Below are 57671 nucleotides of genomic sequence, written 5' to 3'. Positions count from 1 at the left end.
ATGTACGCAGCAATCGACGGGCTCGTCGACAAGCTTGACCGGCAGATCCTCAAACACAAAGAAAAGAGTGTAGACAGGATGCAGGGAAACATCGCCCGCTAGGCGATTGTTTTCAGGCATGTTATCTAATCAGGCTGCGGCACGGGCAACGTGTCGCAGCTTTTTTAACAGAAACACGGTCGATTCATGAGTGACACATCCCTGACAATAGACAACATTCTTGCGCCGGAGCTGACCCTGTGCAAAGTGCCCGCGTCGAGCAAAAAGCGGGTTCTGGAATTCATTGCCGAGCAGATCCACCAGCACAATCCCGCTCTCAGCGAGGGCCAGATTTTCAACAATCTGATCGCCCGTGAGCGACTGGGCAGCACCGGAATCGGCCAGGGAATAGCGATCCCTCACTGTCGCCTAGAGGGGCTCGAAAAGGTTATTGGCGTGCTGATGACTCTGGAAGAAACCGTCGAATTTGATGCTATTGATAACCAACCGGTGGATCTTTTGTTTGCACTTGTTGTGCCCAAAGAAGCCACTAGCGAGCATCTTGAGTTGCTGAGCCAGCTTGCGGAAAAGTTCAATGAGCGCGCTTTCTGCGACCGCCTCAGGCTGTGCAAAGATGCAAGCACGCTTTACCAAAGCATGACCGCCGAAAGCGGCTGATATCCACTCTGACAACAGGCTGTTTCACCATGAAGCTGATCATCGTCAGTGGCCGGTCCGGCTCCGGCAAGAGTACCTCCCTTCACGTACTGGAAGATCTGGGTTACTACTGTATTGATAACCTGCCTATCGGGCTTTTATTCCCTCTTACGCGGGAGGCAGCTGACCAGAGCCCTCCGGGCCGGCTCGACAAAATGGCGGTCAGCATAGATGCTCGCAACCTATCTGCCGAATTGGCCAACTTCGAAGAAATTTACCGCAAGCTTCGCAAGGCCGATATCCAGGTAGAGATCATTTACCTGGATGCCGATGAGCAATCATTGCTGCAGCGATTTCACGCCACCCGTCGCAAGCACCCTCTAAGCGATGACAAAACATCCCTCAGAGAAGCCATCAACAGCGAGAAGGGCCTGCTGGAGCCACTTGCCAAGCTTTCAGACCTCTACATCAATACCAAAGGCCTGTCGATGTACGAGCTGCGGGATATGGTTAAGCAGCGTGTGGCCGGCCGTAAAGACCAGGAGCTGGCCCTGCTATTCCAATCTTTTGGCTTCAAACACGGTGTGCCACTGGATTCCGATTACGTGTTTGATGTGCGCTGCCTACCGAACCCGCATTGGGATACCAGCCTGCGTAAGTTTACCGGCATAGATCAGCCGGTTATTGAGTTTCTTGAGAACGAGCCTGCCAGCCTAAAAATGGTGAACGATCTTATTGGCTTTCTGGAAAACTGGATTCCGTCTTTTGCCGACAGCAATCGAAGTTATATGACTATTTCTATTGGCTGCACCGGCGGACAGCACCGATCGGTTTATGTTTGCGAACAGTTGGGGCGGCATTTCCGCGAACACAGCAGCAACGTGCAAGTACGTCACACTGAATTGCGGCACTTGCAGGCCCGGAAAGAGATCTGATTTGTCCGTGATACGCCATCCTATTGTGATTATAAATAAACTTGGACTGCATGCCCGGGCAACGGCAAAACTCGTTGCCACCGCATCACGATTCGACAGCTCCATAAAAGTCTGTGGTAAAGGCCGTGAGGTGGATGCAAAAAACATTATGCAGGTTATGATGCTCGCCGCTAGCAAAGGCACAGAAGTGGAACTGGTGGTCGATGGCACGGATGAGCAACACGCTATCGATGCCCTTGCTGCTCTCATTAATGACTATTTCGGGGAAGGCGAATAGGTCGCCTTTTTCACAGCAGCTCCCTGCGGCTCCCTGCAACTCTTTCTCACGCGCGCTGGCTAACTCCGTTATAATGCGGACGTTTTCTGTCTGCAGGTGATTCATGTCCGAAATTCTGGAAAAAAGCCAAGCCCGCCAGCGTTTACGTTCACTGAGCGAAGCGCTAGACAGTGGTGCGCTAAAGCAAGTTGCCCGTATTCTCAACGGCGGCCTGAGCCCCAGTGATATCGCCCACCTGCTTGAATCTTCGCCGCCACGCCAGCGCGCCCTGCTGTGGAATTTGGTAGAAAAACAGCTAGAAGGCGAGGTTCTCCAGTACCTGAACGAGGATATCCGTGCCGAATACCTGAGCCGGCTGAACGCCCAGGAACTGGCGGATATTATTGAGGACTTTGAGTCCGACGATCTGGCCGACCTTCTTCAGCAGCTGCCAGACAAGGTGATCCAGGAAGTTCTGGGCACCATGGACGAACAAGACCGGAAGCGGGTCGAAGAGGTGCTTTCCTACCCGGAAGACACCGCCGGCGGCCTGATGAACACGGACACCATCACCGTACGCCCCGATATCAACATTGATGTGGTATTGCGCTATTTGCGCCTGCACCGGGTGCTGCCGCCGATGACCGATAGCCTGATTGTGGTGAGCAGGCGAGATGAGTTTATTGGCATGCTGCCCATCACAAAGATGCTCGTTTCCAGCCCAACCGCAACCGTGCGGGAAGTGATGGATACGGACATTGAACCCATCCCTGTGACCCTTTCAGATACCAAGGTTGCAACCCTGTTTGAGCGGTACGACCTGATTTCCGCACCGGTTGTGAACCAAGAAGGCCACCTGCTGGGCCGGATCACCATCGATGACGTGGTGGATGTTATCCGGGAAGATGCGGATCATTCGCTAATGAGTATGGCTGGCCTGGATGATGACGAAGATACGTTTGCGCCCGTCTGGAAAACCACCCGGCGCCGGGCAATCTGGCTAGGTGTTAATCTGCTCACCGCGTTCATTGCCTCTGGCGTCATTGGCCTGTTTGAAGAAACCATCGCCAAGGTGGTTGCTTTGGCGGTACTCATGCCCATCGTGGCTAGCATGGGAGGGATCGCCGGCAGCCAGACCCTCACACTGGTTATCAGAGGTATGGCCGTAGGGCAGATCAGCGGGGCCAATGTGGGCTGGTTGCTGAATCGGGAGTTTCTTTCGGGTATTCTAAACGGCTTACTTTGGGCAGTGGTTGTGGCAGCCGCGGCCACCGCCTGGTTTCAGGACTTACTGATAGGCGCCATTATTGCCGCTGCGTTGGTCATCAATCTGGTCGCTGCGGCGCTGGTGGGTACCGTGCTGCCGCTGTTCCTGAAATCCCGTAACATCGACCCAGCTTTGGCCGGCAGCGTTATACTAACAACCGTCACAGATGTGGTCGGTTTTATGTCATTCCTTGGCCTTGCGACCATTTTCTACGCGTGACCCGACAAACCTGGATGTAATCATGATCGACGACACTCAAGACGAAGCCCCGCAGTATTCCGGGCCGAGTAAATCCCAGCTCAAGCGGGACATGCACTCGCTGCAGAACATGGGCAAGCGCATGATGGAGCTAAGCAACGAGCAGCTTGATACGCTTACCATCAGCGATACCCTGAGAAGTGCCATTGAAGAATCCCGCAAGATTCGGCAGAACGAAGCCAAGCGTCGCCATTTGCAATATATCGGCAAGATTATCCGGCAAGAAGACGACCCAGAAGCGGTGCGACGAGCTATAGACGCTTTCGATTCGGGAAGTGAAGAACACACCCGCCGCCACCATCTGGCCGAGCGCTGGCGCGACCGGATGATTGCCGACGGCGACTCCGTAGCGGGCGAGTTTTTTAGTTACTGCCCAAGTGCGGACATACAACACCTGCGCAACCTGGTTCGCAACGCCCGCAGAGATGTAGAGAAAGAGAAAAACACCGGGCAAGCCCGCAAGCTGTTCCGTTATCTGCGGGAATCCGTTGACGAAGCGGAGGCCTAATTGCCGGTATCAAATACCTGGCGCAGATCCACGCTAGGCTCTCCCCAGGTTCCGGTCACATCGTAGGTGGCGCTGGTCAGTTTGCTCAGTGGGTCGCCCAGTACTTTATCCAGTACGAAAAGCGCGCCTCCGATGGGCGCGCCGGCCCCCATCAACAAGGCAGCCAGCGGCAGGTTCTGCGTCAATGGCAGAACCACCACTAGGCGCATATCGAGAATCTCATTTGCCAGATTGGTGCTGCCGCTGAGCTTGAAGGCGCCTGACGGCCCAACCACCTGAAGTTCAGGGTCCATTGTAAGCAGGCCATCATTAAGGCGCGCCTTGCCCGAGATGGCATCAAAGGCGACACCGCGCTCATACAGATCCGAAAAGTCCAGTTTAAGCCTGCGCCAGAGGGTATCGGCGTTGAGCAGATTGAAAATCCTGAACACTTGCGCGCTGTTGTTACGCTCCAAAATCACGCCGTCATCCAGGCGCATGCTGACGTTCCCGCTGAGGCTCGCAAGCTCGAACTCATCAGGGCGCCCTGGCCAGTCCAGCTCCAATTCGATGTTGCTCTGCTTATTAGATAGAGGAACCTCCGAAGCAAAAAGTTCGCCTAAGTCTGCCAGCGCGCCGCCGGCTATAGACCCGGAAAATTGGCTGGTTTCCCTGTTATCTACAACACTCCAGGTCATGTCGCCCAGCAACGTGAGTGACTTGAGCCGCCCTTCAATGCCGGTGACATTTAACTTCTGCTGCTCCGGTCGCAGATGGAAGGCCCAGCGCCCCAGACTGTCGCCATTGAGTTGTAGCTCTGATATGTCAACATCCACATCCGGCCAGTTCGCCATATCCATCGCCCGGAAGGCTTCAAGTTGCTGCTCCCAGGTCAGCAGCTCTGGCGCCTCCTTCGCTCCAGCCTCTTTACCAACTAGGCGGAGCACTTCAAAATCCGCAGTAACAAGGCCAAGGTCGTCGGGTATGACAATCCGGCCAACGGCCCGTTCAGAGCGTGTGCTAAGAACCCAGCGGTCACCAAGATCAAAGGCCTCAAGATCGATGTTTGTGAGGGTTTGCCCCCCCAGATAGAGCTCTGTGAAGGTAAGCTCAAGCCCAGACCTTTTCCACAACAGATCAAAGGTTGCGCGATCCTCCCAGGTACCGGAAATACCCAGACCGCCTTCCGCTTCGGTATCTATTTCTGCAACCAGCGGTGCAGACTGCCCCGCCTCTTTTGAAAACGGCGCCGGCCAGTCAATGGCTAACCCTTCGAGGTTGGAACGGATCGTTAGCCGTGGAGTATCGCCAGAAGCCACATCCAACTGCGCAGAGTACTCAACCGTACCGCTAAGTCCGTATTGGCTCTCCTTGGGCACGCCGCCAGCTGTTTCGGGGCCCGCGATACCAACTTGGCGAAACACGCCGGGCACAGCCAAGGTGCCGGCTTGCCGTATCCTGAGCACCTCGCGCCGTCCGGGCTGACCCGAACCGGTCTGGCTGAATGCCACTGTGACCGCCCTGCCAAGAAACCTAGCGTTCAGGGGCGCACCAGAAAAACCTTTTACGGAATGATACGTCAGGGCACCTGAAATACGGTCCCAGCGCAGATCTGCCTCGGGATAGTTTACTGAGCCGTTACTTGTACGCACGTTCGCCTCAACCACGGGTGTTGCACCATCCGTTAGAGGCAAGTCTATCGCTAGATCCAGCTCGTAATCGCCGGCATAGTCGAGGCTTTCGGCTTCGGCACCGGCCATGTCGCCAAATGGGCTGTTCTCCATCCAATAGGCTACCGCGTCCCCCGGCACGGGCGCTGATGCATCCACGCGCACGAGTGCCCCATCCTGTTCGGGGATCACGGTTACGGTACTAGGGTTCAGCAACAGACCACCGGTTGTTCCTGCCTTCAGTGACACCAAGGTGTCGCCGTTCTGCACATCAACACGTCCGCGAGCCCCGGTTACCTCCGGCCACTGATCATCATAACGAACGGTGGCGTTGTCGAATTCATACCACATGGATGACTCAAACGAACCCGAGGGAGAGCCTGTGCCAATCTGACCATGGCCATAGTAAACACCAGATGTGATGTCCGCCTTTGTGATGGCGCTGGTTAACCAGTCATAAAGCCCCGCATCCACAACCTTCTGCGGAACAAAATTGACCAGCATGGATGCTTCACCATTTTCAACGCCCACACGGAGGCCAAGATTGCTCTCACCTTGCTCATCCAGTTTCAGGTCAAAGGCGCCGGTCAAGCGGGTATGTTCGCCATAACTAAGGCGCATGTCGTTCGAGTAAACTCGGATGATGGGGCCCTCCAGCTGCCAGGCAACGGTAGCCGCCAGCTCAGGGAAAAGCCATTCACTGTTGAACAGTTCCGGAAAACCCAAGATAACCGGTTGCATCCCGGCACGGGCTTGCAGATACCCGGCGTTCTGGTCCATATAAATAAAACCCTGCACCCCGCTCACTGCGGGCGCACCCTCATAAGCGGCGGCGCCAACATCTCTGAGCCGGCCAGAGAATTCAAAACTGTTCTCACCACGCCCCGGAATACTGATTTTTACACCATCAAGAAAACCTACCGGGCGATAGTCTTCCAACGCGTCACTGGCTACCGGTGGCAGAAGCGGAAGCGTACCGACAAGGTGCCGTAGCGGGCGCAAGGGCATAGCGTCGGCGGTGATGGTGAACCCTTCCGGTTCCGGGAACAGCTTTAGGCTGAATGGTGAAACCTGGTCACCGTTCCAGGTCCAGGCTAGTTGCTTCAAATGCCACTCGCCGATGGCTTCAGACTGGCCATCGGCTTCGGGCGCCTCCATCACGGCATGGTGACGGCGCCAGCCAAACTGGGCACTGATGTCTTCCAGCGGGGCCAGAGATGCGCCGGCAACGCCCAGTTGTAGATAAGGGGTTCTTACGGTTCCGCTTATCTGCTGCAAGATGCCTTTACGGAAGGTTAGCCAGGCTTCGCCGCCCAGATCAAACCCTTCTACGCGGATATCCCGCCACTGATACTCATCCACCAGCCCGTCAAACAATCGACCGGAATCGACATCAAGATAAAGCTGGCCGCTAAAATCACCGCGGAAGAAGTGCTTGCCCACCAGCGTAAAACTGGCGAGTTGCTGGGTTGTTGCGGATCGCATCGCCCGCCCAGACGCCCGGAACAGGCCCTTGTCGTATACCAAATCAAGCTGGGGAATATCGAGATGGCGAAGCTGGCCCTGGTTATCACGGATACCCAGGCTTACGCGGGTCACTTTTATGTACGGGTCTGACAGCCACTTTCCGGCGACTTCGATCCAGTACCGAAAACGGTTATTAAACGGTTCGGGGAAATCAACGCCCCGAACACTCACATCACCGCTATCTTGCTGGTTTAGCGTCAACTCAAGCCCATCCGCTTCGAAATCCTCGAAGACAATCCTGAAACGCATCAGCGAAGCCAGCGCGTCGAAACGAACGGTTAAATGCTGCAAGCTCATCACCCGAACCCCGGAATCAGGGTTGATCACTTCAATATCCTGAGCGGTAAATGCGGGGTCTAGCCAGAACCATTGAGAAGAGAGGCTGCCAATGCTTACTTCATGCCCTAGACGCGCAGATAGCTCCCGGGAAAGGTCATCCCGAAAGGCATCTACATTTTGGGTAAGCTGACGGCCAATCCCGGCATAGAGGGCAAACAGCACGAGCACAACCAACAGCAGCCACCATACCGCGCCGGTAAACAGCGCCATTACACGGACAGGTCGGCGCTCAGCGGAAGACATCTGGGGCGTCACTCCCTAGGTGCATCGCCCCGGTATCAGAGCAGCACCACATCGTACTGCTCCTGGCTGTAAAAAGGCTCTACTTGGAAACGAACGGCCTTGGCAATAAAGGTTTCAAGATCGGCCACATTGTCGGATTCTTCATCAACAAGGCGATCTACCACGCTTTGGGAGGCCATCACCAAGTAGCTTTCTGCATCGTAAGCCCGGTTAACCCGTAGAATTTCGCGGAAGATCTCGAAGCACACGGTCTCGCTGGTTTTAAGGAAACCACGGCCATCGCAAATTGGGCAAGGCTCACACAAAATCTGGCCAAGGCTTTCCGTGGTTCGCTTTCGGGTCATCTCCACAAGCCCTAGCTCAGACACGCCGGTGATCTTGGTTTTGGCGTGATCCCGCTCGAGCATTTTTTCCAGCATTCGGTGAACCTGGCGCTGGTGCTCGGCATCTTCCATGTCGATAAAGTCGATGATGATGATGCCGCCCAAATTACGCAGGCGCAGCTGCCGGCTAATCGCCCGGGTGGCTTCTAGGTTGGTTTTGAAGATCGTTTCTTCAAGGTTTCGGTGGCCCACAAACGCACCGGTGTTGATATCAATGGTGGTCATGGCTTCGGTCTGATCAATGATCACATAGCCGCCAGACTTTAGCTGCACCTTGCGGCTAAGCGCTTTCTGAATCTCATCTTCTACCGAATAAAGATCAAAAATCGGGCGTTCGCCTGGGTAGTATTCCACCTTGTCGGCAAATTCAGTTACGAACTCTCGAACAAATTCCATGACCCGCTGATGGCTCTCGCGGCTATCAATGCGCACTTTTTCAGTCTGTGGCCGAATAAGATCACGGATAGTGCGGATGAACAGTGGCAAATCCTGATACACGACGCCGGGGGCCTGCACCTTGGCAATCCGCTCGTGAATGGACTCGCTGAGGTGATGCAGATAGTTCATATCGCCGAGCAGCTCTTCTGCCGATGCAGCTTCCGCTGCGGTGCGGATGATATACCCGCCCTGAACATCAGGATGCGCTGCAGCGCCTTCCTGAACGAGGCTTTTTAAGCGGTTTCGCACGGTTTCATCCTCAATTCTCTGGGAAACGCCTACGTGCCTAACATCGGGCATGAACACCAGGTAGCGGGACGGTATGGAAAGCTGAGTGGTAAGCCGGGCGCCTTTTGTGCCGATAGGGTCTTTGGTTACCTGCACCACTAACGACTGACCTTCCCGTAGCAAGGTTCGGATATCTGGAACTGTTTTAGGGAAGTCGCCAGAATCTAAGGTGCTAGGCTGGCTCGAGACTACGTCGGAGGCATGAATAAACGCTGCCTTCTCCAAACCTATGTCTACAAACGCCGCTTCCATACCGGGAAGCACGCGCACTACCTTGCCTTTGTAGATATTGCCGACAATGCCTTTGCGACTGGCACGCTCAATATACGCTTCCTGCAGCATACCGTTCTCGACCAGCGCTACCCGGGTTTCAACCGGCGTTACGTTGATCAGGATTTCTTCGCTCATGATTGGCTCTCCCGACTACTTGGCCAGTGTTTCCAGACAGGGCCACCGGCATCGGCCAGCAAGGCGGCTGTTTCCTGCAACGGCAGGCCAACAACAGCACTGTAGCTCCCCTTGAGTTCCTTCACAAAAATACCACCAAGGCCCTGAATTCCATAACTCCCGGCCTTGTCCATAGGCTCACCCGTGGCCACATAAGCGGCAATCTTTTCATCCTGAAGCATTCGGAACGACGGGGCGACGCCGAGGCAAGAATAATAGACGGCATGGCTAACCCAGTTTCCGGTTAATGTTGTCCATCAGTATGGAAAACACCGGCCATACGAGAGCACTGGTCAGTGCCGGCCACAGATAGCTGAAACCGGCATCCTCGCCGCCAAACATCTGTTTAAGAAAGTGCACCAGCATCTGGTTGATGCCGATCAGCAAAAAGACCATCAAACACTGTTGTGGCATAGGGTACATGCGCAGCCGCTGATGGATGGTGAGCACCAAAAACGCGATCAGCGCCATCCCTAAGGCATTAACGCCCAACGGCGTCGCCTCCAGCACGTCGAGCAACAAGCCCAGGCACCAGGCGAACACTATGCCAAACTGCACCGGTGCACGGAATGTCCAGTAGAACACCACCAGCCCGAGCCATTCAGGGCGAAATTCGAACCAACCCACGGGAAACAGAGAAATACTCAGCACCAATGACACGATCACCGACAGCACAAATACTGGATAACTGATTACAGACAACATCAGTCCTGCCCCTCCTGTGCCGATTCGGTGGCCGGCGGGATGTCATCGCCGGTTTCTGGCGCAACCGGCGGTTCGCCTCTTGGCGCGAATACAACCAGCACTAAGCGGCTTTGATTGAGTTTTGCTTTCGGGCGGGCCCGAATAGATACAAAGGGCTCTCCCGGCTCTTTGTTTATCAGGCTTACCTCTGCAACCGGGTAGCCCCTTGGAAAGCGACCACCAAGACCAGAACTGACCAGCAAATCCCCTTCACGGATATCTGCCGTGTCTGGCACGTGAACCAAATCAAGGGTGCCGGAATCGCCAGTGCCAAGAAGAATAGCCCGGAGCCCGTTGCGCACAACCTCAACCGGCACGGCATGGCTGCTGTCTGAGACGAGAAGTACACGGGAGGTCACTTGGCTGGTCTGCACCACCTGCCCCATTAGGCCATGGGCATCTAGTATTGCTTGGCCAGTCTTAAGGCCGTCACTGCGGCCTTTATTGATAATAACTTCGTGGGAATATGCGTCCGGTGACACGCCCACTACCTCACTGACGATTACCCGGTCATCGAGAAGCTTCGAGGAGTTCATCAGGCGGCGGAGTTCGTTGTTTTCGGAAGCCAAAGCGGCGTACTTAAGGGCCCTGCGTTCGAGAATGAGCAAGCGGGCTTTCAGGACTTCATTTTCCTGTTTCACGTCTTCGCGGGTGATAAACAGGCCAGCAACCCAATCACTGAACTGATTGGGTGCGTTGCCCAGCCAGTAAACCGGCGTGAGGCCGGTTGCCAAGGTGCTGCGAACCGGGGTAACACGGTCAAACTGCTGATCGGCAACGATTAACGCCGCCGATACGAGAATAACGAGCAGAAGCCGGAGGCCTGGCATTGGCCCCTGGACAAAAATGGTTTTAATGGCGATCCCTCCCCAAAGGATTATTCCTCCTGGGAGAACATTCCGATGCCACCCCGGTCAATCACTTCCAGCGCCTTGCCGCCACCACGGGCAACACAGGTTAGCGGGTCTTCGGCAACGATCACCGGCAAACCGGTTTCTTCACTGATGAGTTTGTCCAGCCCACGCAGTAGTGCACCGCCGCCGGTCAGCACAATACCACGCTCGGCGATATCTGAGGCCAATTCCGGTGGGGATTGCTCCAGCGCGCTTTTCACTGTTTGTACAATCTGCGCCAGAGATTCCTGAAGTGCGTCTAGAATTTCTTCACTGTTGAGGGTGAACGCCCGCGGCACACCTTCGGCCAGGTTACGTCCACGCACATCAATTTCGAGAATCTCGAGCCCTTCATAAGCACAACCGATTTCATGCTTGATGCGCTCGGCGGTAGATTCACCAATCAGGCTGCCGTAGTTACGACGTACGTAGGTAGCAATAGCTTCGTCGAACTTGTCACCACCCACTCTTACTGAATCTGCGTATACGATGCCGTTCAGGGAGATAATGGCGATTTCAGACGTGCCACCACCGATATCCACAATCATTGAGCCGGTTGCTTCTTCCACCGGCAGGCCTGCGCCGATCGCGGCCGCCATAGGCTCTTCGATAAGAAACACTTCTCGCGCACCGGCGCCCAGGGCAGATTCGCGGATAGCCTTGCGTTCTACCTGAGTGGATTTGCTGGGCACGCACACCAGAACCCGAGGGCTCGGGGTTATGAAGCTGTTCTCATGCACTTTGTGAATAAAGTGCTGGAGCATTTTTTCAGTCACCACGAAATCGGCGATTACGCCGTCTTTCATGGGTCGAATGGCGGTGATGTTCCCTGGAGTACGGCCTAGCATTCGCTTGGCTTCGGCGCCGACGGCGGCAACCATCTTCTGGGAATTAGTGGTACGAATGGCTACAACGGACGGCTCGTTCAGCACAATCCCGCGGTCACGCACGTAAATAAGGGTGTTGGCGGTGCCCAAATCAATGGACAGGTCGCTGGAGAATAAGCCTCGGAGTCTTTTAATCAACATTCGTGTAGTTTCAACCTGAGAGTTGCGGTTGCAGAAAGATGCGGCAACTTTAGCAGTGCCCCCCCGCTCAGGCAAGGCGCAGCCTGTTGCAAAGGTAAATGATATTGCTCTTGGCATGAACAATTGTACACGCGTTTATTAGACCATAATCGCGAAAATGGCAACTTGCGAGTTGACGCGTGCGCTGAATGTACGCTCAGACACCAACATTTCTCGGCAAGTGCGCGAATCTGTTACCATAACGGCCTTCATAAAAACGCTGTTTTATACTTTGGAGTCAACGTGACCATTTCCCGCGAAGACATTGAAAAAGTCGCCGTGCTGGCTCGTATTCGCCTCGACGAAGAGCAGATACCGGCACTGGAGAAAGACTTAGGCAACATCCTTAGCCTAGTTGACCAGCTCCGCGCCGCCGATACAGACAACGTAGAGCCCCTGGCGCATCCGCTGGATGCGGTTCAGCGCTTGCGCGCCGACGAAGTAACCGAGAGCAACCAGCGCGAGGCCTTCCAAGCCATTGCTCCGGCTGTCGAGAATGGCCTGTACCTCGTTCCCCGAGTCATTGAGTGAATAAAAGGCATTGAGTGAATAAAGGGAATTGAGTGATCTGACGAATCCCTCCATCAGCCCACTATCAGGATTGAACATGCATAACAAATCCGTAGCAGAGCTTTCCCACGAACTGGAAAGCGGCAAGATTTCAAGCGTGGAACTGACCCGTGAGTTCCTCGATCGCATCAAGGCCGAAGACGGCCAGTACAACAGCTTTATTACCGTTACCGAAGACCAGGCCATGGCGGATGCAAAAGCCGCTGACGCGCAACGTGCCGCCGGCAAAGCCGGCGCGTGGACTGGCGTGCCCTTTGCCCACAAAGACATTTTTTGCACCAACGGCGTTGCCACCACCGCTGGCTCGAAAATGCTGGCCAACTTTGTGCCGCCCTACGACGCCACGGTAACGGCCAACTTCCGCGCGGCCGGTGCGGTGTGCCTGGGTAAAACCAATATGGATGAGTTCGCCATGGGCTCCTCCAACGAATCCAGCTTCTACGGGCCGGTGACCAACCCCTGGGGATTGAGTACCGGCGCGAAGCGCGTACCCGGTGGCTCCTCCGGCGGCTCCGCAGCAGCTATCGCCGCTCGCCTGGTACCAGCTGCAACTGCCACAGACACTGGCGGCTCCATTCGCCAGCCGGCGGCGTTGTGCGGCATTACTGGCCTGAAGCCTACCTATGGCCGGGTTTCGCGCTACGGCATCATTGCCTTTGCCTCCAGCCTGGACCAAGGCGGGACCATGGCGCGCACCGCAGAAGACAACGCACTGATGCTGAACGTGATGGCAGGGTTCGATCCGAAAGATTCTACATCGGTTGATCGTGCTGTACCGGATTACACAGCTACCTTGAACGAGCCGTTGAAAGGCCTGCGTGTCGGCTTGCCGAAAGAATACTTCTCGGATCAGCTTAGCCCTGCGATGGAACAGCAGGTACGCAACGCGGTTAAGGAATACGAAAAGCTGGGGGCCACGGTTAAAGAGATTTCCCTGCCCCACGCGAAACTGGCCATTGCCGCCTATTATGTGATTGCGCCGGCCGAGGCGTCTGCCAACCTGTCGCGCTTTGATGGCGTACGTTACGGCTACCGATGTGAAGATCCGAAGGACCTGAACGACCTTTATACCCGCACCCGAGCTGAAGGTTTCGGAGAGGAGGTTAAGCGCCGCATTCTGGTCGGCGCTTACGCTCTCTCTGCCGGCTATTTTGATGCCTATTATTTGAAGGCCCAGAAAGTCCGCCGCTTGATTCAGCAGGATTTCGTTAACGCGTTCAAAGAAGTGGATGTGTTGATGAGCCCGGTGTCGCCCTCCCCTGCGTTTGTGCAGGGCGAGAAAACCAACGACCCGGTCACCATGTACCTGGAGGATATCTTCACCATCGCCGTTAACCTCGCGGGCGTGCCGGCCATGTCGGTGCCAGCGGGCTTTGTAGACGGTTTGCCCGTGGGCCTGCAGATTATCGGCAACTATTTTGAAGAAGCCCGTTTGCTGAACGCTGCCCATCAGTTCCAGCAGGTAACTGACTGGCACCAGAAGCTTCCCCAGTAAGCCCGAACCAGGAGAACGTTTATGCAGTGGGATATTGTGATCGGGCTGGAAATTCATGTTCAGCTTGCCACCAAAACTAAGATATTTTCTGGCTCCAGCACCGCTTTCGGTGCCGAGCCCAACACCCAGGCTAGCGCCGTTGATCTGGCCATGCCTGGCACCCTGCCTGTACCGAATGAGCAGGCATTCCGTTATGCGGTCATGTTCGGCCTGGCGGTGAACGCCGAAATAGGTCGACGCTCAGTGTTCGATCGTAAAAACTATTTTTACCCGGATTTGCCCAAGGGTTACCAAACTACGCAACTGGATCACCCTATCGTGGGCCCCGGCTTCGTAGATGTTGATCTGGCCGACGGCGGCAGCAAGCGTGTGCGCATTCACCACGCCCACCTGGAAGAAGACGCAGGTAAGTCGCTGCACGAAGCTCTTTATGATGAAAAGGGCAACGGCATTACAGGCATTGACCTAAACCGCGCCGGTACGCCGCTCATTGAGATCGTTACTGAGCCGGATATGAACACAGCGGAAGAAGCCGTCGCCTTTGCTAAAAAGCTGCACAGCCTGGTGGCCTCATTAGGCATCTGCGACGGTGACATGAGCCAAGGTTCCCTCCGCTTTGACGTGAACATTTCACTTAAGCCCAAAGGCTCGGACACCTTGGGCACCCGAACCGAAACCAAAAACCTGAACTCTTTCCGCTTTATGGAGCAAGCCATTGCCCACGAAGTGGAGCGGCAGATGGATATTCTGGAAGACGGCGGCAGAATCATTCAGGAAACGCGTTTGTACAACGGCGACCGCGATGAATCCCGCTCCATGCGCAGCAAAGAGGAAGCCAACGACTACCGCTACTTCCCCTGCCCGGATCTTCTGCCTGTCGTGATTGATGACGCCTTTATTGAGAGCGCTCGCGTTCTACTGCCGGAACTGCCGGATGACCGAAAAGCCCGCTTTAAAGAGCAATACGGCCTGAATGACTATGATGCTCGCCTGCTCAGCGACGACGCCCGCATGGCGGCGTTTTTTGAAGAAACCGCCCGCTACGGCAAAGACGCGAAGTTGGCTGCCAACTGGGTGCTGGGTGAATTTTCTGCACGCTTGAACGCAGAAGACAAAACCGTAACGCAGGCGCCCATTACTGGTGCGCAACTGGGCCAACTGGTTGCGCGCATCGCCGACAACACCGTGTCGTCATCCGGGGCAAAAAAGGTCTTGGAGGCGCTTTGGAGTGGCGAAAGTGACTCTCGTGGTAATTCTGATGGTAACAATGCTGACGCCATCATCGAAGCCCAAGGCCTGAAGCAGGTTTCAGATACCGGTGCATTGGAGCAGATGGTGGATGAGGTTATAGCTAGCATGCCGGATCAAGTGGCGCAGTATCAGCAAGAAACCGATCCCAAGAAGCAGAAGAAGATGCTTGGTGGCTTCATGGGGCCTTTGATGAAGGCCTCTAAAGGACAGGGCAATCCGAAACTGTTCAATGAGATTTTGTTGAAAAAACTCAACGGCTGAGGAACATCTGCTCGAACTGGCGGATGTTCTGCTGCACGTAGTCGATAAATGCCCGCATGGCCGGCGTAGGGTGCCGTGCCTGCGGGTAGACCACACACCAGCTCCGACAACACGCCCAGCTTTGGCAGAACGGCCACTCCCAAACCCGCTAAAACCGCATGTTTTACGGCATCATTAGAGCCCAGCTCTATACTTGGCTTCGCCCGTAAACGTTGATCCTGACAATGCAGCTCCAACGCCAGCCGGCTGCCCTTCCAGCGCCGCCAAACTGTTCTGTACTCGCTCCAACTCCTTAAACACCGAGCGCACACAACCTGCCATCTCCTCGCCGGCAGCGGTGCAATAAAGCTTGCGCCCCACATATTCAAACATGGGCATGCCCAGCGCTTGCTCCAAGTGGCGCACCTGGCTGCTCACCCAGCCCACAGATAACACCCGAACAGCGCCAGTACATAGGTGACTTAGCGGTAAAGGCTGCCAAAGCTGTTAACTATGAAAACGCGGGCACCGTCGAATTCCTGCTGTCTGGCAACGAAGTGCACTTCATGGAAATGAACACCCGCATACAGGTGGAGCACACCATCACCGAAGCCATCACCGGCGTGGACATAGTTCGGGAACAGCTGCGCATTGCCGCCGGCCTACCGCTGAGCTATCGCCAGGAAGACATTCAGTACCGGGGCTACGCTCTGCAATTCCGCATCAATGCGGAAGACCCTAAAAACGACTTTTTGCCTAGCTTTGGCCGCATAACACATTACTACGCGCCCGGCGGCCCCGGCGTGCGGGTGGATACCGCCATTTATACCGGTTATGAAATTCCACCCTACTACGACTCCATGTGCCTGAAACTGGTGGTGTGGGCTTTGACTTGGGATGAAGTGATTGCCCGCGGCAAGCGAGCACTGGACGACATGCGCCTGCACGGCATAAAAACCACCGCGCAGTATTACCAGCAGATTCTGGATCATCCGGACTTTCGTAACGCCAATTTCAACACCAGCTTTGTGCCCGACCACCCGGAATTGCTGAACTACTCAACTAAGCGCCACCCCAGTGCAACTGCACTCGTCATCGCTGCCACCATTGCAGCACATGCAGGCTGGTAATCCGCAGGAGAATTGACTCATGAACCACGCAAAACGAATTGAAGTAACCGACGTAGTGCTGCGCGACGCACACCAGTCGCTCATCGCAACACGGCTGCGCACCGAAGACATGCTACCCATCTGCGACAAGCTGGATAAGGTCGGCTACTGGTCGCTGAAGGTCTGGGGCGGCGCCACGTTTGACGCCTGCGTGCGGTTTTTGAAAGAAGACCCATGGGAGCGGCTGCGCCAGTTGCGCGTGGCTCTACCCAACACACGCCTGCAGATGCTGCTACGGGGCCAGAACCTACTGGGATACCGTCATTACGCCGACGACGTGGTGGAAGCCTTTGTTCAGAAAACAGCTGATAATGGCATTGATGTGTTTCGTGTATTCGACGCGTTGAACGACCTGCGCAACATTGAAACCGCCATGAAGGCCGTAAACAAAGCCGGTAAGCACGCCCATGGCCATCAAAGATATGGCCGGGCTGCTAACCCCCTACGCTACGTTTGATCTGGTGAAAGCCATCAAGGCGGAAGTGGATCTGCCCCTGGTGATCCACAGCCACTCGACTTCTGGCTTGGCACCGCTGTGTCAGCTTAAGGCCATTGAAGCTGGGGCCGACCGCATTGATACGGCGATTTCATCGTTCTCCTCGGGCACCAGCCATCCGGCCACGGAATCCCAGGTAGCTGCACTGAAAGGTACAGATTACGACACCGGGCTGAACCTAACGCTGTTAAGCGAGATTGCGGACTACTTCCGCGAGGTGCGTAAAAAGTATCAGCAGTTTGAAAGCGAGTTCACCCGCGAGGATGTCTCGGTACAAATAAGCCAAGTGCCGGGCGGCATGATGTCCAACTTGGCCAACCAGCTCAAAGAGCAAAACGCGCTGGACCGTATCCGTGAAGTGTTTGATGAAATCCCCCGGGTGCGAGAAGACCTGGGCTATCCCCCACTGGTCACGCCTACGTCACAAATTGTGGGCACTCAGGCGGTGTACAACGTGTTGGCCGGCCAGCGCTATAAAACCATCACCAACGAGGTAAAGCGCTATCTGCAAGGCGGCTACGGCCAGCCACCCGCGCCGGTGAACGCCGATGTGCGCAAAAAAGCCACTGCGCCTGGCCACGTCAGCACCGCTATGCCTGGTAACGTGGTAGAGGTTCTTGTGAGCGAAGGCGATACAGTAAGTGCCCGCCAGGCCGTGCTAATTACTGAAGCCATGAAGATGGAAACAGAGGTTCACGCCAATATTGACGGCAAAGTAGAGGCTGTCGACGTAACCAAGGGCGACCGGGTAACCCCGGGTGAGGTACTGATCGAGATTGGCTGATCGGCAAAAATGTGAACCTCTGTTCAGAAAAATACAAAAAATCTGCCACAATGTACGACACTCAAGTTGCTGATCAGAAAATAAACAACTACACTTTTCATCGTTTAGACATTGTTCTGAAACATTATTTAAATCTGGAATCGCCCCAACAGTCTCTATAAGAGTGCCCATGACAGCTGCCACAATAAAGCCAAACCTGCGTAACCAGCAACGCGCCGATGTTGAGAGTGACATCGTTATCGAGAAGGCGGATGGCTGCCAGCTCACCTGTAAAATCTCCAACCTCTCTCGCACAGGCATAATGCTTTCCTGTAATCAGGACACAGTAAATCAGCTTATACCTCGCCTGAAAGTCCCAGAGCCCGGAAATTTGATTGTCGTTAAGGCGCGATTCTGTGTGACGGTCGTCGCAACCCAGCCAGTGACCATTGTTGCCAATGGAAATATCGTTCATCTACGAAGAATGGCCAGGGACGAGTTTCAGTTGGGCATACAGTTTGCGGATTTTGAGGACAACGGTTTTGATTATGTAGACAGGTACGTGCGCAAACTTCTGGCCGATTCCCCGCAAACCTGACTCCCGTCGGCGCTATATTGCTATAACTTAAAACTCTAGATACAAGACTTCTTATAGCCTTATCGCCTCTGTTATAGTTGCCCCTTCAATTTGCAGCCCTTAAGACCCGCTACGGCAACGGACTATCATGACCACATATAACCTTACGCATCTGAAACAACTGGAAGCGGAAAGCATCCATATCATTCGAGAAGTGGCCGCCGAGTTTGATAACCCGGTGATGCTCTACTCCATTGGTAAAGATTCTGCAGTTATGCTGCACCTTGCCCTCAAAGCTTTTTACCCGGGTAAGCCGCCGTTTCCTCTGATACACGTGGACACCACCTGGAAGTTCCGGGACATGATTGATTTCCGGGAGCGCAAGGTGAAGGAATACGGTCTGGATCTGATCGTGCACACCAATCAGGATGGCGTGGAACAGGGTATCGGGCCGTTCACTCACGGCAGCGCAAAACACACAGATGTGATGAAAACCCAGGGCCTCAAACAGGCATTGGACAAATACGGGTTTGATGCCGCATTTGGTGGCGCCCGCCGGGATGAAGAAAAATCCCGGGCCAAGGAGCGCGTCTATTCCTTCCGCGACGAATATCACCGCTGGGATCCCAAGAATCAGCGCCCGGAACTGTGGAACACCTATAACGGCAAGGTTAACAAGGGCGAGAGTATTCGGGTATTCCCTCTCTCGAACTGGACTGAGCTGGATATCTGGCAGTACATCTATTTGGAAGGCATCGAGATCGTTCCGCTTTACTACTCGGCCGTGCGCCCGGTGGTGGATCGCGACGGCTCACTGATCATGGTAGACGACGATCGCATGCCCCTGAAAGAGGGTGAGAAACCGATGATGAAGTCCATTCGTTTCCGCACCCTTGGCTGCTATCCGCTGACCGGCGCCATTGAATCCGAGGCAGACACACTGCCCGAGATCATTCAGGAAATGCTGCTTGCCACCAGCTCAGAACGCCAGGGCCGCGTGATCGATCACGACTCCGCCGGCTCCATGGAACAGAAAAAGCGGGAAGGGTACTTCTGATATGTCACATCAATCTGATCTCATCGCCGAAGATATCCAGGCTTACCTGAAACAGCACGAGAACAAAGAACTGCTGCGTCTGCTCACCTGCGGCAGCGTTGACGACGGCAAAAGCACCCTGATCGGCCGCCTGCTGCACGACACAAAAATGATTTACGAAGATCACATGGCCACGCTGAAAACCGACAGCGCCAAAATGGGCACCACCGGCGAGAAGCTGGACCTTGCCTTGCTGGTTGACGGTTTGCAGGCCGAGCGCGAGCAAGGCATTACCATCGATGTCGCCTATCGTTACTTCTCCACCGATAAGCGCAAGTTCATCATTGCAGACACACCGGGGCACGAACAGTACACCCGCAACATGGCCACCGGCGCATCCACAGCCCAGGTCGCCATCCTGATGATCGACGCTCGCCGGGGCGTGCTTACCCAGACCCGCCGGCATTCGTTTATCGCCTCTCTGCTTGGTATTCGGCACATTGTGGTCGCCGTTAACAAAATGGATCTGGTGGATTTCAGCGAAGACCGCTTCAATGAAATCCGAGAAGAATACCTGGCCTTCGCCGCTAAGCTTGGGCTGACCGATATCCGGTTTGTGCCGATTTCAGCGCTGGAAGGCGACAACGTAGTCAACCGTAGCGAGCACACCCCCTGGTTCAACAGCCAGCCGCTAATGGAACTCCTCGAAACCTTGGAGGTAAACCGCGACAAAAACCTGGAGCATTTCCGGTTTCCAGTGCAATACGTCACCCGGCCAAACCTGAACTTTCGTGGCTTCTGCGGCACCATTGCCTCCGGCGTGGTTCGCCCGGGTGACAAGGTTATGGCCCTGCCCTCCCGGCGCACCAGTACCATCAAGGAAGTCGTCACGTTCGATGGCAACTTAGATGAAGCCTATATTGATCAGGCAGTAACCCTGACGCTTGCGGACGAAATTGACCTCAGCCGTGGCGATATGCTGGTGAAGCCAGAAGACGAGCCGGAAGTAGGCAACCGCTTCAAAGCCAATATTGTGTGGATGACGGACGCCCCTCTGCAAACCGGCCGCCTGTATGACATCAAACTGGGCCCGACTTTCACATCGTGCACGGTTCGGAAAATCCACTACCAAACCGACGTAAACACGCTGGAGCAGCACGCCAACCCGGCCCTGCTACAGGTGAATGAAATCGGCCTGTGTGACCTAACCCTAAGCCAGCCAATTGCATTTGATGCCTACCAGCGCAACCATGCCACGGGCAGTTTTATCGTGATCGACCGACTTACCAACGTAACGGTCGGCGCCGGCATGATTGATGGGCTGGCGGATACAGCAGGCACCCTGGAGCCGGTGAGCCCGGAGGAGCGCCAACGCCGACTGGCTCAGAAGCCGACGATTATCGGTTGCACCGGATCACAGGCTCCCGCTCTTGCACTAGCAGTTGAACGCGCGCTGTTCGATCAAGGTAAAACAGCGGTCATTCTGAGTGAGGACAATGCTGGCAATGTGGACGATCGCCGCCGCACTGCGCAACTGCTGACTGCCTATGGCCTGATTGCGATTGCTGTAAACCTGGGCTCTGACGTGGCCAACGTTTCGATAGCAGCGGATAGCACGGAGGAGGTTTCCAGTACAGCAGCAGCAATGGTGCAGGAGCTGGTTCGCAACAAGCGGGTCTAAGCCAACAAAACCAAATGGCCTTAACGCAGCCCTATCGCTGTGGTCGAGGCCAAGGGGTGGGGGTGTCTTTTCTGCCGGAAAAAGATGTCTGAGCGCAGCGAGTTGCTTTTTCCAGAAGAAAAGACACCCCCGCTCCTTGGCTACCTCCCAACTAGATAATTCGCTTTTTAACCGTGAAAGTAATAGTTGTCCGTGACAGAATCTCCAGCTCTGAAGTTAACTCTTCGGGGCTTTTTGGTTTCTTCATCTTAGGGTTTTCTGTTTATGGCCATCAAACATCTACGCACCGCTTTTGCCAGTCAATATCAGCCGGGGCAGCCTGCCCGCCTTCAGAGTGGTGAAGCTTTGCAGGAGCCGGGTGGCGATTATGAGGCCCTGCATAAGCAGATGAAGCGCCTGTTTAACAGTAAGCCTGGCAAGAAGTATGGGCGGTTCTCGGACGATATCGGCGAGAGTCCATTTAAAAGCTGGCTGAAGGATTATCTGGAGGACAAGCAGAGCTTCGCGTCTTTTACTGATCGGTTGTTCGCGCAGTGGCAAGAGTTGTTGTCGGGCTCCCAGGAGGAGTTTCAGGGGCAGTTGATGATTGTCCATGAGGCTTTGGCGGATTCGGATGTTGTTTATTTGTTGATCATGGAAAGGGATGGCGCCCTGCGCTTTGATGGCACCCAGGCGCTGGATACGACCGACGTGCTTAGCATGTCACGCTTGAACTTGGCGATGCGAGTTGAGCTGGATGATTGGCTGGGGGATAACGCGGCTGAGAATTATCTTACGTTAGTTCACGCCCGCGGCACGGGCGATCCTGGGGAGCTATTTATTCGGCTGTGTGGTTTTACCAACCACGTAGATGTCGAGAAGGAAACCCTGACATTCCTGGATGCGGTGGAGGCTTTTGCGAAGTCTTCGAAGCCCGAGAAGGCCGGCGAGGTACGTACGCGGGCTTATGAGTTCTGCAAAGAGCAGCATGCACTGGGAGAGCCGGTTGCCATTGCGGCTTTGTCTGGTTATCTGGATGAAGAGCAGCCGGAGCGTTTTAAGGAGTTTGCCAGTAAATCGGCGGAGATGCCGGAGAGCGGCGTGCTGCATCCGGATCATCGTAAGGTGAAGAAGCTGGTGCGTATTGCGGGGTCTGGTGGCGGTATGAGTGTTTCTTTTTCTTCGGATTTGGTGAATCAGGCGATTTACTACGATCGCGATAAGGATGCGCTCACGATTACGCGTTTGCCTAAGGCATTGCGGGAGCAGTTGGAGCGGTTTCTGGAAACCCGGGAGGATTAAAGTAAGGTGGCTGGCTCCGGGCTGTCCAAAAACGTGGAGCGCCAAGGATGGCGTGACCGAGCCCTACAGGGATGTATTTACGGGCGTTTTTTGGAAAGCTCTGCGCCAGCCGCTTCAGGCACCGAACCCAAAGTCAGCGCGTGATAACACTGCAAAACTGGCAGCTTACCGAGACAACGCTGGTTACAGAATGATCACGCCGTTATAATGCCCTGTTCTCCTTTTCAGCGCGCCCAATTTGGACAATTCAAAGCTCCAGGCGCCACATACATCCAGTTGTGTTGAGACCCATGGCCAAAAAGCTGTACATCAAAACCCACGGTTGCCAGATGAATGAATACGATTCATCACGCATGGCCGACCTGTTAAAAACTGACGAAGCGGTTGAAATGACCGACTCGCCAGAAGACGCCGATATTCTGTTGCTAAACACCTGCTCCATTCGGGAAAAGGCTCAGGAAAAAGTCTTCCACCAACTGGGTCGCTGGAAAAAGCTGAAAGCGAAAAAGCCGGAACTGATTATTGGTGTTGGCGGCTGTGTGGCGAGCCAAGAAGGCCAGGCCATTATCAACCGGGCACCGTATGTTGATATGGTCTTCGGCCCACAAACTCTGCACCGCCTGCCGGATATGATTAGCGAAGTGCGCATGAAGGGTAATGGCGTGGGCGTGGTAGATGTGAGCTTTCCGGAAATCGAAAAGTTCGACAATCTGCCAGCCCCGGGCGCCGATGGCCCATCTGCGTTTGTTTCCATTATGGAAGGCTGCAGCAAATACTGTACGTTCTGCGTGGTGCCCTACACCCGGGGTGAGGAAGTCAGCCGGCCGGCTGACGATGTGATCGCCGAGGTTGCCCACCTGGCCAGCCAGAACGTGCGTGAAGTAAATCTACTGGGCCAGAATGTAAACGCCTATCGTGGCGATACCCACGATGGCGATGTGATGGATTTGGCGGAGCTTATTACCCTGATCGCCACCATCGACGGCATCGATCGCATCCGCTACACCACCTCGCACCCAGTTGAATTTACCGATGCGATGATCGAGGTTTACGAACAGGTACCTGAGCTGGTGAGCCACCTGCACTTGCCGGTACAGAGCGGTTCGGATCGCATTCTATCGGCCATGAAGCGCGGCCACACGGCGCTGGAGTACAAATCTAAACTCCGCCGCTTACGCAAGATTCGCCCGGATATCAGCTTTTCTTCGGACTTTATCATTGGTTTTCCCGGTGAAACGGAGAAGGACTTTGAAGACACCATGAAGCTGATCAACGATATCGGTTTCGATATGTCTTTCAGCTTTGTTTACAGCGCCCGTCCGGGCACGCCGGCATCTGATCTGCCGGATGAAACGCCGATGGAAGTAAAGAAGCAGCGCCTCAAAATCCTGCAGGATCGCATCAACCAGACGGTAATGGATATCAGCCGTAAGATGGTGGGCTCCACTCAGCGTATTCTGGTCACTGGCCTTTCAAAGAAAGATCCGGGAGAGTATTCCGGGCGCACAGAGAACAACCGGATTGTGAATTTCCGACATGAAAATCCGGAGACTATCGGGCACTTTATCGACATCGAAATTGTTGAAGCCTACGCCAACTCTCTGCGCGGTTTGCCTGTGGACTCGGAGTTGTATTGAGCTTCAAGCCGTAGCATCAAAGCCAACTATGCATTCGCCCGAAAACGGCGAACCATCAGAACCGGAGTAATATTGGACACCAACGATTCCAGACAATTTGATTTACATCCGATGGACCAACGCAGACTGACCACTCTTTGCGGGCAGTTTGATGAAAACTTAAAGCACATCGAACGACGCCTGCAGGTAAGAGTTGGCCGCAGAGGCCATCACTTCCGAGTGGAAGGTGAAACAGAGCACGTTGCCGCCGCGGTGGAAGTAATCCGGCATCTTTATCGGGAAACCGAAGCCAGCGAGGATATTTCACCCGATACCGTGCACCTGTACATCCGGGAAACCGGATTTGAGCGGCTGCCCGACGAAGTGCCGTTTGATGGGTCCATTACCACCGTCAAAACGCCAAAGCTCACCGCTAAACCCCGCGGTGCGAATCAGCAGAAGTATGTGCACAGCATTCGCTCCCACGATATCAACTTCGGTATCGGCCCTGCCGGCACGGGTAAAACCTGGCTCGCCGTCGCCTGCGCAGTAGAAGCTCTGAAAGACGAACAAGTTAAACGGATTCTGCTGGTGCGCCCAGCAGTTGAGGCAGGCGAGAAGCTTGGCTTTTTGCCCGGTGACCTTGCCCAAAAAGTGGATCCGTACCTACGGCCGCTGTACGACGCACTCTATGAAATGCTCGGGTTCGACCATGTCACGCGGCTGATTGAAAAAAGCGTGATTGAGATTGCACCCTTGGCTTTCATGCGTGGCCGCACACTGAACAACTCGTTTATTATTCTGGATGAAAGCCAGAACACCACCCGTGAGCAGATGAAAATGTTCCTCACGAGGATCGGTTTCGGCTCAACAGCCGTGATCACCGACGACACCACCCAGATAGATCTACCCCGTGGCCAGAATTCCGGGCTAATCCATGCAGCGGGAGTTCTTAACAACGTCACAGGCATCGGCTTTACCCGTTTCGAGGCCAAGGACGTTGTTCGGCACCCTCTGGTTCAGCGAATTGTTGAAGCCTACGACGCGCTTAATGACGGGGGCGACCGTAAATAGTGAGTGAACTGACGGTTGATCTTCAAAACGTGTTTGAGGGGCTAGGCGTGCCCGAAGAATCCCTGTTTCAGGCTTGGGCTCAGGCGGCTTGGCTGGGGCAGGATCCATCCGAGGTGACGATCCGCATTGTCGATATTGAAGAAGGCCAAGCGCTGAATCACCAGTACCGTGGAAAGGACAAACCCACTAATGTGTTGTCCTTTCCATTTGAAGCGCCAGCCGGTATAACGGTGCCACTAGCCGGAGATCTCGTTATTTGTGCTCCGGTGGTGGAAGATGAAGCCCGGGAACAACTCAAAGAGCCAGCAACGCACTGGGCACACATGGTGGTGCACGGTATGTTGCACCTTCAAGGCTACGATCATATTAACGATGAAGACGCAGAGGCCATGGAGGCCTTGGAAATCCGGTTGCTGGCACAGTTTGGGTTCGGCAATCCCTACGCAGCAGAGGAACGGTAAAAGACTCATGAGCGACGATCAGTCGAGTCGCAGTCAGGGCTCTAACAAGTCCTGGCTGGAGCGTATATCACATGCCTTCTCCAGTGGGCCTGAATGCATAGAAGACGTACTGGAAATACTGCGGGATGCCGAATCCCAGGCCATTATCGATGTAGATGCCATGAGCATCATCGAAGGTGCCATGCAGGTGGTGGACATGCGCGTGGATGAAATCATGATTCCACGCTCCCAAATGGTCACGGTTCGGGCGTCACAGGATCCGAAAGAGTATCTGGATGAAATCATCGCGTCTGCCCACAGCCGGTTCCCGGTTATTGGCGACAGCCAGGATGATGTTGTCGGTATTCTTCTCGCCAAAGATCTTCTGCCGCTGGCCCTCGATGACGACATGGATTGGTCTCATGTCCGCGAGCTTCTGCGCCCGCCCACGTTTGTTCCAGAGAGCAAGCGCCTGAACCAGCTTCTCAAGCAGTTCAAAGAAAACCGCAATCACATGGCAATCGTCGTGGATGAGTACGGCGGAACGGCAGGCTTGGTGACCATCGAGGATGTGCTGGAACAAATCGTTGGGGAAATCGAGGACGAACACGATTTCGACGAAGAAACCTACATCAAAACCCGAGGCGATGGCTCTTACGCCGTGAAGGCAGTCACCCCAATTGACGACTTCAACGAATTTTTCAATACGGGGCTGGATGAGGAAGGATTCGATACCATTGGCGGTGTCGTGCTCAAAGAATTCGGGCACCTGCCCAGGCGGGGAGAAGCGATTGAACTAGGTGGTTTGTGCTTTACCATTGCCAACGCCGACAACCGTGTCATCCGTTTGTTACAGGTAACCCGTAGTGAGCAGTAACCATTCAACACCCTCTATTGCCCCAGCCCATTCGTTCTTCTCTAATCGCTGGTTAGGTGCCGCAACCCTTGTGGTTGCCGGCGCTTTGCAAACCCTGACTTTCTCGCCGTTCCACTTTTGGTGGCTTGGCCCGGTTTCCATGCTGCTCATTCTGCTGGTTACTATTCCTTTGGCGGCGAAAAAACTCTTTTCTGCAGGCTGGCTGACAGGTATGGGCCTTTTTGGCTCAGGCGCTAGCTGGGTTTACATCAGCATCAGTGAATTCGGCAATACGTCCATCGCCATTTCGATATTGCTCACCGTTGCCTTTGTGGCTGGGCTGGCTCTAGTCCCTGCCCTCGCATTTTGGCTCTGGAGCAAACTGGCGAAAAGCAGCGCGGTGCGAAGGCTCATTCTTTTCCCCGCCATTTGGGTTCTCGGGGATTGGCTTCGTAGCTGGCTATTGACCGGCTTTCCTTGGCTTTATCTGGGTACCGCCCATACTGACGGTCCGTTGGCAGGGCTAGCGCCAGTGGCTGGCGTTCACGGCCTCACCTTCTTGATAGCTGCAAGCGGCGCTGCCATTTTTGCAACGGGCTGGTTTATCACCAGGCAGCGCCATGCTAGCGCTGGCGTTGTGGCGGTTGCAGCACTGATTCCCTGGCTTGCTGCTCCAGCACTGAACCGCGTTGATTGGACAGACATCAGTGCTGAGCCTATTTCGGTGGCGGCCATGCAGGGCAATATTCCACAGCAGATCAAGTGGGATCCGGAGTTTTTGAAAGATCAGATTGTGGCCTACTTAGGTATGACAGAACCTTACTGGGATACCGATCTAATTCTCTGGCCGGAGACGGCTATCCCCATTCCTCAGGATCAAGCGGGGAAGATCATTGAGCACATCAAGGAGAACCTTGGGGAAGAGAGCACTCTGATTACGGGCATTCCTTGGTACGGTTTCAGCGAGCGGGCTGGCGGCTTTACGTATCACAACAGCATTATGGCCATTGGCAATGGTGAGGGTATTTATCACAAGCAGAAGCTGGTGCCTTTTGGGGAATATGTTCCGCTTGAGGGTGTTCTGCGGGGGCTGATCGGCTTTTTTGATTTGCCTATGTCGAGCTTTACCCGGGGCCCGAAAAACCAGGCGCCTTTGCTTGCCAATGGTATCAAGGTGATGCCATTTATCTGTTATGAGGTGGCTTATCCAGACTTTCTTGCGCGCAATGCGGTGAATACGGACTTGTTGCTGACGATCAGTAACGATGGTTGGTTTGGGGATTCCGTGGGGCCGCTGCAGCACTTGCAGATTGCCCGCATGCGAGCGCTGGAGACTGGGCGTTATATGATTCGCGGCACCAACAATGGGGTGACGGCGATCATTGATAACAAGGGGCAGATTACCGCGCGTATTCCGCAGTTTGAGCGTGCAGTGCTGACTGGCGAAGTGTTCAAGGCCAGCGGCAGCACACCTTATATGACGACAGCGTCTTGGCCGGTTTTGACGTTGGCGTTGATTCTGATTGTATTTGTCCGCGAGCGGGTTATTCCTAAAAATTGAATTAACTGCGAGCACATAAGTGCTCGCGGCTAGCTCAGCTTTCTTTTCGTGGCCAGCGGCTGGTCACGCGCTTGTAGTATTGCGAGCCACAGGCCTCACAAGGTTCCAAGTGGCTGGTAGACGTAAGGCACAGCATGTGTTCGCAGTTCAGGCACTGGAACATGCCAGCGGTTGCAACTTCACCGGCGATGTACTGCCCGGCGTCGTGGCTTTCGAGCTTTTGCTTCAGTGCCAATGTGTCCACCAACGTCTGGTCGGCGACCGACAGCAAACGCTCGCTTAGCCGGTGCTCCAGTAACGACAGGTCAAGTTGCAACCATTCTGCGAGGCCTTCACCGGTTTCATCCACAAAATGGATGAGGTGCTCCAGATCCCTTTGAAGGTAAGTACCAAGGAGGCTGATCTCGTCCTTGGTCATTTCCTTCAGTTCTTGCTCAGCTTCGATTGCGTTATCAACTTCCCCCTCTAAGGTTTCCAGTGTGGTGTCCTGCATTGCGCGCAGGCGGCTCTGAACCTGCTCGAGCATGCGATCATAGGCCTCAAGGGCCTTGCCTGAGAGATGGGTCCGCTCGGTGTCCGTCATCGCACTTTCCTTTTATGAATGCCGTAGCTTCTATTGTGGGCTATCACCTGCAGCCCGACAAGCATGTGGGCGGGCTACCTGTTACGCCTTGTGTGCGTTAGAATGTCCGGCCGCTTCGCACATCATTTTTATACAGGGTAACTTTGGTAATGGCAGGTATGGACGAGCAGTACAATCCCCGTGACGTAGAACACAATGCGCGCACCTTCTGGGACGAAAACAAAACCTTTGAAGTTAGGGAAGATCCGGATAAGCCGAAATACTACTGCCTGTCCATGTTCCCCTACCCCAGCGGCAAGTTGCACATGGGGCATGTAAGGAACTATACCATCGGAGATGTTATCTCCCGTTATCAGCGCATGCTGGGCAAGAACGTGATGCAGCCCATGGGCTGGGATGGGTTTGGCCTGCCTGCCGAGAACGCTGCTATTGCCAACAAGACCGCGCCGGCGAAGTGGACCTACTCCAACATCGAATACATGAGAAACCAGCTCAAGCAGCTGGGTTTTGGCTACGACTGGAGCCGCGAGCTGGCCACCTGCAAGCCCGATTATTATCGCTGGGAGCAGTGGTTCTTTGCGCGCCTTTATGAGAAAGGCCTGGTGTACAAGAAGATGGCCACCGTTAATTGGGACCCGGTCGATCAGACTGTTCTGGCGAACGAGCAGGTTGTTGATGGCCGTGGCTGGCGCTCTGGTGCGCTGGTCGAACAGAAAAAGATTCCCCAGTGGTTCATTCGTATTACCGATTACGCCGAAGAACTGCTGAACGACATGGACGATCTGGATGGCTGGCCGGAACAGGTCAAAACCATGCAGCGCAACTGGATTGGTAAATCCGTAGGTACCGAGCTAACGTTCCCGCTGAAAGACAGCGACGATGGCCTCACGGTTTATACCACCCGCCCCGACACCCTGATGGGCGTGAGCTATATGGCTGTGGCGGCGGAACATCCGCTGGCTAAGGCGGCCGCCGAGCGCCATAAAGATGTTGCAGCTTTTGTCGATCAGTGCCGTACCAGCAAGGTATCTGAAGCTGAGATGGCCACCATGGAAAAGAAAGGCGTGGATACGGGATTCATGGCCATCCACCCGCTCACCCAGGAAGAAATTCCAGTTTGGGTCGCCAACTTTGTGCTCACAGACTACGGAACCGGTGCCTTGATGGCTGTTCCGGGCCACGATGAGCGCGACCACGAATTTGCTCTCAAGTACCGTTTGCCAATCAAACAGGTTATTGCCGCCAACGATGGCCGCGAAATCGACGTGCAGGAAGAAGCTTTTCCGGGAAAAGGTGTTCTGGTTTCCTCCGGTAAGTACAGCGGCTTTACCAGCGATGAAGCCTTTGACGCCATTGCCGATTACCTGGAAGAGAACGGCATCGGCAAACGCACGGTCAACTATCGCCTTCGTGACTGGGGCGTTTCGCGCCAGCGTTACTGGGGTGCGCCTATCCCCATGGTGACCCTGGAAGACGGCACCCAGCACCCGGTGCCAGACGATCAGCTACCGGTTCGCTTGCCAGAAAACGTTGAGATGGACGGTGTTCAATCTCCGCTTAAAGCCGATCCCGATTGGGCAAAAACCTCTTTCGAGGGGCAGCCGGCAACGCGGGAGACCGATACCTTCGACACCTTCATGGAGTCGTCCTGGTATTACGCACGGTTTTGCAGCCCAAATTACGACAAGGGCATGCTAGACCCTGCGGCAGCTAACTACTGGCTGCCGGTAGACCAGTATATCGGCGGCATTGAACACGCAATTCTGCACCTGTTGTACGCCCGCTTCTTCCACAAGCTTTTGCGTGATGTAGGCTTGGTAGACAGCCCAGAGCCGTTCAAGCAGCTTCTGACCCAGGGCATGGTGCTGGCAGACACTTACTACCGCGAAGATGGCAAAGGCGGGAAGATTTGGATTGCCCCGGCGGATGTTACCGTCGAGCGTGACGACAAAGGCCACGTTATTGGCGCGACTCTTAAGGAGGATGGTCAGCCGGTTGTTGCCGGTGGCGTAACCAAGATGTCGAAGTCGAAGAACAACGGCATTGATCCTCAGTCCATCATTGACGCCCATGGTGCGGATACTGTGCGCCTGTTCATGATGTTTGCCGCCCCACCCGAGCAGTCTCTGGAGTGGTCAGACAGCGCTGTGGATGGCGCCCACCGCTTCCTCAAGCGTTTGTGGCGCTTGGTGAGCGAACAGGTAGCAGGCGGAGCCGCACCGGCTCTGGATGTGACTGCACTGAACGACAAGCAGAAAGACCTTCGACGTAAAACGCACGAAACCATTACCAAGGTGAGCGACGATGTCAGTCGCCGCCTCACGTTCAACACGGCTATCGCTGCCGTGATGGAACTGTTGAACGATGTCAGCAAGCTGGACGATGACGAGCCGCAAACCCGCGCAGCCCGCCAGGAAGCTCTGGAAGCGGCCGTATTGATGTTGTCACCGATTGTGCCTCATATCTGCCACACACTTTGGCAGGATCTGGGTCACGCAGACCCAATTGTAGACGCAACCTGGCCCGCAGCCGATAAGGCCGCCATGGTGCGCAGCCAGATTCAGGTAGTTCTGCAAGTGAATGGCAAGGTGCGCGCTAAGGTGGACGTTCGGGCAGACATCAGCAAAGCTGACCTGGAAGCGCTTGCCCTAGAAAACGAAAACGTTGTGCGCTTCACGGAAGGCGTGTCAGTTCGCAAGGTTATCGTCGTGCCCGGCAAGCTGGTTAACGTGGTAGCCAACTGAGATGCGGGCCCGTACCCTGCACAAAAACGCAGCCCAGCTGATCGCTGTTAGTGCGATGGCAATCAGCCTGGCGGCCTGTGGCTTTCAATTACGGGGTGCACCACCGGTTTCTTCGGCTTTGGAGCCTCTGCATCTCGATTGCCAAGCTCCTACACCTGCCACCCTTTGTCATTCCGTTCGCGAGCAACTTGAGCTAGGCGGTGTCGAACTGGCATCTGGCGAAGCAGCAAGCTATCACCTCAAAATCCGAAACTTTGAGCGCGACCGCCGGGCCTCAGCAATTACCGTTCAGGCTGCAGCCGCCGAGTACACGCTTCGGCACTCGGTGGATCTTGAGCTCATCAGTGCCGACGACGTTCCGATTATCGCCAGCACACGCCTCACAACCTCTGAAAGCTACCGATACGATGAGACCAACGTGCTTGCCAAGCAGCGCGAAGAAGAAAACCTTCAGCAGCAACTGAGCGACCGCCTGGCGCAACAAATCATCTTTCGACTGGCCCCCATTACACCGGAACGGCTGCAGGATATCCGGGACAGCCATCACAAGGCCGATGCCCCGGGCGACACGCAACCGACCACACCATGAAAACGAACCCGGGCCAACTACCGCAGCTACTCCGAAAAGGCCTGGCGCCAGTTTATCTGGTGTCTGGAGATGAGCCGCTTTTGGTGCAGGAATGCTGTGATCAGATCCGAGCCGCCGCTAAAGAAGCGGGCTTCCACGATCGCCTGATCTTTCACGCGGACCAGCAACTCGACTGGAATGTTGTTGCCGATGAATTCAGTGCCATGTCTCTGTTCTCTGATCGCCGCCGGATCGAGATCCGCCTGCCGACGGGAAAACTAGGCGATGGCCGGGCCGTTCTGGAGCGGGTTCTTCAGCAGCCCCCCGAAGACATCATTGTTCTACTTATTAGTGCTCGCTTGGACGCCGCCGAAACTCGGCGAAAATGGTACAAAGAGCTGCAAGCCAAAGGTGTCCATGTGCCGGTTTGGCCGGTGGATGCAGATAAGTTCCAGGGCTGGCTTCAGCAACGGGCAAGTAATCGGGGCCTGAACCTGACCCGTGGGGCCCTGGCAATGCTGGCTGAAAGGCTTGAGGGCAACCTTCTGGCTGCAAGCCAGGAGCTCGACCGGCTGTCGCTTCTTTCCAATGGCAACACCATTGATGAAGATACTATTGAACAGGCTGTTCAGGACAGCTCACGCTTCAATGGTTTTGAACTGGTCACTGAATTGCTTAGTGGCCGCGCGCCTCACGCTGGCAAAATGATTGGAGTGCTGCAGCAGGAAGGTGAAAACCCCCTCGGCCTTCTGGCTGTATTGAGCCGAGACCTCAGCCTGTTAATTGAACTGAAGACGGGCGAGAACAGAACCGAGAGCCCATCCGCGTTCTTTAAAAAACGCGGCGTCTTCCAGCCGCAGCGAGCGCGGGCACTGGAACAAGCAGCCCGGCGACTGAAGCCAATGCAACTGCACCAAGCAGTACAGCTTTGTAGCCAAATTGACCGCGCAGCAAAAGGCTTTGACGAGCTCTCCCCCTGGCATTACCTACGGGATATGTCAGCACTTCTGGCGACCAAGTCCTGACCTGGGTCAAACGTCTCGCATATAAACGCTTTCTTGCCCGCATTTCACTTGACAGTTTTTCACAATCAACTGCATGGTGAATAGATCGCTAACCCAAGGAGGATCCTTATATGGGCGTTCAGGAAGAATTTAAGACTCTCTCAGATAAAATCAAACAGCACCGTGACGAAGCCCGCGTGCAGCTTCATCTGGCTCGGCAGGACGTAAAAGATGAGTTCGACGACCTCGAGCAGGAGTGGGACAAGTTCCGAACCCGTTTTGATGAGGTAGTCAATGGTGCCAACGAAGCATCTCAGGAGGCGCGCCAGACGGCAAGGAAGCTTGGCGAAGATCTGAAGTCGGGCTATCAGAACATTCGTAATAAAATTAAGTGAAAACGTTAAGCCGTTAACATAACGCCACAAATGTTTACCATAAGGGCTCTTGTATTGAGGGCCCTTATGTCATACTTATCTCTGTAAGTGAACTGAGCGTCATTAATTCTTTCTGCGAATTTGTCCTACATCGCACGATGCGACGGTTAATTGGGCCTGTTTCGCTAAGGCGCATGCAGACACTGTGAGGTATAAGTGGCATATGAAAAAGCTGTTACTCGTTCCGACTACTGTTGTTTTCCTGTTGACCGCGACGCTTGTTATTGGTCAAAACATTCGTTTCAGTGACCCCAAAACCGTTATCAAGGATCAATTCTGGGGCAACTTGTACGTGGATGGCGGCAAGTCATTCTTCTGCGATGCGCCATTTTCCCGCAAAGGCTTCATGCTGACAGAAGGCTATATCTACCCTCTTGCAGATGTCCGCAACGCTCTCTCGTGTGGTACCTCACGCCAGTGCGAGCAGGACAACAGCTACCGCCAAATTGCTTCCGATCTTCACAATATGATACCCGTTCGAAACCGCACCGAGATTAGGCGCCGCAACGCCAGCTACGAGGATCTGGGGGCAACGGTTAAAGCAAACGATTGTGGCATCCGGGAGAGCGCCCACTTCTTTGAGCCGCCTACCAGAGTGAAAGGTGATGTCGCCCGCAGCATGAGCTATATGGTAAGCACCTATGGCCTGCCATGGCTCGGGTCAGCCCGGGTATTCCAGAGCTGGAACCGTGCAGATCCTCCTGACGACAGAGAACTCTCACGCCACAAAAGAGTTGCGGAAATCCAAGGTAATGAGAACCCCTATATCACCGATCCGACACGTGTTGAGCGCCTTTAGTAACCACTTAGCTCAATCTTCTTCTGCGCTGATTGAGTCGGCATAAAAAAAGCAGGCCCAAGGGCCTGCTTTTTTGCTTTCCGAGAGATGTTAGAACTCCTCGGCAGTGTGCGCCATCATGGAATCACTTCCGCTACGAATACCTTCTGCAAGAGAAACCGTTTTCGGCAACAGGCGATCGTAATAGAAGCGAGCAGTCTTCAGTTTGCCACTGTAAAAGCCGGACGTGTCATCGCCAGCTTTCGGTGCCGCCGCCTTCACAATGCGAGCCCACATATAGCCCAGAGCAGTCAGCCCAAACAGATCCAGATAGTCTACTGAAGCTGCGCCAATGGCATTTGGGTTGTCTGAAGCCTGCTTAATAACGTGTTCGGTAACGTCGGACAGACGCTCAAATGCCGCAGCAAGTGGCTCCAGATAAGGGCGAAGACTCTCTTCACCCGTGTTTTCTTCAATGAAGGTTGCCACGTCTTCCGCGAACAGCTCGAACAACTTGCCCTGGCTACCCACCACCTTGCGGCCCATTAGGTCTAGCGCCTGGATACCGTTGGTGCCTTCGTAGATCTGGGTAATACGGCAATCACGTACCAATTGCTCTTGGCCCCACTCGCGGATGTACCCGTGGCCGCCGAACACTTGCTGGCCCATGATACACGCGTCCAGACCACGGTCGGTCAGGAATGCCTTCGCAACCGGGGTCAGAAGCGCAACCATGCCCTCAGCGTGCTTGCGGCGATCTTCCTCAGCGGCATCTGCATACTTGGAGATGTCCAGCCACTGCGCCACGTAGGTTGAGAAGGCGCGACCACCTTCAACGTAGCCCTTCATGGTCAAAAGCATACGACGCACATCCGGGTGCACCAAGATCGGGTCTGCCGCCTTATCAGGCTGCTGTGCGCCGGTAGGTGCACGGCTCTGGATGCGATCCATGGCGTATTCCCGTGCGTTCTGCAGGGAAGCCTCAGCGGCACCTATACCTTGGATGCCCACGCCCAGTCGCTCGTAGTTCATCATAGTAAACATGGCGTTCAGGCCTTTGCCCTCGTCACCCACAAGCCAGCCTTTGGCACCATCAAAGTTCATCACACAAGTTGCGGAACCTTTGATGCCCATTTTCTTCTCGAGGGAGCCGCAGGCAAGGCTGTTGCGTTCGCCCAGTGAACCATCGTCGTTCACCATGAACTTGGGTACCAGCAAAAGGGAGATACCTTTGGGGCCTTTTGGTGCGCCCGGCAGCTTAGCCAGCACGAGATGAATAATATTTTCGGCCATATCGTGCTCGCCCCAAGTGATAAAAATCTTGGTGCCAGTCACGTTGAACGAACCATCGTCATTGGGCTCGGCTTTGGTACGAATAATACCCAGATCGGTTCCCGCATGGGGCTCAGTCAGATCCATGGCCCCGGACCAAACGCCCGAGTACATATTAGGGAGGTATTTTTCTTTCAACTCTTGGCTGCCGTGGGCATCTACCGCGAGGCAGGCGCCGGCAGTCAGCATAGGTGCAAGGCCAAATGCCATGTTGGCACCCTGCATCATTTCCTCAAACTGAGCTACGAGGGTCTTGGGCATGCCCATACCGCCAAACTCGGTATTGCCACCCAGGCCGTTCCAGCCGCCTTCCACAATCGTTTGGTACGCTTCTTTGAAGCCATCGGGCGAGGTTACTTCGCCTTCGTTCCACTTGCAGCCTTGCTCGTCTGCCTCGCGGTTCAGCGGTGCCAGTACGCCACTGGTGATTTTGCCCGCTTCCTCAAGGATCGCATCGGCGGTCTCGGGGTCTACGTTCTCTGCTACTTTGGGCAGTGACGCCCAAAGTGCAGGCGCATCAAAAACTTCGTTCAGTACAAAACGCATGTCACGCAAAGGTGCCTGATAATCGGCCATTTAAACTCTCCAAGTTCCAAGATCAATCTGTCTGTGCAGGCGATAAAAAGATGAACGCCAACTCGCCTGCCCGGGCCGGGTGCCCAGCTCCGTTATCTTTTAAGGGCGAGTATTCTAACGCAAAACCGCCGGTAACTCATGAAAAAAGCCCGGCTCCTAAGAGCACGGGCTTTCATATACCGGTTAACTTTCAACGTTCGTCACGATCGGGGATACGATCAAGGTTGTGATCGGGGTTAAAGTCAGAGCGCGAAAGCTTCTTCCGGCATATCCAGCAGCGTATCCGCACCCGCCATCATACTTACCGCATGCGCCTTGGTACGTGGCAACATACGGGTAAAGTAGAAGCGAGCGGTCTGCACCTTGGCGGTGTAGAACAACTCTTCACTAGTACCTTCAGCCAGCTTGTCCTGAGCGATTTTGGCCATACGGGCCCACAGGTAAGCAAACACCGCGTAACCCGAGTACATCAAGTAGTCCACAGATGCGGCACCGACTTCCTCGCGGTTCTTCATGGCGGTCATGCCCACTTTCATGGTCAGGTCGCCCCACTCTTTGTTGAGCGCGGCCAGCGGCTCGATAAACTGCTTCATCTGCTCGTTATCGGCGTTCGCTTTGCAGAATGTGTGCACCAGCTTGGTGAAGCCCTTGAGTGACTCACCCTGGGTCATCAGAACTTTACGACCCAGAAGATCCAACGCCTGGATACCTGTAGTACCCTCGTAGATCATGCCGATACGGGCATCACGCACGTTCTGCTCCATGCCCCACTCGGCGATGTAACCGTGACCACCAAATACCTGCATGCCCAAGTTGGCTGCTTCGTAGCCCATCTCGGTCAGGAACGCTTTGACAATCGGGGTCAGGAAACCTAGCAGCTCATCTGCTTCTTTGCGCTCTTCTTCTGATTTGCCGCGCTGAAGAATATCCGCCTTCTGCGCAGTCAGATAAATCAATGCACGGGCGCCTTCTGCAACGGCTTTCTGAGTCAGCAGCATACGGCGAACGTCTGGGTGCACAATAATCGGATCGGCATAGCTATCCGGGTTCTTGGCGCCGCTGAGGGAGCGCATGGCCAAACGGTCTTTGGCATAAGCCAGTGAACCCTGGAAGCCCAATTCGGCTGCGCCCAGACCCTGGATGGCAGTACCTATGCGAGCCACGTTCATGAAGGTGAACATGCAGTTCAGGCCCCGATTCTCCGGCCCAATCAACCAGCCTTTGGCGCCGTCGAAGTTCATCACGCAGGTGGCGTTACCGTGGATACCCATTTTGTGCTCTAGGGAGCCGCAAGATACCGCGTTACGCTCACCGGCAGAACCGTCTTCTGCAGGCACGCACTTAGGTACGATGAACAGGGAAATACCCTTGGTACCTTCCGGTGCACCTGGCAGACGTGCCAGTACAATGTGAACGATGTTATCTGTCATGTCGTGCTCACCGGCCGAAATGAAAATCTTGGTACCGGTAATGCTGTAGGAGCCATCTGAGTTAGGCTCTGCTTTGCTACGCAGGGTGCCCAAGTCAGAGCCACAGTGGGCTTCGGTCAGACACATAGTACCTGTCCACTCACCGCTGATCATTTTGGTGAGATAGGTCTGCTTTTGCTCTTCGGTACCGTGCGCTTCGATCGTGTTGATTGCGCCATGGCTCAGACCGGGATACATGCCCCACGACCAGTTGGCAGTGCCGTTCAGTTCGCTCATCACGATGCCCAGCGAGTCCGGCAGGCCCTGGCCACCATAGTTGGGGTCGGCAGCCAGTGACGGCCAGCCACCTTCAACGAATTTGTCATACGCTTCTTTGAAGCCAGTCGGTGTTTTGACACCGCCTTCGCTCCAGATGCACCCTTCTCTGTCGCCAACAGCGTTCAGCGGAGACAGTACCTGCTCAGCAAACTTCGCACCTTCCTGGATAATGGCATCAACCATATCCGGAGTTGCGTCTTCAGCACCTTCCAGACTGGCGTAGTGGGCCTCGCTGTTGAGCAGTTCGCTCATTACGAATTTAATATCACGCAGGGGCGCTTTGTACTCAGGCATGTAAACCACCTCGGTTTTCGGGCTTGGCTGAAAAAGAAATAACAGCTTGCGGCCTTGGGGTTGTTCAGACACTGCAACACGGTGCGCTGCAGCATTAATTAAACACTTGTTTGAAACATACGTTTAGAAGCACAGAACTGTCAATAGCCGGAGGCACAATTTGTGTAGATTTTGGTCACCGACGCACATTTCAGCGGAACCTTAAAAACGCACATGCGGGCACATCCATGGCGCCCGACCGGGCTCTGAGCCGCTTTAAGCTGTCTGTAGGAAATAAGCGCCAGGCACTCGAGTGATTAGCAGGCTAACAGATGTCAAGGTCAGACCGAAGTGGGTAGAAACCCTTCTATTCTGGACGCGGAGTCTGGCAAGAAGCCGGCGATATTCTGATAGGTTTTTTTGGCTTGCTGAGCAACTCCGGAAGGTCGCTCAGAGGTATTTTCCTGAGAGCCAGAAGAGGAGCCTTCACTGTCGTTTGCTGATGCTTTTGCCAGCGGGTTGGCGGATTCCTGCTCCAAAGCAAGGTCAGACTGAGCTTGCAGCATAACCTGCATCGCTTGCGCGGCAACGGCACGATCTTGGCTGGAAGGTTGCGCGGGCGCCATCGCCGCCGCACGAACCGTTCGCATTTTTTCGATGGTTGCCTGGGGGTTGCCATCAACCGACGACATACTAATAGACACCTCGCCACCCACCGCGTACTGGGCCCCATCTGGCCCTCGCTGATAGGTAAGCGACATGGCACCTGAATATTGGCCACCGGTTGCCTGGTGAGCGGCCTCATGGGCTCGCACTTCACGATCCCGTGCCTTGAGTTCGGTGAGCTCTTTCAGCTCGGCTTCTTCTAACCCGCCTGCCCGTTCGCTGGAGGCTGCAGCACGAACCGCCCGACTACCCGTTTCCGAAGGTGGTTCACCATTCGCTTTGCCGGTATTACGCGACTCACGAACGCTTGGGGCTGCGGAGCTTTGTGGAGTGGAGCTATATGGAGATAAGGGAGGGAGTGACGAGAGTGGGTTCATGGCGCTATAGCTCAGACCATAATGTCTAATAGAGTGCCAAGTGTCTCGTCAGCAGCTTTCACCACCTGAGCAGACGCCTCCACACTACGCTGATAGAGCTTGAGGTCGGCAATCGGCTCAATAAGACTGCTCCCAGTTTGGGCACTACCCTGAGGGCCATCAACGCCGGCACGCGCGATTTTACGGGCGGCATTTTCCATGCCGTACATGCCATCTTGGATGCCTTGAATGCCAATTGCGAGCGTATTATTGATCATGACTGCCGCTTCCCGTGACCATTAATTGACACCATTAAGCCACATTATTGTTCAATTTTCAAACAGTACATCAACATTAAGATAGCCACTCAGGGTTTCCGGATTCGCACCTTCAACCCAGGGCAACACACCAAGACAGGGGGCTGGGATATGCGCGATGAGGTAATCTAAGGTTTCCTGCTCACAGCTCATGAACTCCGGCTCGCTATGGTTAGCCACCCACCCGGCCAGCGACAATCCATCGTTACGAATGGCCTCCGCTGATAGCAGTGCATGGTTAATACAACCGAGCTTGAGCGCAACCACAAGAATCACCGGCACACCAAGTTGCTGGGGTACAGCTGAGTAGGTCTCCCGATCATTCAATGGAACTCTCCAGCCACCTGCACCTTCAATCAACAGGAGGTCCGCCGGGCGAATTTGCATGCCACGGCAGAACCCCACCAGCCGATCCGCAGAAATGACACGCCCGGCCTGAGCAGCCGCAATATGGGGAGCAATGGCGGGGGCCAGCGTCACGGGGTTCACAAGGTCGTAGGCAAGCTTTTCACTGCCGGACTGTTGGAGAATAAGTGCATCCTCATTACGCAGCCCATCCGGTGTGCTTTCGCAGCCTGAGGCTAGAGGCTTCATCCCCAACGCACGCTTGCCGGCCGTTTTAGCAGCCTCCAAAATTGCCGCAGACACCATGGTTTTGCCAACCCCGGTATCTGTGCCTGTCACGAAAAACGTTTTTTTAGCCATATAAACAGGTTTGCACTCTTCTCTTGTTCGTCTGTATCTGATCGTTGAATTAACGCCATGACCAATAAACCCAAGCTGCCTCATAGCTGGCTATCACGCCACCTTCGGGTTCTATGGGGCCGCCGTTGGGCTTGGGATAGTGCCGGCACATGGCTCGCAAACGGCCTGGCGCAGTTATGGTTCGGCGCCTGTCCGCATGCTTATAGCCTGCACCCAACTGCTTAAGCTCTGCCGTCAGCGCTAATGGCGAGGTGTATGGTAATCGCAGGGTTTTTGTCTCTATTTCAGCGCCTGGCAATTCACGGGATACCGTCTCCCGAAACGCGGCTTCCGGCTCAAATCGGTTTATATGATTCTCGCCAGAATCCGCTTGCCACCAAGCCTGATCGAGCTCCGTTAAGGTGCCCTCAAGCAGCGTTGAAACCACCAACCTACCTCCCGGCCGGAGTACACGCCTGCACTCTCGCAGAACCTGAGCCGGATCCGCACACCACTGAATCATGAGATTGCTGAATATCAGATCACAGCTTTGATCCGCCAGGGGAATCGCCTCGGCATCCGCAACAACCCAAGTGATATCTGAAGATGCGCTTGCCCCAGCATGCTCAACCATGCCAAGCGAAAGATCCATACCCGTGACGTATACAGCGGGCCCAAGACCGGCCAGTTTGCGGGTGAACCAACCTGTTCCACAGCCGAGGTCCAGAACATCGCCCGACAAACTGCTTTGGCCGGCCTGGCTCTGAAGTACCTCTAGCATGGTATTGCCCATCAGACGCTGCAACCGGGATGCGCCCTCGTAGGTAGCGCGCGCGTTGCCAAATCCACGAGCAATATCCGTTTTACTGGCAAGGTGCGAGGAAATTATAAGTTGAGCACTCACAACGCCTCTCTCATCAATGACTGCATGAAGGCTTCGATCACCACACGGCAATCTGCTGCAAACACACCACCTGGCCAATGCGCCATGCCCGGTATGCTTGCTTCAATCGTTGAGGGCTGCGTTTCCAAAGCACCAGCCCAGGAAGACACAAGCTGATCGCGCTCGCCGGAAACATGAAGCGCGGGAATACCAAGACCTGACCACAACGAGCGTTGATCCGCCTGCCGGAGCCACCCCAGGCTTTTAATCAGATTATCCGGTGATACCGATGGCCCTTTATCGAGCCAACCTTGGAGCCGCTGGCGCTCACCACGCCCTTCGGCGGCACCGTTGATCATCAGAAGTAAAAAACGCAGCCAGTAGCGTTCACTCTCGCTGTTCAAACCACAGCTGAATGCGCCAAACTGGCCAGCTGACATGCCATATGGCCAGCCCTCGCCTGCAAGAAACTTCGGGAAACCGGCGAGGGTGATCACGCCAGAAACGGCTGCCGTATCCCGGCATGCCGCTTCCATAACAACCTGAGCCCCCAAAGACCAACCCATCCAGACCGACGGCTCGGTATACAACGACAGCAGTTCATCTGCCACCGAAGCCACAGAATTGCACCGCGCTACCAAACTGTCATCCAGAGATACCAATTCAACCGGGCCAGGCCAGGCCTCATAAAGCCCTGCCAGCATTTCCACGGGAACACCCCAGCCGCCAACCACAACCAGGCGCCCAGCCCCTCGCGGTAAGCTCATGACGCGACATCTTTTTTATCCAGCAGATGCCGGCAATCCGACAGAGCCTGCAGCAGACAATCTAGATCCTCGTGGGAGTGAGCTGCGCTAAACGTAACCCGCAAACGTGCGTCACCCACGGGCACCGTTGGCGGCCTAATCGCGGTAACCAACAACCCACGCTCTTCGAGGGCCTGGCTCAACGCCAGAGCCACCCAATTGTCGCCGATCATAATGGGCTGAACAGGCGTGCGCGAGCGCATCAGATTATATCCTAAGGCGGTAGCGCCGCGCCGGAACTGCTCAATTAGGCCCTGCAGGTGCGAGCGCCGTTCATCGCCACACTCAATCAAATCTAGACTGGCACAGGAGGCCAATGCCAACGCTGGCGGCATTGCCGTGGTGTAAATATAAGTACGGGCCTTCTGCACCAAATAGTCCATCAACACCTCTGATCCCGCCACAAAGGCACCGCTGGTGCCTGCAGCCTTGCCTAGCGTTCCGACCAGTATTGGCACATCCTCCTCAGACAACCCAAGCTCTGCCACACTCCCCCGCCCTTGCGGACCCAGAACACCAAAGCCATGGGCGTCATCCACCACAAGCAATGCATCGTGATCCCGGCAAACCTGCGCCAACTCCCGCAGAGGAGCCACGTCGCCATCCATACTGAACACACCATCCGTTACCACCAATTTGTGGCCAGAAGTCTCAGAAAGCATGGCTGCAAGCTGCGCCACATCCCCATGGCCATACCGACGCACCTTCGCCCTGCTCAGAATGCAGCCATCGATAATAGAGGCGTGGTTTAGTCGATCTGAAAAAACCATATCTCCACGCCCCGCAAGTGCGGAAATCACACCCAGATTGGCCATATAGCCGGTGGAGAAAAACAGCGCCGAACTTCGCTTGGTAAACGCCGCAAGACGTTTTTCTAACCGATGATGTGCTTCATGGTGCCCACAGATTAGATGGGACGATGCACCCCCGAGCCCCGTTTGAGGCAAGGCACATCGGAGGGATTCAATATTCGCAGGGTGGTTGGCTAGACCAAGATAGTCGTTACTACAAAACGACAATAACCGCTTGCCATCAGCGGTTAAAACCGGCTGCTGAGGGCCGACAACCTGCCGACGTGTTCGGTAAAGCCCAGCCTGTTTTCGATGTTCTAATTCTGACGCAAAATCTCGCACGTTGCTTGCCCCAAAGCTAAGCAGATTCCCGAGTAGCGTCATAAAACATATGTCGCGTTGCTTCATGCTCCAAATCGCCGGCAATGGCCTCTTCTTCCTGCGCCTCAGTCGCGCACTGCTGGCGCTGCTCCGGCCGAATACCCAAACGACGGAACAAAGCCATATCCGCATCCGCCTCCGGATTCGACGTGGTCAGCAGCTTCTCGCCGTAGAAAATAGAATTCGCACCCGCCAGGAAACACAACGCCTGCATCTGCTCATTCATCGACTCCCTACCTGCCGAAAGCCGCACATGAGAAGCGGGCATCATGATCCGAGCAACCGCAAGAACGCGGATAAACTCAAACGGATCCAGATCCTCCACATTTTCCATGGGCGTGCCCTTCACCTTCACCAGCATATTCACCGGGACACTTTCCGGGTGATGCGGCAGGTTCGCCAGCTGAACCAGCAAACCCACTCGGTCATCTTCATCCTCGCCCATCCCCATAATGCCGCCGCAGCATACCTTCATGCCGGCCTGGCGCACGTTATCTAGGGTATCCAGCCTATCCTGATAGGTACGCGTGGTAATGATGTGGCTGTAATACTTCTCAGAGGTGTCAAGATTATGGTTGTAGTAATCAAGCCCAGCGTCTGCCAGTTCTGCCGCCTGCTCCGGCTTCAGCATCCCCAGAGTCATGCAGGTTTCCAGGCCCAAGGATTTCACCTGCTGAACCATATCCAGCACATACGGCATATCCTTCGCCGCCGGGCTGCGCCAAGCCGCACCCATACAGAAGCGCGAAGCGCCTTTTTCCAGGGCAGCGCGGGCTTCCGCAACTACCTTTTCAACCGCTAGTAGCTTTTCCTTTCCCAGGCCAGTGTTGTAATGACCGCTCTGAGGACAGTACTTGCAGTCTTCCGGGCAAGCGCCGGTTTTAATCGACAGCAAGGTGCTTATCTGCACTTCATTGGGGTCAAAATGCTCTCGGTGTACCGACTGAGCTCGGAACAACAAATCATTAAAAGGAAGCTCTAAAAGTGATCTGGCTTCCTGAAGCGTCCAGTCGTGGCGTAATGCTGTGGCAGTCATGCTGAAGTCCTGTTAACCTTTTCGGTATCTGGGTTTACGGATGAATCAGATGATAAAGGGACTGAGCTGGCTGTCAACCATAAAGTCACTTAAGGTTAACAGCGAAGAAACCAAAGGCCTGTGTGTCGGCTGCCTTTCGCCCAATGCCGTCAACGGCTTATGCAGCCTTTGCCAGACTGATCTCCCGGTTAACCGGTGGCACTGCCGCTGCTGTGCCCTGCCTCTGTCGCATACCGGTGATAACCACCTTTGCGGTGACTGCCTGAAATCGCCACCGGCTTTCGACCGTTCTCTCATACCCTGGCGTTACCAGTATCCGATCGACAGCATGATCAGCCGTTACAAATACAGCGGGCAACGTAAATTTGCCCGGCCACTGATTGCCGGCTTCTCAGACCACCTCGAGTCGGCCTTCGAGAATCGTAGTGATGATAAGCCGCAGCTAATAATACCCTCGCCCATGCTTCCCTCACGCCGCCGCGCACGGGGTTTCAATCAGGCCCGAGACATTGCCGAGCGCCTGGGCGAGACGCTGGATATTCCCGTGGGTGCGGGCGTCGTTCGCCGGGTTCGGAAGGTTCACGCTCAGCGAGGACTGAGCAGAGAGGCTAGGCTGGCAAATCTTCGAGGCGTGTTTGAAGTGTGTGCTGGGGTGCCAGAACGAGTCGCCATCGTAGATGATGTCGTTACAACTGGCGCAACAGTGCGGGTGATTGCTGCGGCATTGCGGGACGCAGGCGCACAACACATTCAGGTCTGGGCGCTGGCCCGCACACCGGGGTGATACCGCCGGGTTTAAGCCAGCTTAGTCTTCACCAGATCAGCAATTGCTAGGCAAGAGGTTAGCCCCGGCGACTCAATACCAAAAAGGTTCACCAGCCCCGGAACACCGTGCTCCTCTGGGCCATCTACCCTGAAATCAAAAAAGCCTCCACCGGCACCTGTTAGCTTCGGCCGGATGCCGGCATAAGCGGGCTGTAGGCGCTCAATGTCCAGGCTTGGCCACCATTGCCGAATACCGGCAGCAAAGGCGTGCACCCGCTCGGGATCAACGCTGTAATCCTCCCGTTCGATCCACTCAACATCCGGGCCAAAGCGCGCTTGGCCGGCAAGATCAAGCGTGAGGTGAACCCCCAGACCACCAGGCTCGGGAACCGGATAGATCAGGTTGTTGAAAGGATGGCGACCGCTGTAGCTAAAATAGACGCCCCGGGCAAACCACTGCGTCGGTTTCTGATCCTCCGGGAGCCCCGCCCAGCTTCGGGTCAGCGTAACTGCACCTAACCCCGCCGCATTAACCAGATTCCGAGCCCTAAGCCGGCATGGTGATGAACCAGCGACCTGCAATGTGTGAGCACCCCCAGCCGATTCTACACGCTCAACCGGCGAACGCAGCGCGAGCGAGCCTCCCGCATCTTCTAATTCACCGAGTAGCGCAAGCATAAGGCCATGGGTATCCACAATGCCGGTTTCCGGCGACCAGAGCCCAGCGCTTGCATTCACTTCAGACAGCTCCCGGGCGATGGCATCACCATCCATCAGAGCAAGAGGGACACCATTGGCCGCCGCGTGCGACTGAATACCTTCAAGCATCGAGTTTTGTGCTTCATTGGCTGCGATGATCCATTTTCCGCACTTTCGATACCCTACTTTTCGACTTTCGCAGTAGTCGTACAACTGCCTGCGGCCCTCCACGCAAAGGCGGGCTTTCAGGGAGTTCTTTGGGTAGTAGATCCCGGCATGAATAACCTCACTGTTGCGTGACGAGATGCCTTCACCAAAGCGGTCTTCTGCCTCCAGAACAATCACATCTTTGCCAGCTTGAGCAAGCCTTCGCGCCACCGCGAGCCCAACGACGCCGGCCCCGATCACAGCGGTATCCACTTCCAGAAAATCGCTTGTCACGTGATAAACCTGCTACTTGTTGCCTGCCGGATGACCGTTTCCGACAACCGGAAACCCGTGAGCTTAACGTTAACCCAATACGGCACAGGCAGGAACCCATGCAAACATCCCTGCCCCGCATTACGACAGCGCTGCCAAGCAGGTATACTGGGGCCCACATTTACCACCCGGCTTCGCTTTATGATGAACGTTTCTGCCCATCCATACGATGCCCTGACTCCGGACGTGATTCTAGATGCCATGGAAGACGCCGGTTTCGCAGTCAGTGGGCGCCTGTTTGCCCTAAACAGCTATGAAAACCGCGTGTACCAAATAGGGCTGGACGAAGGCCCTCCGGTGATCGCCAAGTTCTACCGCCCCGGGCGTTGGACTGAAGAGCAGGTTCGCGAGGAACATGAGTTTACCCGGGAGCTTCTGGAAGCAGATATTCCGGTGGTAGCCCCTCTGGTAATGCCATCTGGTGACACCCTCGGAAAACACGGTGATTTTTTGTTTGCCGCATTCGACCAGCGTGGCGGTCATGCACCGGATGCAAGCATTACCGACACTCTATACAGGCTCGGGCAGAGGCTCGGCCAGATTCATAACATTGGCGCCCTGAAGCCATTTCAACACCGCTCAACCCTATCGCTTATGGATGGCATTGAAGCCAGCAACGCTCTGTTACTGGAAGGCAACTGGATACCTAAAGATCTTCGGCCCGCCTGGGACAGCCTGATACCCGATTTGCTAACCCACTGCCGTGCCCGCATTGAAGACACCGGCCAAGTGGAGACACTGCGACTGCACGGAGACTGCCATGCCGGTAACATTATATGCCGGGACGAGCAGATGCTTTTTGTAGATCTGGACGACTGCCGTACCGGCCCTGCAATGCAGGATATGTGGCTGCTGCTAAACGGCGAAGATAGCGAACGCGGCGCTCAGCTAGGGGAGTTAATCGAAGGCTACGAAACCTTCCGAGATTTTAACCGCCGCGAAAGACACCTGATCGAGCCATTGCGCTGTTACCGGCAAATCAGCCATTGCGCTTGGCTTGCAAAACGCTGGGATGACCCTGCTTTTCCACGCTTTTTCCCTTGGTTTGCGCAGCCTAGGTTCTGGTCCGATCAGGTGTTATCACTGAGAGAACAACTGGGGGCTCTGCAAGCTCCGTCTATCACACTTCCCGGTCAATATTGATTATTTTCACGTTAAAAATGAGGTAAGCATGAGCCAGAACGAGGCCCGTTACACCATTCGCAGCCTGTTTTTGACCGCTTTGGTCGCCATCGTCGGTACCGTATTGGTGCTTGAAGTTAGCGGAAGCATCAAGCATTCGAACAACAAGGATCATGTACCGGTAGGGGATTTCCAGGCGATTCATATTACGCCGGGCGAAACCTTCCGCATGTCCCCAAAGGCCTCGGAGTTACACGCTGTCTGCGAAAATGGCTATATGGCCATCGCCGCCGATGTAGACCCCTCCTTTCGGGGCATACTTGTAGATTACAAAAACCGGGGTGTGCGTTGTTATCGGCCCTCACCCACTGCCCCGCGCGCCGTGCCTCAGCCTGAAGAGCCGGCACAGCCAGCAGAGCCAGAAGAGAAATCTGGGGATGAGTGAGGTCGACCGTTCTGTAGGGCCGGTGACAGACCGGCTGTTCGCCACGCAACGGCAGCTAGAAGATTTTCGCTTTGATGCGGCCGTCGCCCGGGTATTCCCAGATATGATCCGGCGCTCCGTGCCTGGCTACACCACCATCATCCCGATGATTGAGGTGATTACTGAACAGTATGCTCAGCCGGGCTCCAACTGCTATGACTTGGGCTGCTCCCTAGGCGCTTCTACCTTGGCCATGCGCCATGGCATTGCCTTCGACACCTGTTCGCTCGTGGGCGTTGATAATTCTGAGGCAATGGTAGAGCGCTGCGAGCATTACATCGCACTGGACGATCACCCATTGCCGGTTAGCCTGCGCTGTGAGGACATACAGGAAACAGAGTTAACGAATGCCTCAGTTATAACTCTGAATTTCACTCTGCAGTTTGTTCCGCCGGAGCAACGCAGCAGCCTGTTACGCAAAATTGCCACGGCGACTCTGCCTGGTGGTGCGCTGATTCTTTCGGAAAAAATCCGCTTCGATTCTGAAGATGAACAGGCCATCCAGACGCGCCTGCATCACGAATTCAAACGGGCAAACGGCTACTCCGACCTGGAAATAAGCCAGAAGCGGAGCGCCATCGAACAGGTGCTGATCCCAGAAACTCTGGACGCTCACAAACAGCGCCTGAAAGACGCAGGATTTGACCGTGTGCTGGTTTGGTATCAGTGCTTCAACTTCGTATCCATGCTGGCCATCAAGGCTGACTGAACCACATACGGAGAGCGAGCAACCCATGGCAAATTTCGACTGGCGAACCTGTTTCGGGCAACTGCTAACCGAGCTGGAAAACACGGGCCAGAGCAACTGGGCCGAGATGATTAGAGCTCAGCTTACCCATCGTTTTGACGACAACCCCCACGGCGACCTAGGTCGCTGGCAAGCGGCACTGGACAGCCTCCCGGATATATCTGGCGCGACAGGCGAGCTAAATACCTCTGCCATCACTCTCGGCTCACCCCACGCACTGAGCGCTGACCAGCAGCAGACACTTGAAGGCGGGCTGCGGGGCCTTATGCCTTGGCGCAAAGGCCCCTTCGACTTTTTCGGTACTCACATTGATACCGAATGGCGCTCCGACTGGAAATGGGATCGGGTGTCGCCTTACCTATCAGACCTTTCGGGTAGGCGCATTCTGGACGTAGGTTGTGGCTCCGGGTACCACTGCTGGCGCATGCGGGGCGAAGGCGCCGAGCGAGTCATCGGGATTGATCCCGGGCTACTGTTTATGTTCCAGTTTCTCGGCGTAAAACACTATATGGGTGACGTACCGGTGGACTTGCTACCGATACGCATGGAGGACTTGCCTGAAGGGCTTGAAACCTTTGACACCACTTTCTCTATGGGTGTTCTGTACCACCGGCGATCGCCTCTCGACCATCTATTGGAACTCAAAGGCACACTGCGTCGTGGAGGAGAACTGGTGCTGGAAACTCTCGTTGTAGAAGGACCCGAAGGTTACAGCCTGATGCCGGAAGACCGCTACGGGCAGATGCGCAACGTGTGGTTTTTGCCCAGTTGCGACACATTGCTGCGCTGGCTTGACCGCACCGGTTTCCGCAACGCCCGGGTTGTGGATGTATCTGAGACCACCACCGATGAACAGCGCAGCACCGACTGGATGCGCTTCAATTCCCTTCAGGATTTTCTGGATCCCGAAGACCCGACGAAAACCATAGAGGGATATCCTAGCCCGCTGCGGGCAACGATTATTGCAGAGAAACCCTGAATACAAAAAACCCACCCGGCCAATTAAGGCAGGGTGGGTTTTTTCGAGTCACTTACCACTTAACTATCAAACGGGTCGCGCAGGATAATGGTCTCAACCCGGTCTGGACCGGTGGAAATAATATCGATCGGTGCTTCAATCTGCTTTTCCAAAAAATGGATGTACGCTTTAGCATTTTCCGGCAGCTGGTCCAACTTAGTCAGCCCGAAGGTGCTCTCACTCCAGCCCGGCAGCTCTACGTATATAGGTTCGATATCCTTGTAACTGTCGCAGCCAATGGGCGGGCGGGTAATTTCGCCATTAGGCGTTTTGTAACCCACGCACACATTTACGGTTTCCAGCCCATCAAGAACGTCGAGCTTAGTCAGGCAAATACCAGACACACTGTTAATCTGGATAGCATGGCGCAGTGCTACTGCATCGAACCAACCGCAGCGCCGAGAGCGACCTGTAGTAGTGCCAACCTCGTTGCCTTTAATGGCGAGGTGCTCACCCATTTCATCAAAAAGCTCTGTGGGGAACGGACCCGCGCCAACACGGGTCGTGTAGGCTTTGGTGATACCCAACACATAATCCAGATACAGGGGGCCAAAACCGGAACCTGTAGCAGTACCACCAGCCGTGGTATTGGATGAGGTTACAAACGGGTAGGTTCCCAGATCTATGTCCAGCAAGGACCCTTGGGCGCCCTCGAACATAATATCGTCGCCGTTCTTGCGGTACTCATGGAGCAAGTCGGTTACGTCGGCGGCCATCGGCAGAATTTCTTCGCCCATCTGCTTCAGTTCTTCCAGTGCCACATCTATATCTTCAGCTTCTTCCTTAAAGTACTCAGTCAGCACGAAGTTGTGGTAGGACATGATTTCCCGCAGCTTCGTCTCGAAGCTTTCGGGGTTGTGCAGGTCACCAAGACGAACGCCACGACGGGACACTTTGTCTTCATACGCAGGGCCTATACCCCGGCCGGTTGTACCAATCTTGTCAAGACCTTTGGCGCGCTCGCGGGCCTGATCAATGCGCACGTGTGTGCGCAGGATGAGCGGGCACGCCAGGCTGATACGAAGCCTATCTCGGACCGCCACACCAGAAGCTTCCAGCCCCCGCACTTCTTTCAGCAAGGCTTCCGGCGACAGAACAACGCCGTTACCAATCAGGCATTGAACGTTCTGCCGGAGAATACCGGAGGGAATCAAATGCAAAGCCGTTTTCTTGCCATCGATGACCAGAGTATGGCCCGCGTTGTGGCCACCCTGAAAACGAACCACCGCCGCGACTTTTTCTGTCAGCAAATCGACAATCTTACCCTTGCCTTCGTCACCCCATTGGGTGCCCAGCACAACAACGTTTTTACCCATGATTCTCTCTCAATGCGCACGCGGTATGGTGTGCGTCTTGCAAATTTGGCAAATGTATCTGTATAAATTCACTGCAGTTCACTGGCTTTAACCCAGCTCCTGAACAACCCAATGATTACCTTGCTTTACCAGCTGTCGATCACACCCCCGGGCTGCGGGGTCCACTCCGCTGTCCTCCGGCAATGCTCGAACGACCGTGTCTGTCAGCCTCAGATCCGAGATAGCCTGTTCAAGCGCCGTATCATTATCTGCAGGCGCCCACACAGCCCTAATGAGACTTGCAGGGCGCTCGCCCAGAGTCACCAGGGCCCTTATATCCATACTGAAACCCGTTGCAGGGCGTGCCCGGCCAAAATCACTTCCAATAGCATCGTAACGGCCACCCTTGGCAACCGAGTCGCCGTGGCCCGGCGCATAAGCAGCAAACACCAAGCCCGTGTGATAGTTGTAACCGCGCAACTCGCAGAAATCGAAACCGAAACTAACCTCGGGGAAGTCTCTTTCTAGCATCTCTGCAACCTGGCCCAGTTGGTCGAGCGCCGCACTCAGGTTATCGGAGGCGCCGCTTAAAACTCTACGCGCCTCTACCAGCGCCTCCGGGCCACCGCTAACACGGGCAAGCTCACGAAGACGAGCGCCCGCTGAACCAGCCGAACAGCCACCTAAAAGCTTATCCAGCTCTGGCACAGATTTGCGCCCCATGGCGTCAAAGATCGCGGCATTTGTGTCCCGGTCAAACCCGGCCTCACCAATTAGGCTTTCGTAAATGGAAACATGTGCCAGGTCCAGGTGAACGTTGGGCAGGCCAGCGACTCGTAGGGAAGCGAGCATTAGACTGATAATTTCTAAGTCCGCGGCTTCCGAGCCACTGCCAAACAATTCACAACCTGCCTGAATGGGCGTGCGCCCCGTTAGCATGTGTTTGGGCCGGGTATGAAGTACATGCCCGGCATAACACAGGCGCGTAATCCCTTCTTGGCCCAAGGTGTGAGCGTCAATGCGCGCTGCCTGGGGAGTCATATCTGCGCGAACACCCATCATGCGTCCCGTCAGCTGATCCGTCAGCTTAAACGTCTGCAGCTCCAGATCGTGCCCGGTTCCGGTAAAAAGGGATTCGAGGTATTCGATAAGCGGTGGAATTACCAGCTGGTAACCCCAGCGTTGGCAGGCATCCATTACATCCCGGCGCAGGGACTCTATCTGTCCGGCCAGTGGCGGTAAGATATCCTCCACTCCGTCCGGCAGCAACCAGCGATCAGATACTGTCATGAGATTCCGTTGTCCATCCTGCACACGCCCGCTCTTGTGATAGAAGAAGCACACAGGTTTTTAGGGTGACATTCGAGGCAGAAAAACCCGAACCAAAACGTGAAGGATTTTACACTGTTGGCAGACACAAAAAAACCGGAATACCTGGGTATTCCGGTTTTTCGACATACAGGGCGAGTTTTAGCTTCCGCCCTTCGAGTCCTTCAGGAATTTCATAAATTGACTGTTGGCGTCAATAACCATCATGTCGTCTTTGCCAGAGAACGTATTCCGGTATGCCTGGAGGCTACGATAAAAGCTGTAGAACTCCGCGTCGGAGCCGTAGGCATCTGCGTAGATTCTGGCAGCTTCACCATCGCCTTCACCCCGGGTTGTTTCTGCGTAGGCAAATGCCTCCGCCAGGATAACGGTTTTCTGACGATCTGCAGCGGCGCGAATACCTTCAGCCAGCTCCCGACCCCGGGAACGAAATTTCTGGGCGAGCTTCTGACGTTCAGCCGCCATCCGACGGAAAACGTTTTCGCTCACCTGACCCGGAAACTCTATCGCCTTAACCCGGATATCCCTGACTTCGATACCGAACTCTTTCACAGAGGTTACATTAACCTGGTCCCGCAGATCGTGCATAAGCTGGTCACGCTGACCTGAGACCACTTCGTGCATGGTGCGAATACCGAACTCGTTACGCAGACCGTTGTCCACCCGGGACAGCAAGAGTGACTGGGCACGAAGTTCATCCCCGCCAGTCGCGCGATAGAACTGATCTACATCACTGATCTTCCAGACAACATAGGAGTCCACATCCAACGGCTTCTTTTCAACTGTCAGATACTGCCGCGAAGGCAAATCCATGGTCCGTATGCGGAAATCGAACTGCCGAACCTGATCGATCACCGGCACTTTGAAGTGAATGCCTGCTTGGATATCGGTTTCAACCAACTCACCAAACCTGAGCATGACCCCGCGATGGGTTTCCGGAATGATAAAAACGCTCGACATTACCAGCAGGACGACGATCAGAGCGCCTGCAAGGCCCACTACACCTTTAGGTCCCATGATTATCTGCTCCTTCTTGTATTAGTGTCTTGCCTGGTGCGCAACTCCTGAACCAACTGATTGGTCAGGTTCTCAATGTCCATTTGGCTGCCATCACTTCCGGACGACTGATTGCCCCCCCGTGACGATGAACCTTGGGTGAGTCGATCCAACGGCAGATACATCATGTTGCCACTGCTCTCGGTGTCCACAAGAATCTTGCTGCTGTTCGACAGCACGGTTTCCAGCGTTTCCAAGTACATACGCTCGCGAGTTACACCAGGCGCCATCTGATAGACCGCCAGCAACTCAAGGAAACGAGCCGTTTCACCACGAGAGCGCTCAACCACTGCCTGCTTGTAGGCATTTGCCTCTTCAATCGCACGCTGTGCTTGGCCCCGAGCTTCAGGAACCACCTTGTTACGGTAGGTTTCTGCTTCTTCCTTGACGCGCTGCTCATCCTCACGAGCGCGCTGAACTTCCCGGAACGCATCCTGCACCGCTGCGGGCGGTTGCGTGCTCTCAAGGTTAACACGGACAATTTGAAGACCGGTTCCGTATTCTTTAAGGAAGCCCTGAAGGCGCTGTTCAACGCGAACGGCCAGCTCTACACGACCTTCAGTGAGCACCTCATCAAGAGTTGAACTGCCAACCTCGTGACGCAATGCACTGTCGGTCGCAAACGTCAGAGCCTGGTTGGAATCACGAACATTCAGCACGTAATCACGCGCGTCACCGACGCGGTACTGAACCTGCAGATCAACCGTAACCAGATTTTCATCCTGAGTCAGCATCTGGCCGCTTGATTTGGCAGTTCGTACGTTGGTGACGCCTACCAAAGTGACGTCATCAATAAGGGGCACCTTGAATCTCAAGCCGGGGCTTTCAGTATTGTAAAACTCACCAAACCTCAGCAGCACCGCGCGCTCTTGCTCGTTTACCGTGTAGAACGACTGGAAGACCACGTAGCCCACCACAAGGATGCCGGCCAGCGCCAGAATGGCCCCAAAACCGCCGGGAAAACCGCCACCGGAGCCAGAGCTACTGCCATTACCATTAGATTTCTTACCTTTACCACCCAACATTTTGCTGAGCTTGTCGAGGCCTTTTTTTAGTGCTTCATCAAGGTCTGGTGGACCCTGATCATTACCGCGACGACCACCGCCATTTCCCCAGGGGTCTTTGTCGTTACGGCTTCCACCCGGTTCATTCCAGGCCATAATGCTCTCCGTTCCTAACGTGTCGAATGGCTACAGATACTAGGGATTTATCATCGCCCCGGCAATAGCCTCTATAACTTCAGGTACGTTCGGTGTCCAAACGTACCGTTTCTTCACTCACGCCTGCACGGCTCAGAAGCTGCAACCAGTCACGGTGTTGCAACCGGGTCTCGAGCACTATTTCTCCGGTTTCCCGGTGCTCTTCGCTGAGTACTGACCCCGCCTCGTGCATGAGCGCCCGGAGCTTGCCATCGGCAGGCCCAAGCAAAACAAAATAGTGTACAACATCTTCAGCCAACCGCTCGACAATAGCGTCGTACAGGCCGTCTAGGCCTGCTCCGGAAACAGCCGATACCCAGGCCCGCACAGGCACGCCGTCTTCATTGCGCTCTATCCGAGGGGTAAAGTTGTCCAGCAAATCGATTTTATTGAACACCTGAAGCACGGGTATCTCATCGGCGCCGATTTCAGTCAGCACACCTTCAACCTGCTCCATATTTTCATCACGACGGCTATCGTGGCTGTCAACAATGTGCAGCAAAAGCGCTGCTTCTACAGTCTCTTGCAAAGTCGCCCTGAACGCCTCGACCAGCTTATGCGGTAGGTGGCGTATGAAGCCTACTGTGTCCGCCATTACGACAGGGCCGATATCCGGAAGTTCCAAGCGCCTGATTGTCGGGTCCAGCGTTGCGAACAGCTTATCTGCCGTATATACCGACGACGTAGTAACACGGTTGAACAGAGTTGATTTGCCGGCGTTAGTATAACCGACCAGGGATACGGTTGGGATATCAGCGCGCTTACGGGCCCGGCGGCCCTGATCCCGTTGCCGGCGAACCTTGCCGAGCCGCTTATGGATAGACTTGATGCGCTCACGCAACAAACGACGGTCTGTCTCGAGCTGTGTTTCACCGGGACCACGCAGGCCGATACCGCCTTTTTGACGTTCAAGGTGCGTCCAGCCACGAACTAGGCGCGTTGACATGTGGTCGAGCTGAGCCAGCTCTACCTGCAGCTTGCCCTCATGCGTTCGGGCCCGCTGTGCAAATATATCGAGAATGACGCCGGTACGATCTAGCACACGGCATTTGAGCTCACCCTCAATGTTCCGCTCTTGGCTGGGACTGAGGGCGTGATTGAATAGAACAACATCCGCCTCATGCAGCGTTACTGCATCGCGAATCTCCTCAAGCTTACCTTCACCCACGAACAGTCGAGGGCTGGGCTGCTTACGGGATCCGGTTACAGTTCCAACCGCCTCAACTCCGGCAGAGGCCACAAGCTCCCGGAACTCATCCGGATCTTCAGAGCCGTCGTGGGACGAAAAAACGATGTGGACGAGTATCGCTCGCTCACCTACATCCGGGCGTTCAAACAATGGGCATTAACTCCGCAACCGTTGGTTTGTTAACGTCAAAAAAACGAACGCCCGCGGCCATCAGAACCCAAGGGCTCGTCAGGAACGCGGGTGGCAATGCCGGAAATCCGGGCAAATCAGTCTTCAGGCTCATCCTCTTCTGCCGGGTTCTGCTGTGGAATGCGAACATTCCGAGCAGGTACAACGGTGGAGATTGCGTGCTTGTAGACCATCTGGCTGACAGTGTTTTTCAGCAAAATCACAAACTGGTCAAAAGACTCTACCTGCCCTTGCAGTTTAATGCCGTTAACCAGAAAGATGGATACCGGAATGCGTTCCTTGCGTAAGGCATTGAGGTAAGGGTCTTGTAACGAGTGCCCTTTTGACATGTGTGTTCTCCTGTTTTTTAGTAAATGCAGATCGTCAATATTAAGAGTTAAATGTGGTGCGAAGTCTGACTTTTTTCAAGGCTACCTCAACGATAAACCTGTCTTCGCTGTTCAGCCAGTTCAAATCCGACCACTTCCGGAGCCATGTGAGCTGCCGTTTGGCTAGCTGACGGGTGGCCGCAACGCCCTTACTTACAAATGTGTCATAATCATCAACACCGGCAAGATGACTCCAAGCCTGACGATAACCGACACAACGCATAGAAGGGAGATCAGGGTGTAAATCACCTCGACCCATCAGAGCCCGCACCTCATCCAGAAGCCCTGCTTCCAGCATATTCAGAAAGCGCTGGTGTATCCTCTCGTGAAGCACTCGCCTCTCGGGAGGCACCATGGCAAACTGCGTAACAGTATACGGAAGCGATGAAGTTTCGTCTGCCTGCCATTGAGTATAGTAGGTGTAATCCTCAACACCCTGGCGGCCCGCGTTTTGCAGTGACGGCTGACTAACATCCGCTTCCCAGAAAGCCGAAATCGGCCGACCGGTCAGACGAATAACTTCCAGAGCCCTCAGCAGTCGTTGCCGATTATTCGGGTGAATCAGCTTTGCTGCTATCGGGTCGGTGGCCTGAAGTTCATCATACAATGCAGACCACCCAAGCCGCTCTGCCTCCGACTCAAGGGTTTTGCGGAGCTCCGGGCTGGCGGCCGGCAATCCCGACATTCCATTTAACAGCGCCTTGAAATACATCATGGTGCCGCCGACCAGCAAAGGTATACGCCCGGCACTGGATATCCGATCCATTTCAACCAATGCATCCCGGCGGAAATCAGCGGCAGAATAGGTTTCTGCCGGATCGCAGATATCAATCAACCGATGCGGAGCCCGGGCCAACTCACCCGCCGAGGGCTTGGCCGTGCCTATATCCATTCCCCGGTAGATCATTGCCGAGTCAACGCTGATGATGTCGCAAGGCAGCTGTTCGCAAAGCGTCATGGCCAGGTCGGTCTTGCCCGAAGCCGTAGGCCCCATCAGGAAGATGGCCGGTGGCCTGTCCCGCACACCACTGGCGTCAGTCGTTTGCGGCGCTTCTGAAACCACCCTAACGCCCCCGCAGAAACAGTTTGTCCAGCTCCGCTAGCGTAACAATCGTCCAGGTCGGGCGACCATGATTACACTGGCCGCTGCGCTCTGTGGTTTCCATATCCCTCAACAAGGAGTTCATTTCTGGTACGGTCAGCTGGCGATTTGCCCGCACCGAGCCGTGGCACGCCATGGTACTCAGAAGCTCGTCGATAACGGCTTCAACCCGGTCACTCTGGCCGTGCTCGATCAGATCAGATAATACGTCTCGAACGAGCTGCTCTGTGTCGGCCCCCCGTAACAACGCGGGTACCTGCCGGATTGCAAGCGTCTCTGGCCCGATACGCTCAATCTGCAGCCCGAGCTGCTGCAAGTCTTCTCCGTGGGTTTCAGCTAATGCCGCCTCTTTTTGACTGACAGCAAGAGACAGGGGTACCAACAACGGCTGACTTTTAAGGTCTTGCTCCGCCAATGCACGCTTCATTCGCTCGTAGGTGATGCGCTCGTGAGCCGCATGCATATCCACTACGATCATCCCGGCGCTGCCTTGGGCCAGTATGTAAATGCCATGCAACTGGGCAATGGCGTAACCCAGAGGCGGCTCCTCATTGCCGCCTGCGCCGGCGGGCTGGTCCAAAGGCATTGCCGCCGTGCCCACAAACGATGCCGGCTCTTGCTGGGAATTGACACCGCCGCCACTAAGAGACTGATAAAACGCCATTTGGTCGCTGGCCCGCCAAT

At 55.0% G+C, this 57671-nt stretch carries 52 protein-coding genes and 4 pseudogenes (2 of these 56 cut by a window edge); 30 read left to right on the top strand and 26 right to left on the bottom strand.

Going from position 1 to position 57671, the window contains the following annotated elements; genetic code table 11:
* The 6 genes from hpf to yjgA form a co-directional block, all read left to right on the top strand.
* Positions 1-102: the end of a ribosome hibernation promoting factor gene (hpf, locus tag CPH80_RS21005; RefSeq protein WP_096281146.1), read on the top strand. The gene continues 207 nt to the left of window position 1, outside the view; 102 of the gene's 309 nt are visible here — the last part of the coding sequence; its start codon lies off the left edge, out of view; it ends in the stop codon at positions 100-102.
* An 84-nt stretch (positions 103-186) separates the two neighbouring features.
* Positions 187-657, top strand: a complete 471-nt coding sequence (gene ptsN / locus CPH80_RS21000) for a PTS IIA-like nitrogen regulatory protein PtsN (RefSeq protein WP_096281144.1) — start codon at positions 187-189, stop codon at positions 655-657.
* A 29-nt stretch (positions 658-686) separates the two neighbouring features.
* On the top strand, positions 687-1571 hold the full coding sequence (gene rapZ / locus CPH80_RS20995) for an RNase adapter RapZ (protein WP_096281142.1): 885 nt from the start codon (positions 687-689) through the stop codon (positions 1569-1571).
* A 7-nt stretch (positions 1572-1578) separates the two neighbouring features.
* The gene (locus CPH80_RS20990) at positions 1579-1848 is read left to right on the top strand and encodes an HPr family phosphocarrier protein (protein WP_096281852.1); all 270 of its coding nucleotides are present in this window, start codon (positions 1579-1581) and stop codon (positions 1846-1848) included.
* A 103-nt stretch (positions 1849-1951) separates the two neighbouring features.
* A complete protein-coding gene (gene mgtE / locus CPH80_RS20985) occupies positions 1952-3313 on the top strand; it encodes a magnesium transporter (RefSeq protein ID WP_096281140.1) in 1362 nt (453 codons plus the stop codon).
* Positions 3314-3335: 22 nt separating this feature from the next.
* Positions 3336-3860, top strand: coding sequence for a ribosome biogenesis factor YjgA (gene yjgA / locus CPH80_RS20980; protein ID WP_096281138.1), 525 nt, complete (start codon positions 3336-3338; stop codon positions 3858-3860).
* On the opposite strand, the gene CPH80_RS20975 is transcribed toward yjgA, so the two are convergent.
* From CPH80_RS20975 to CPH80_RS20950, 6 genes and pseudogenes are all read right to left on the bottom strand, one after another.
* On the bottom strand, positions 3857-7618 hold the full coding sequence (locus CPH80_RS20975) for a YhdP family protein (protein ID WP_096281136.1): 3762 nt from the start codon (positions 7616-7618) through the stop codon (positions 3857-3859). The genes yjgA and CPH80_RS20975 overlap by 4 nt on opposite strands.
* A gap of 35 nt (positions 7619-7653) precedes the next feature.
* Positions 7654-9135, bottom strand: coding sequence for a ribonuclease G (gene rng, locus CPH80_RS20970; RefSeq protein ID WP_096281134.1), 1482 nt, complete (start codon positions 9133-9135; stop codon positions 7654-7656).
* Positions 9132-9362, bottom strand: a pseudogene (locus tag CPH80_RS20965) (Maf family protein); the annotation flags it as partial. The pseudogene CPH80_RS20965 and the gene rng, both read right to left, overlap by 4 nt.
* 40 nt (positions 9363-9402) lie before the next feature.
* Entirely contained in the window at positions 9403-9879 is a 477-nt protein-coding gene (mreD, locus tag CPH80_RS20960) for a rod shape-determining protein MreD (protein WP_096281132.1), read from the bottom strand.
* Positions 9879-10748, bottom strand: coding sequence for a rod shape-determining protein MreC (gene mreC, locus CPH80_RS20955; protein WP_096281130.1), 870 nt, complete (start codon positions 10746-10748; stop codon positions 9879-9881). Before mreC ends, mreD begins: the two co-directional genes overlap by 1 nt.
* A gap of 47 nt (positions 10749-10795) precedes the next feature.
* Complete coding sequence (locus CPH80_RS20950; RefSeq protein WP_096281850.1) at positions 10796-11836, bottom strand: rod shape-determining protein; 1041 nt, start codon at positions 11834-11836, stop codon at positions 10796-10798.
* Between the two features lie 285 nt (positions 11837-12121).
* On the opposite strand from CPH80_RS20950, the gene gatC reads away from it, so the two are divergent.
* The 3 genes from gatC to gatB all read left to right on the top strand — a co-directional run bounded on the left by gatC (position 12122) and on the right by gatB (position 15455).
* Complete coding sequence (gatC, locus tag CPH80_RS20945; RefSeq protein ID WP_096281128.1) at positions 12122-12409, top strand: Asp-tRNA(Asn)/Glu-tRNA(Gln) amidotransferase subunit GatC; 288 nt, start codon at positions 12122-12124, stop codon at positions 12407-12409.
* Positions 12410-12485: 76 nt separating this feature from the next.
* Entirely contained in the window at positions 12486-13943 is a 1458-nt protein-coding gene (gene gatA, locus CPH80_RS20940) for an Asp-tRNA(Asn)/Glu-tRNA(Gln) amidotransferase subunit GatA (protein WP_096281126.1), read from the top strand.
* A 21-nt stretch (positions 13944-13964) separates the two neighbouring features.
* Entirely contained in the window at positions 13965-15455 is a 1491-nt protein-coding gene (gene gatB / locus CPH80_RS20935; RefSeq protein WP_096281125.1) for an Asp-tRNA(Asn)/Glu-tRNA(Gln) amidotransferase subunit GatB, read from the top strand.
* 74 nt (positions 15456-15529) lie between these two features.
* On the opposite strand, the pseudogene CPH80_RS21910 reads toward gatB, so the two are convergent.
* Positions 15530-15817, bottom strand: a pseudogene (locus CPH80_RS21910) (LysR substrate-binding domain-containing protein); the annotation flags it as partial.
* A 51-nt stretch (positions 15818-15868) separates the two neighbouring features.
* Here CPH80_RS21910 and CPH80_RS20925 point away from each other — a divergent pair.
* The 11 genes and pseudogenes from CPH80_RS20925 to lnt all read left to right on the top strand — a co-directional run.
* A pseudogene (locus CPH80_RS20925) lies at positions 15869-16564 on the top strand (acetyl-CoA carboxylase biotin carboxylase subunit); the annotation flags it as partial.
* 19 nt (positions 16565-16583) lie between these two features.
* A pseudogene (locus CPH80_RS20920) lies at positions 16584-17883 on the top strand (biotin/lipoyl-containing protein).
* A gap of 169 nt (positions 17884-18052) precedes the next feature.
* Positions 18053-18460, top strand: coding sequence for a PilZ domain-containing protein (locus CPH80_RS20915; protein WP_096281121.1), 408 nt, complete (start codon positions 18053-18055; stop codon positions 18458-18460).
* A 127-nt stretch (positions 18461-18587) separates the two neighbouring features.
* A complete protein-coding gene (gene cysD, locus CPH80_RS20910; RefSeq protein WP_096281119.1) occupies positions 18588-19496 on the top strand; it encodes a sulfate adenylyltransferase subunit CysD in 909 nt (302 codons plus the stop codon).
* Between the two features lies 1 nt (position 19497).
* Positions 19498-21156, top strand: coding sequence for a sulfate adenylyltransferase subunit CysN (gene cysN, locus CPH80_RS20905; RefSeq protein WP_096281117.1), 1659 nt, complete (start codon positions 19498-19500; stop codon positions 21154-21156).
* A 264-nt stretch (positions 21157-21420) separates the two neighbouring features.
* Positions 21421-22437: a nucleoid-associated protein gene (locus CPH80_RS20900; protein WP_096281115.1), complete on the top strand. Its 1017-nt coding sequence runs from the start codon at positions 21421-21423 to the stop codon at positions 22435-22437.
* Between the two features lie 290 nt (positions 22438-22727).
* On the top strand, positions 22728-24074 hold the full coding sequence (gene miaB, locus CPH80_RS20895) for a tRNA (N6-isopentenyl adenosine(37)-C2)-methylthiotransferase MiaB (protein ID WP_096281113.1): 1347 nt from the start codon (positions 22728-22730) through the stop codon (positions 24072-24074).
* 72 nt (positions 24075-24146) lie between these two features.
* Entirely contained in the window at positions 24147-25127 is a 981-nt protein-coding gene (locus CPH80_RS20890) for a PhoH family protein (protein WP_096281111.1), read from the top strand.
* On the top strand, positions 25127-25588 hold the full coding sequence (gene ybeY / locus CPH80_RS20885) for an rRNA maturation RNase YbeY (RefSeq protein ID WP_096281109.1): 462 nt from the start codon (positions 25127-25129) through the stop codon (positions 25586-25588). The genes CPH80_RS20890 and ybeY overlap by 1 nt, the downstream gene beginning before the upstream one ends.
* A 7-nt stretch (positions 25589-25595) precedes the next feature.
* Positions 25596-26444, top strand: a complete 849-nt coding sequence (locus tag CPH80_RS20880) for an HlyC/CorC family transporter (RefSeq protein WP_096281107.1) — start codon at positions 25596-25598, stop codon at positions 26442-26444.
* A complete protein-coding gene (lnt, locus tag CPH80_RS20875) occupies positions 26434-27984 on the top strand; it encodes an apolipoprotein N-acyltransferase (RefSeq protein WP_143752944.1) in 1551 nt (516 codons plus the stop codon). The genes CPH80_RS20880 and lnt overlap by 11 nt, the downstream gene beginning before the upstream one ends.
* A gap of 34 nt (positions 27985-28018) precedes the next feature.
* On the opposite strand, the gene CPH80_RS20870 is transcribed toward lnt, so the two are convergent.
* Complete coding sequence (locus CPH80_RS20870) at positions 28019-28567, bottom strand: zinc ribbon-containing protein (protein WP_096281105.1); 549 nt, start codon at positions 28565-28567, stop codon at positions 28019-28021.
* A 158-nt stretch (positions 28568-28725) separates the two neighbouring features.
* Here CPH80_RS20870 and leuS point away from each other — a divergent pair, with 158 nt between their 5' ends.
* The 5 genes from leuS to CPH80_RS20845 all read left to right on the top strand — a co-directional run bounded on the left by leuS (position 28726) and on the right by CPH80_RS20845 (position 34116).
* Positions 28726-31311 carry a leucine--tRNA ligase gene (leuS, locus tag CPH80_RS20865; RefSeq protein ID WP_096281846.1) on the top strand — a complete coding sequence of 862 codons (2586 nt, stop codon included), beginning with the start codon at positions 28726-28728 and terminating at the stop codon, positions 31309-31311.
* 1 nt (position 31312) lies between these two features.
* Positions 31313-31900 carry an LPS assembly lipoprotein LptE gene (gene lptE / locus CPH80_RS20860; protein WP_096281103.1) on the top strand — a complete coding sequence of 196 codons (588 nt, stop codon included), beginning with the start codon at positions 31313-31315 and terminating at the stop codon, positions 31898-31900.
* Complete coding sequence (gene holA / locus CPH80_RS20855) at positions 31897-32904, top strand: DNA polymerase III subunit delta (RefSeq protein ID WP_096281101.1); 1008 nt, start codon at positions 31897-31899, stop codon at positions 32902-32904. The genes lptE and holA overlap by 4 nt, the downstream gene beginning before the upstream one ends.
* Positions 32905-33014: 110 nt before the next feature.
* Positions 33015-33278: a hypothetical protein gene (locus tag CPH80_RS20850; protein ID WP_096281099.1), complete on the top strand. Its 264-nt coding sequence runs from the start codon at positions 33015-33017 to the stop codon at positions 33276-33278.
* A gap of 202 nt (positions 33279-33480) precedes the next feature.
* Complete coding sequence (locus tag CPH80_RS20845; RefSeq protein ID WP_096281098.1) at positions 33481-34116, top strand: endonuclease; 636 nt, start codon at positions 33481-33483, stop codon at positions 34114-34116.
* Positions 34117-34206: 90 nt separating this feature from the next.
* Here CPH80_RS20845 and CPH80_RS20840 read toward each other — a convergent pair whose 3' ends face one another.
* The 9 genes from CPH80_RS20840 to bioB all read right to left on the bottom strand — a co-directional run bounded on the left by CPH80_RS20840 (position 34207) and on the right by bioB (position 43944).
* Positions 34207-36003 (bottom strand): acyl-CoA dehydrogenase C-terminal domain-containing protein, encoded by a 1797-nt coding sequence (locus tag CPH80_RS20840; RefSeq protein ID WP_096281096.1) that lies wholly within the window; start codon positions 36001-36003, stop codon positions 34207-34209.
* A gap of 242 nt (positions 36004-36245) precedes the next feature.
* A complete protein-coding gene (locus CPH80_RS20835; RefSeq protein WP_096281844.1) occupies positions 36246-38045 on the bottom strand; it encodes an acyl-CoA dehydrogenase C-terminal domain-containing protein in 1800 nt (599 codons plus the stop codon).
* A gap of 320 nt (positions 38046-38365) precedes the next feature.
* Complete coding sequence (locus tag CPH80_RS20830; protein WP_096281094.1) at positions 38366-39067, bottom strand: putative metalloprotease CJM1_0395 family protein; 702 nt, start codon at positions 39065-39067, stop codon at positions 38366-38368.
* An 11-nt stretch (positions 39068-39078) separates the two neighbouring features.
* Positions 39079-39324 carry a flagellar biosynthesis protein FlgE gene (locus CPH80_RS20825; RefSeq protein ID WP_096281092.1) on the bottom strand — a complete coding sequence of 82 codons (246 nt, stop codon included), beginning with the start codon at positions 39322-39324 and terminating at the stop codon, positions 39079-39081.
* Between the two features lie 51 nt (positions 39325-39375).
* Positions 39376-40068, bottom strand: a complete 693-nt coding sequence (bioD, locus tag CPH80_RS20820) for a dethiobiotin synthase (RefSeq protein ID WP_096281090.1) — start codon at positions 40066-40068, stop codon at positions 39376-39378.
* 49 nt (positions 40069-40117) lie between these two features.
* Positions 40118-40951 carry a malonyl-ACP O-methyltransferase BioC gene (gene bioC, locus CPH80_RS20815; protein ID WP_096281089.1) on the bottom strand — a complete coding sequence of 278 codons (834 nt, stop codon included), beginning with the start codon at positions 40949-40951 and terminating at the stop codon, positions 40118-40120.
* The gene (locus CPH80_RS20810; RefSeq protein WP_096281087.1) at positions 40948-41697 is read right to left on the bottom strand and encodes an alpha/beta fold hydrolase; all 750 of its coding nucleotides are present in this window, start codon (positions 41695-41697) and stop codon (positions 40948-40950) included. The genes bioC and CPH80_RS20810 overlap by 4 nt, the downstream gene beginning before the upstream one ends.
* Positions 41694-42869, bottom strand: a complete 1176-nt coding sequence (bioF, locus tag CPH80_RS20805; protein ID WP_096281842.1) for an 8-amino-7-oxononanoate synthase — start codon at positions 42867-42869, stop codon at positions 41694-41696. The genes CPH80_RS20810 and bioF overlap by 4 nt, the downstream gene beginning before the upstream one ends.
* Before the next feature lie 16 nt (positions 42870-42885).
* Positions 42886-43944, bottom strand: coding sequence for a biotin synthase BioB (gene bioB / locus CPH80_RS20800; RefSeq protein ID WP_096281085.1), 1059 nt, complete (start codon positions 43942-43944; stop codon positions 42886-42888).
* 49 nt (positions 43945-43993) lie between these two features.
* Here bioB and CPH80_RS20795 point away from each other — a divergent pair, with 49 nt between their 5' ends.
* Positions 43994-44728, top strand: coding sequence for a ComF family protein (locus CPH80_RS20795; RefSeq protein WP_096281083.1), 735 nt, complete (start codon positions 43994-43996; stop codon positions 44726-44728).
* 11 nt (positions 44729-44739) lie between these two features.
* On the opposite strand, the gene CPH80_RS20790 is transcribed toward CPH80_RS20795, so the two are convergent.
* Positions 44740-45849 carry an NAD(P)/FAD-dependent oxidoreductase gene (locus tag CPH80_RS20790; RefSeq protein ID WP_096281081.1) on the bottom strand — a complete coding sequence of 370 codons (1110 nt, stop codon included), beginning with the start codon at positions 45847-45849 and terminating at the stop codon, positions 44740-44742.
* Between the two features lie 180 nt (positions 45850-46029).
* Between CPH80_RS20790 and CPH80_RS20785 the strand changes: the two genes are divergently transcribed.
* The 4 genes from CPH80_RS20785 to cmoB are packed head-to-tail and all read left to right on the top strand — an operon-like array spanning position 46030 to position 49221.
* On the top strand, positions 46030-47031 hold the full coding sequence (locus CPH80_RS20785; protein WP_096281080.1) for a serine/threonine protein kinase: 1002 nt from the start codon (positions 46030-46032) through the stop codon (positions 47029-47031).
* 28 nt (positions 47032-47059) lie between these two features.
* A complete protein-coding gene (locus tag CPH80_RS20780; protein WP_096281078.1) occupies positions 47060-47455 on the top strand; it encodes a kinase in 396 nt (131 codons plus the stop codon).
* Entirely contained in the window at positions 47448-48203 is a 756-nt protein-coding gene (cmoA, locus tag CPH80_RS20775) for a carboxy-S-adenosyl-L-methionine synthase CmoA (protein ID WP_096281076.1), read from the top strand. Before CPH80_RS20780 ends, cmoA begins: the two co-directional genes overlap by 8 nt.
* 25 nt (positions 48204-48228) lie before the next feature.
* The gene (cmoB, locus tag CPH80_RS20770; RefSeq protein WP_096281074.1) at positions 48229-49221 is read left to right on the top strand and encodes a tRNA 5-methoxyuridine(34)/uridine 5-oxyacetic acid(34) synthase CmoB; all 993 of its coding nucleotides are present in this window, start codon (positions 48229-48231) and stop codon (positions 49219-49221) included.
* Positions 49222-49280: 59 nt separating this feature from the next.
* On the opposite strand, the gene CPH80_RS20765 is transcribed toward cmoB, so the two are convergent.
* From CPH80_RS20765 to mutL, 8 genes are all read right to left on the bottom strand, one after another.
* A complete protein-coding gene (locus CPH80_RS20765; RefSeq protein ID WP_096281072.1) occupies positions 49281-50576 on the bottom strand; it encodes an adenylosuccinate synthase in 1296 nt (431 codons plus the stop codon).
* 87 nt (positions 50577-50663) lie between these two features.
* On the bottom strand, positions 50664-51845 hold the full coding sequence (locus CPH80_RS20760; protein WP_096281070.1) for an ATP phosphoribosyltransferase regulatory subunit: 1182 nt from the start codon (positions 51843-51845) through the stop codon (positions 50664-50666).
* Between the two features lie 180 nt (positions 51846-52025).
* Positions 52026-52901: a protease modulator HflC gene (gene hflC / locus CPH80_RS20755; RefSeq protein ID WP_096281069.1), complete on the bottom strand. Its 876-nt coding sequence runs from the start codon at positions 52899-52901 to the stop codon at positions 52026-52028.
* Between the two features lie 2 nt (positions 52902-52903).
* A complete protein-coding gene (hflK, locus tag CPH80_RS20750) occupies positions 52904-54100 on the bottom strand; it encodes an FtsH protease activity modulator HflK (protein ID WP_096281067.1) in 1197 nt (398 codons plus the stop codon).
* A 79-nt stretch (positions 54101-54179) separates the two neighbouring features.
* Complete coding sequence (hflX, locus tag CPH80_RS20745) at positions 54180-55478, bottom strand: ribosome rescue GTPase HflX (protein WP_096281065.1); 1299 nt, start codon at positions 55476-55478, stop codon at positions 54180-54182.
* 116 nt (positions 55479-55594) lie between these two features.
* A complete protein-coding gene (hfq, locus tag CPH80_RS20740; protein WP_096281063.1) occupies positions 55595-55846 on the bottom strand; it encodes an RNA chaperone Hfq in 252 nt (83 codons plus the stop codon).
* 40 nt (positions 55847-55886) lie between these two features.
* On the bottom strand, positions 55887-56909 hold the full coding sequence (gene miaA / locus CPH80_RS20735; protein ID WP_227520540.1) for a tRNA (adenosine(37)-N6)-dimethylallyltransferase MiaA: 1023 nt from the start codon (positions 56907-56909) through the stop codon (positions 55887-55889).
* A gap of 40 nt (positions 56910-56949) precedes the next feature.
* A protein-coding gene (gene mutL / locus CPH80_RS20730) for a DNA mismatch repair endonuclease MutL (protein ID WP_096281061.1) crosses the window boundary here: on the bottom strand, positions 56950-57671 show its 3' end. It continues 1192 nt past the right edge of the window; only the last 722 of its 1914 coding nucleotides appear in the window; its start codon lies off the right edge, out of view — the gene reads right to left on this strand; its stop codon occupies positions 56950-56952.

The organism is Marinobacter sp. LV10R510-11A, from assembly GCF_900215155.1.
In the GTDB taxonomy this organism is placed as follows: domain Bacteria; phylum Pseudomonadota; class Gammaproteobacteria; order Pseudomonadales; family Oleiphilaceae; genus Marinobacter.
Note: the sequence above shows the minus strand (reverse complement) of the source record. Positions and strands in the feature narration are given on the sequence as shown.

Excerpts from the sequence above, each read along its gene's own strand:
- mreC (WP_096281130.1), bottom strand. The coding sequence starts at position 10,748 with ATGCCAGGCCTCCGGCTTCTGCTCGTTATTCTCGTATCGGCGGCGTTA.
- ptsN (WP_096281144.1), top strand. The coding sequence starts at position 187 with ATGAGTGACACATCCCTGACAATAGACAACATTCTTGCGCCGGAGCTG.
- CPH80_RS20835 (WP_096281844.1), bottom strand. The coding sequence starts at position 38,045 with ATGCCTGAGTACAAAGCGCCCCTGCGTGATATTAAATTCGTAATGAGC.
- hfq (WP_096281063.1), bottom strand. The coding sequence starts at position 55,846 with ATGTCAAAAGGGCACTCGTTACAAGACCCTTACCTCAATGCCTTACGC.
- CPH80_RS20845 (WP_096281098.1), top strand. The coding sequence starts at position 33,481 with ATGAAAAAGCTGTTACTCGTTCCGACTACTGTTGTTTTCCTGTTGACC.
- holA (WP_096281101.1), top strand. The coding sequence starts at position 31,897 with ATGAAAACGAACCCGGGCCAACTACCGCAGCTACTCCGAAAAGGCCTG.
- gatB (WP_096281125.1), top strand. The coding sequence starts at position 13,965 with ATGCAGTGGGATATTGTGATCGGGCTGGAAATTCATGTTCAGCTTGCC.
- CPH80_RS20795 (WP_096281083.1), top strand. The coding sequence starts at position 43,994 with ATGATAAAGGGACTGAGCTGGCTGTCAACCATAAAGTCACTTAAGGTT.
- cmoB (WP_096281074.1), top strand. The coding sequence starts at position 48,229 with ATGGCAAATTTCGACTGGCGAACCTGTTTCGGGCAACTGCTAACCGAG.
- cmoA (WP_096281076.1), top strand. The coding sequence starts at position 47,448 with ATGAGTGAGGTCGACCGTTCTGTAGGGCCGGTGACAGACCGGCTGTTC.
- CPH80_RS20765 (WP_096281072.1), bottom strand. The coding sequence starts at position 50,576 with ATGGGTAAAAACGTTGTTGTGCTGGGCACCCAATGGGGTGACGAAGGC.
- CPH80_RS20975 (WP_096281136.1), bottom strand. The coding sequence starts at position 7,618 with ATGTCTTCCGCTGAGCGCCGACCTGTCCGTGTAATGGCGCTGTTTACC.
- CPH80_RS20785 (WP_096281080.1), top strand. The coding sequence starts at position 46,030 with ATGATGAACGTTTCTGCCCATCCATACGATGCCCTGACTCCGGACGTG.
- CPH80_RS20900 (WP_096281115.1), top strand. The coding sequence starts at position 21,421 with ATGGCCATCAAACATCTACGCACCGCTTTTGCCAGTCAATATCAGCCG.
- hflK (WP_096281067.1), bottom strand. The coding sequence starts at position 54,100 with ATGGCCTGGAATGAACCGGGTGGAAGCCGTAACGACAAAGACCCCTGG.
- bioD (WP_096281090.1), bottom strand. The coding sequence starts at position 40,068 with ATGGCTAAAAAAACGTTTTTCGTGACAGGCACAGATACCGGGGTTGGC.
- hflC (WP_096281069.1), bottom strand. The coding sequence starts at position 52,901 with ATGGGACCTAAAGGTGTAGTGGGCCTTGCAGGCGCTCTGATCGTCGTC.
- lptE (WP_096281103.1), top strand. The coding sequence starts at position 31,313 with ATGCGGGCCCGTACCCTGCACAAAAACGCAGCCCAGCTGATCGCTGTT.
- yjgA (WP_096281138.1), top strand. The coding sequence starts at position 3,336 with ATGATCGACGACACTCAAGACGAAGCCCCGCAGTATTCCGGGCCGAGT.
- cysN (WP_096281117.1), top strand. The coding sequence starts at position 19,498 with ATGTCACATCAATCTGATCTCATCGCCGAAGATATCCAGGCTTACCTG.
- gatA (WP_096281126.1), top strand. The coding sequence starts at position 12,486 with ATGCATAACAAATCCGTAGCAGAGCTTTCCCACGAACTGGAAAGCGGC.
- bioB (WP_096281085.1), bottom strand. The coding sequence starts at position 43,944 with ATGACTGCCACAGCATTACGCCACGACTGGACGCTTCAGGAAGCCAGA.
- miaB (WP_096281113.1), top strand. The coding sequence starts at position 22,728 with ATGGCCAAAAAGCTGTACATCAAAACCCACGGTTGCCAGATGAATGAA.
- CPH80_RS20780 (WP_096281078.1), top strand. The coding sequence starts at position 47,060 with ATGAGCCAGAACGAGGCCCGTTACACCATTCGCAGCCTGTTTTTGACC.
- CPH80_RS20830 (WP_096281094.1), bottom strand. The coding sequence starts at position 39,067 with ATGAACCCACTCTCGTCACTCCCTCCCTTATCTCCATATAGCTCCACT.
- mreD (WP_096281132.1), bottom strand. The coding sequence starts at position 9,879 with ATGTTGTCTGTAATCAGTTATCCAGTATTTGTGCTGTCGGTGATCGTG.
- leuS (WP_096281846.1), top strand. The coding sequence starts at position 28,726 with ATGGACGAGCAGTACAATCCCCGTGACGTAGAACACAATGCGCGCACC.
- CPH80_RS20825 (WP_096281092.1), bottom strand. The coding sequence starts at position 39,324 with ATGATCAATAATACGCTCGCAATTGGCATTCAAGGCATCCAAGATGGC.
- rapZ (WP_096281142.1), top strand. The coding sequence starts at position 687 with ATGAAGCTGATCATCGTCAGTGGCCGGTCCGGCTCCGGCAAGAGTACC.
- rng (WP_096281134.1), bottom strand. The coding sequence starts at position 9,135 with ATGAGCGAAGAAATCCTGATCAACGTAACGCCGGTTGAAACCCGGGTA.
- CPH80_RS20840 (WP_096281096.1), bottom strand. The coding sequence starts at position 36,003 with ATGGCCGATTATCAGGCACCTTTGCGTGACATGCGTTTTGTACTGAAC.
- CPH80_RS20915 (WP_096281121.1), top strand. The coding sequence starts at position 18,053 with ATGACAGCTGCCACAATAAAGCCAAACCTGCGTAACCAGCAACGCGCC.
- CPH80_RS20870 (WP_096281105.1), bottom strand. The coding sequence starts at position 28,567 with ATGACGGACACCGAGCGGACCCATCTCTCAGGCAAGGCCCTTGAGGCC.
- CPH80_RS20760 (WP_096281070.1), bottom strand. The coding sequence starts at position 51,845 with ATGACAGTATCTGATCGCTGGTTGCTGCCGGACGGAGTGGAGGATATC.
- cysD (WP_096281119.1), top strand. The coding sequence starts at position 18,588 with ATGACCACATATAACCTTACGCATCTGAAACAACTGGAAGCGGAAAGC.
- CPH80_RS20850 (WP_096281099.1), top strand. The coding sequence starts at position 33,015 with ATGGGCGTTCAGGAAGAATTTAAGACTCTCTCAGATAAAATCAAACAG.
- CPH80_RS20880 (WP_096281107.1), top strand. The coding sequence starts at position 25,596 with ATGAGCGACGATCAGTCGAGTCGCAGTCAGGGCTCTAACAAGTCCTGG.
- mgtE (WP_096281140.1), top strand. The coding sequence starts at position 1,952 with ATGTCCGAAATTCTGGAAAAAAGCCAAGCCCGCCAGCGTTTACGTTCA.
- CPH80_RS20810 (WP_096281087.1), bottom strand. The coding sequence starts at position 41,697 with ATGAGCTTACCGCGAGGGGCTGGGCGCCTGGTTGTGGTTGGCGGCTGG.